Source organism: Pseudomonas sp. SBT1-2 (genome assembly GCF_028640875.1).
In the GTDB taxonomy this organism is placed as follows: domain Bacteria; phylum Pseudomonadota; class Gammaproteobacteria; order Pseudomonadales; family Pseudomonadaceae; genus Aquipseudomonas; species Aquipseudomonas chlororaphis_I.
Window position 1 is genome coordinate 1 of the sequence record NZ_JAQZAA010000074.1, and the last position, 57,671, is coordinate 57,671.

46 protein-coding genes (1 of these 46 running past the window's edge) are annotated in these 57,671 nt (G+C 63.4%); 13 read left to right on the top strand and 33 right to left on the bottom strand.

From position 1 onward, the window contains the following. Positions 1–64: 64 nt before the first annotated feature. From PVZ78_RS12350 to hutC, 19 genes are all read right to left on the bottom strand, one after another. A complete protein-coding gene (locus PVZ78_RS12350) occupies positions 65–799 on the bottom strand; it encodes an amino acid ABC transporter ATP-binding protein (protein ID WP_009046576.1) in 735 nt (244 codons plus the stop codon). After that, the gene (locus PVZ78_RS12355) at positions 792–1,751 is read right to left on the bottom strand and encodes an amino acid ABC transporter permease (protein WP_371923113.1); all 960 of its coding nucleotides are present in this window, start codon (positions 1,749–1,751) and stop codon (positions 792–794) included. Before PVZ78_RS12355 ends, PVZ78_RS12350 begins: the two co-directional genes overlap by 8 nt. 152 nt (positions 1,752–1,903) lie before the next feature. Further along, positions 1,904–2,701 carry a transporter substrate-binding domain-containing protein gene (locus PVZ78_RS12360; RefSeq protein ID WP_016704434.1) on the bottom strand — a complete coding sequence of 266 codons (798 nt, stop codon included), beginning with the start codon at positions 2,699–2,701 and terminating at the stop codon, positions 1,904–1,906. Positions 2,702–3,070: 369 nt separating this feature from the next. Next, complete coding sequence (gene mdoH, locus PVZ78_RS12365) at positions 3,071–5,641, bottom strand: glucans biosynthesis glucosyltransferase MdoH (RefSeq protein WP_016704433.1); 2,571 nt, start codon at positions 5,639–5,641, stop codon at positions 3,071–3,073. Beyond that, positions 5,634–7,427, bottom strand: coding sequence for a glucan biosynthesis protein G (locus tag PVZ78_RS12370; RefSeq protein WP_028683785.1), 1,794 nt, complete (start codon positions 7,425–7,427; stop codon positions 5,634–5,636). Before PVZ78_RS12370 ends, mdoH begins: the two co-directional genes overlap by 8 nt. Before the next feature lie 276 nt (positions 7,428–7,703). Further along, positions 7,704–8,141 carry a D-aminoacyl-tRNA deacylase gene (gene dtd, locus PVZ78_RS12375; RefSeq protein ID WP_124339501.1) on the bottom strand — a complete coding sequence of 146 codons (438 nt, stop codon included), beginning with the start codon at positions 8,139–8,141 and terminating at the stop codon, positions 7,704–7,706. Continuing rightward, a complete protein-coding gene (pip, locus tag PVZ78_RS12380) occupies positions 8,138–9,109 on the bottom strand; it encodes a prolyl aminopeptidase (protein WP_009046571.1) in 972 nt (323 codons plus the stop codon). Before pip ends, dtd begins: the two co-directional genes overlap by 4 nt. Positions 9,110–9,364: 255 nt before the next feature. Further along, on the bottom strand, positions 9,365–10,168 hold the full coding sequence (gene hutG / locus PVZ78_RS12385) for an N-formylglutamate deformylase (RefSeq protein ID WP_009046570.1): 804 nt from the start codon (positions 10,166–10,168) through the stop codon (positions 9,365–9,367). A gap of 10 nt (positions 10,169–10,178) precedes the next feature. Next, complete coding sequence (gene hutI, locus PVZ78_RS12390; protein ID WP_038630408.1) at positions 10,179–11,384, bottom strand: imidazolonepropionase; 1,206 nt, start codon at positions 11,382–11,384, stop codon at positions 10,179–10,181. 17 nt (positions 11,385–11,401) lie between these two features. Next, the gene (locus tag PVZ78_RS12395) at positions 11,402–12,811 is read right to left on the bottom strand and encodes an amino acid permease (RefSeq protein ID WP_028683788.1); all 1,410 of its coding nucleotides are present in this window, start codon (positions 12,809–12,811) and stop codon (positions 11,402–11,404) included. A gap of 154 nt (positions 12,812–12,965) precedes the next feature. Beyond that, complete coding sequence (hutH, locus tag PVZ78_RS12400; protein ID WP_009046567.1) at positions 12,966–14,498, bottom strand: histidine ammonia-lyase; 1,533 nt, start codon at positions 14,496–14,498, stop codon at positions 12,966–12,968. A 158-nt stretch (positions 14,499–14,656) separates the two neighbouring features. Continuing rightward, the gene (hutH, locus tag PVZ78_RS12405) at positions 14,657–16,180 is read right to left on the bottom strand and encodes a histidine ammonia-lyase (RefSeq protein WP_273828744.1); all 1,524 of its coding nucleotides are present in this window, start codon (positions 16,178–16,180) and stop codon (positions 14,657–14,659) included. 139 nt (positions 16,181–16,319) lie between these two features. Then, the gene (locus PVZ78_RS12410; protein WP_009046565.1) at positions 16,320–17,150 is read right to left on the bottom strand and encodes a quaternary amine ABC transporter ATP-binding protein; all 831 of its coding nucleotides are present in this window, start codon (positions 17,148–17,150) and stop codon (positions 16,320–16,322) included. After that, positions 17,147–17,998 (bottom strand): ABC transporter permease, encoded by an 852-nt coding sequence (locus PVZ78_RS12415; RefSeq protein ID WP_009046564.1) that lies wholly within the window; start codon positions 17,996–17,998, stop codon positions 17,147–17,149. The genes PVZ78_RS12410 and PVZ78_RS12415 overlap by 4 nt, the downstream gene beginning before the upstream one ends. A gap of 71 nt (positions 17,999–18,069) precedes the next feature. After that, positions 18,070–19,038, bottom strand: a complete 969-nt coding sequence (locus PVZ78_RS12420; protein ID WP_009046563.1) for an ABC transporter substrate-binding protein — start codon at positions 19,036–19,038, stop codon at positions 18,070–18,072. Between the two features lie 74 nt (positions 19,039–19,112). Next, positions 19,113–20,576 carry a purine-cytosine permease family protein gene (locus PVZ78_RS12425; RefSeq protein ID WP_009046562.1) on the bottom strand — a complete coding sequence of 488 codons (1,464 nt, stop codon included), beginning with the start codon at positions 20,574–20,576 and terminating at the stop codon, positions 19,113–19,115. Positions 20,577–20,693: 117 nt separating this feature from the next. Continuing rightward, complete coding sequence (gene hutU, locus PVZ78_RS12430; RefSeq protein ID WP_016704424.1) at positions 20,694–22,376, bottom strand: urocanate hydratase; 1,683 nt, start codon at positions 22,374–22,376, stop codon at positions 20,694–20,696. Positions 22,377–22,792: 416 nt separating this feature from the next. Beyond that, the gene (locus tag PVZ78_RS12435) at positions 22,793–23,365 is read right to left on the bottom strand and encodes a HutD/Ves family protein (protein ID WP_041985480.1); all 573 of its coding nucleotides are present in this window, start codon (positions 23,363–23,365) and stop codon (positions 22,793–22,795) included. Between the two features lie 9 nt (positions 23,366–23,374). After that, complete coding sequence (hutC, locus tag PVZ78_RS12440; RefSeq protein WP_231999351.1) at positions 23,375–24,043, bottom strand: histidine utilization repressor; 669 nt, start codon at positions 24,041–24,043, stop codon at positions 23,375–23,377. Between the two features lie 188 nt (positions 24,044–24,231). Between hutC and PVZ78_RS12445 the strand changes: the two genes are divergently transcribed. Then, positions 24,232–25,596, top strand: a complete 1,365-nt coding sequence (locus PVZ78_RS12445) for a formimidoylglutamate deiminase (RefSeq protein WP_009046558.1) — start codon at positions 24,232–24,234, stop codon at positions 25,594–25,596. A gap of 42 nt (positions 25,597–25,638) precedes the next feature. Here the strand turns inward: PVZ78_RS12445 and PVZ78_RS12450 are convergent, their stop codons facing one another. Both PVZ78_RS12450 and PVZ78_RS12455 read right to left on the bottom strand, forming a co-directional pair. Then, positions 25,639–26,208 (bottom strand): lipocalin family protein, encoded by a 570-nt coding sequence (locus PVZ78_RS12450; RefSeq protein ID WP_009046557.1) that lies wholly within the window; start codon positions 26,206–26,208, stop codon positions 25,639–25,641. Between the two features lie 36 nt (positions 26,209–26,244). After that, complete coding sequence (locus tag PVZ78_RS12455) at positions 26,245–26,499, bottom strand: hypothetical protein (RefSeq protein WP_007925924.1); 255 nt, start codon at positions 26,497–26,499, stop codon at positions 26,245–26,247. Between the two features lie 283 nt (positions 26,500–26,782). On the opposite strand from PVZ78_RS12455, the gene PVZ78_RS12460 reads away from it, so the two are divergent. The 3 genes from PVZ78_RS12460 to PVZ78_RS12470 all read left to right on the top strand — a co-directional run bounded on the left by PVZ78_RS12460 (position 26,783) and on the right by PVZ78_RS12470 (position 29,367). Further along, the gene (locus tag PVZ78_RS12460; protein ID WP_273828745.1) at positions 26,783–28,675 is read left to right on the top strand and encodes a methyl-accepting chemotaxis protein; all 1,893 of its coding nucleotides are present in this window, start codon (positions 26,783–26,785) and stop codon (positions 28,673–28,675) included. A gap of 90 nt (positions 28,676–28,765) precedes the next feature. Then, positions 28,766–29,038 (top strand): type II toxin-antitoxin system Phd/YefM family antitoxin, encoded by a 273-nt coding sequence (locus PVZ78_RS12465; protein ID WP_016704421.1) that lies wholly within the window; start codon positions 28,766–28,768, stop codon positions 29,036–29,038. Continuing rightward, positions 29,035–29,367: a type II toxin-antitoxin system RelE/ParE family toxin gene (locus PVZ78_RS12470; RefSeq protein ID WP_009046554.1), complete on the top strand. Its 333-nt coding sequence runs from the start codon at positions 29,035–29,037 to the stop codon at positions 29,365–29,367. Before PVZ78_RS12465 ends, PVZ78_RS12470 begins: the two co-directional genes overlap by 4 nt. Positions 29,368–29,506: 139 nt before the next feature. Here PVZ78_RS12470 and PVZ78_RS12475 read toward each other — a convergent pair whose 3' ends face one another. The 3 genes from PVZ78_RS12475 to PVZ78_RS12485 all read right to left on the bottom strand — a co-directional run bounded on the left by PVZ78_RS12475 (position 29,507) and on the right by PVZ78_RS12485 (position 33,772). Then, the gene (locus PVZ78_RS12475; protein WP_009046553.1) at positions 29,507–30,109 is read right to left on the bottom strand and encodes a DUF924 family protein; all 603 of its coding nucleotides are present in this window, start codon (positions 30,107–30,109) and stop codon (positions 29,507–29,509) included. A gap of 3 nt (positions 30,110–30,112) precedes the next feature. Beyond that, positions 30,113–31,123, bottom strand: coding sequence for a class 1 fructose-bisphosphatase (locus PVZ78_RS12480; protein ID WP_009046552.1), 1,011 nt, complete (start codon positions 31,121–31,123; stop codon positions 30,113–30,115). 198 nt (positions 31,124–31,321) lie between these two features. Further along, positions 31,322–33,772: a glycogen/starch/alpha-glucan phosphorylase gene (locus tag PVZ78_RS12485; protein WP_009046551.1), complete on the bottom strand. Its 2,451-nt coding sequence runs from the start codon at positions 33,770–33,772 to the stop codon at positions 31,322–31,324. A 265-nt stretch (positions 33,773–34,037) separates the two neighbouring features. Between PVZ78_RS12485 and PVZ78_RS12490 the strand changes: the two genes are divergently transcribed. Continuing rightward, complete coding sequence (locus PVZ78_RS12490) at positions 34,038–34,481, top strand: YkgJ family cysteine cluster protein (protein WP_028683793.1); 444 nt, start codon at positions 34,038–34,040, stop codon at positions 34,479–34,481. 271 nt (positions 34,482–34,752) lie between these two features. Here the strand turns inward: PVZ78_RS12490 and typA are convergent, their stop codons facing one another. Beyond that, positions 34,753–36,573 (bottom strand): translational GTPase TypA, encoded by a 1,821-nt coding sequence (gene typA, locus PVZ78_RS12495; protein WP_009046549.1) that lies wholly within the window; start codon positions 36,571–36,573, stop codon positions 34,753–34,755. Between the two features lie 139 nt (positions 36,574–36,712). Continuing rightward, positions 36,713–38,167, bottom strand: a complete 1,455-nt coding sequence (gene thiI, locus PVZ78_RS12500) for a tRNA uracil 4-sulfurtransferase ThiI (protein ID WP_016702616.1) — start codon at positions 38,165–38,167, stop codon at positions 36,713–36,715. A 330-nt stretch (positions 38,168–38,497) separates the two neighbouring features. On the opposite strand from thiI, the gene glnA reads away from it, so the two are divergent. The 4 genes from glnA to PVZ78_RS12520 all read left to right on the top strand — a co-directional run bounded on the left by glnA (position 38,498) and on the right by PVZ78_RS12520 (position 43,332). Next, positions 38,498–39,904 carry a glutamate--ammonia ligase gene (gene glnA, locus PVZ78_RS12505; protein WP_007929953.1) on the top strand — a complete coding sequence of 469 codons (1,407 nt, stop codon included), beginning with the start codon at positions 38,498–38,500 and terminating at the stop codon, positions 39,902–39,904. A gap of 161 nt (positions 39,905–40,065) precedes the next feature. Beyond that, positions 40,066–42,099, top strand: coding sequence for a hypothetical protein (locus PVZ78_RS12510; RefSeq protein WP_273828746.1), 2,034 nt, complete (start codon positions 40,066–40,068; stop codon positions 42,097–42,099). Positions 42,100–42,185: 86 nt separating this feature from the next. Continuing rightward, a complete protein-coding gene (locus tag PVZ78_RS12515; protein WP_041985467.1) occupies positions 42,186–42,728 on the top strand; it encodes a chorismate mutase in 543 nt (180 codons plus the stop codon). Between the two features lie 88 nt (positions 42,729–42,816). After that, positions 42,817–43,332, top strand: coding sequence for a DUF4124 domain-containing protein (locus PVZ78_RS12520; protein ID WP_273828747.1), 516 nt, complete (start codon positions 42,817–42,819; stop codon positions 43,330–43,332). Here the strand turns inward: PVZ78_RS12520 and PVZ78_RS12525 are convergent. From PVZ78_RS12525 to PVZ78_RS12550, 6 genes are all read right to left on the bottom strand, one after another. Beyond that, on the bottom strand, positions 43,304–44,419 hold the full coding sequence (locus PVZ78_RS12525) for a bifunctional transcriptional activator/DNA repair enzyme AdaA (RefSeq protein ID WP_273828748.1): 1,116 nt from the start codon (positions 44,417–44,419) through the stop codon (positions 43,304–43,306). The two genes, PVZ78_RS12520 and PVZ78_RS12525, sit on opposite strands and share 29 nt — an antisense overlap. 141 nt (positions 44,420–44,560) lie before the next feature. Beyond that, on the bottom strand, positions 44,561–45,763 hold the full coding sequence (locus PVZ78_RS12530) for a 3-oxoadipyl-CoA thiolase (RefSeq protein WP_273828749.1): 1,203 nt from the start codon (positions 45,761–45,763) through the stop codon (positions 44,561–44,563). A 35-nt stretch (positions 45,764–45,798) separates the two neighbouring features. Beyond that, entirely contained in the window at positions 45,799–47,325 is a 1,527-nt protein-coding gene (locus tag PVZ78_RS12535; protein ID WP_009046541.1) for a 3-hydroxyacyl-CoA dehydrogenase, read from the bottom strand. Continuing rightward, positions 47,322–48,116: an enoyl-CoA hydratase gene (locus PVZ78_RS12540; protein ID WP_273828750.1), complete on the bottom strand. Its 795-nt coding sequence runs from the start codon at positions 48,114–48,116 to the stop codon at positions 47,322–47,324. The genes PVZ78_RS12535 and PVZ78_RS12540 overlap by 4 nt, the downstream gene beginning before the upstream one ends. Positions 48,117–48,185: 69 nt before the next feature. Then, on the bottom strand, positions 48,186–49,373 hold the full coding sequence (locus PVZ78_RS12545) for a CaiB/BaiF CoA transferase family protein (protein ID WP_273828751.1): 1,188 nt from the start codon (positions 49,371–49,373) through the stop codon (positions 48,186–48,188). Positions 49,374–49,405: 32 nt separating this feature from the next. Beyond that, positions 49,406–51,127: an acyl-CoA dehydrogenase family protein gene (locus PVZ78_RS12550; protein WP_273828752.1), complete on the bottom strand. Its 1,722-nt coding sequence runs from the start codon at positions 51,125–51,127 to the stop codon at positions 49,406–49,408. Between the two features lie 112 nt (positions 51,128–51,239). On the opposite strand from PVZ78_RS12550, the gene PVZ78_RS12555 reads away from it, so the two are divergent. From PVZ78_RS12555 to ntrC, 4 genes are all read left to right on the top strand, one after another. Next, positions 51,240–52,139: a LysR substrate-binding domain-containing protein gene (locus tag PVZ78_RS12555; RefSeq protein ID WP_124312662.1), complete on the top strand. Its 900-nt coding sequence runs from the start codon at positions 51,240–51,242 to the stop codon at positions 52,137–52,139. 195 nt (positions 52,140–52,334) lie between these two features. Then, a complete protein-coding gene (locus PVZ78_RS12560; protein ID WP_273828753.1) occupies positions 52,335–53,747 on the top strand; it encodes an MFS transporter in 1,413 nt (470 codons plus the stop codon). Between the two features lie 358 nt (positions 53,748–54,105). Beyond that, on the top strand, positions 54,106–55,191 hold the full coding sequence (gene glnL, locus PVZ78_RS12565; protein WP_009046535.1) for a nitrogen regulation protein NR(II): 1,086 nt from the start codon (positions 54,106–54,108) through the stop codon (positions 55,189–55,191). Continuing rightward, positions 55,188–56,624, top strand: a complete 1,437-nt coding sequence (gene ntrC, locus PVZ78_RS12570) for a nitrogen regulation protein NR(I) (RefSeq protein WP_007929941.1) — start codon at positions 55,188–55,190, stop codon at positions 56,622–56,624. Before glnL ends, ntrC begins: the two co-directional genes overlap by 4 nt. Positions 56,625–57,529: 905 nt before the next feature. Here the strand turns inward: ntrC and PVZ78_RS12575 are convergent. Further along, a protein-coding gene (locus PVZ78_RS12575; RefSeq protein ID WP_028683798.1) for a hypothetical protein crosses the window boundary here: on the bottom strand, positions 57,530–57,671 show its final stretch. 299 nt of this gene lie beyond the right edge of the window; the window shows 142 of its 441 coding nt (coding positions 300–441); its start codon lies beyond the right edge, outside the window; its stop codon occupies positions 57,530–57,532.

Here is a 57,671-nt window from a genome sequence, read left to right on the forward strand (position 1 = left end):
CTACAGATAAAGGTCATCTGTAGGAGCGAGGCTTGCCCGCGATGGGTTTCAGCCGGTGGAAAACCTACAGGACCTGACGCAGGAACGCCTGGGCCCGCGGGTCTTGGGGCGCATCGAAGAACGCCGCTGGCGAGGCGTCTTCCAGCAGTTTGCCGTGATCGAAGAACAGCACCCGATCCGCCACTTCCCGGGCAAAGCCCATTTCGTGGGTCACGCAGACCATGGTCATGCCTTCCAGGGCCAGGGTTTTCATCACGTCCAGCACTTCGCCGACCATTTCCGGGTCCAGCGCCGAAGTCGGCTCGTCGAACAGCATGACCTTGGGCTCCATGGCCAGCGCCCTGGCGATGGCCACGCGTTGCTGCTGGCCGCCGGAGAGCCGCGACGGGAACTCGTTGGCCTTCTGCGCGATACCGACCTTCTCCAGCAACGCCAGGGCCTTGGCCTCGCGCTCCTGCTTGCCGCGCTTGCGCACCACCTTCTGCGCCAGGCAGAGGTTTTCCAGCACGGTCATGTGCGGGAACAGGTTGAAATGCTGGAACACCATGCCGACTTCGCGGCGATAGGCATTCACATCGGTCTTCGGATCGGCCAGTTGCAGGCCGTCGATGCTCACCGAGCCGGAATCGAACTGTTCCAGGCCGTTGAGACAACGCAGGAAGGTCGACTTGCCGGAGCCGGACGGGCCGATCACCACCAGCACTTCGCCCTTGGCCACGTTAGTGGTGACGTTATCTACCGCGCGGACCACCTGGCCCCGGGTGTCGAAGACTTTTACCAGATCGCGGACTTCAATCACTTTGCGCGAGCCTCCGCTCAAGCCGGCTGGCCATCTTCGACAGCGGCAGGTTGATCAACAGGTACAGGGCCGCCACGCAGAACAGGATCTCGAACGGCGAAAACGAGGTGGTGATGACTTCACGTCCGCTCTTGAGCAGCTCGGTGATGGCGATCACCGACACCAGCGAGGTGTCTTTCACCAGGCTGATGAACTGCCCGGCCAGCGGCGGCAGCACCCGCTTGAAGGCCTGCGGCAGTACCACATGGCGCATCGACTGGCTGGCGTTCAGGCCCAGGGAGCGGGCCGCTTCATTCTGGCCACGGGCGATCGACTGCACGCCGGCGCGGACGATTTCCGCCACATAGGCACCGGTGAACAGTGACAGCGCGGCGATCCCGGCGAACTCGCGGGACAGGTTCAGCACCGTGCCGATGAAGAAATAGAAAATGAAGATCTGCACCAACAGCGGCGTGCCACGCACCAGTTCGACGTAAATGGTCGACAGGTCCCGCAGGGTCGGGTTGTTCGACAGCCGGCAAAGCCCGGTCGCCAGGCCGATGAACAGCCCCAGCACCCCGGACACCAGCGACAGCCACAAGGTGGTCCACAGCCCCAGCAGCAGCGGCCCGGCCGCCCAATGGCGGGTCACGCCGATCACATCGCCTTCGGCCACATCGTCGCCACGGGCGACTTGCAGGCTGTTTTCGTCGACCGTCAGCCGTTGCTCGTCACCCGCGTCGTTGCGCAGCGTGACCTCGGCCTTGCCGCCTTTGCGCACCAGCTCGCTGACGGTGGAGATGTCCGCCGCCCGCTGCGACTCCTCAGCCTGGTAGGCGAAGTACTGCGGTACGCGGTTCCAGCGCCATTCGTAGGACATCAGCGAGGTGGCGTAATACAGCGCGCCGGCCAGGCCGATCAGCACCAGCACGGTCAGTACGTGCCAGGGCCATTGGGCTTTTTTATGTTTGATCACTTTACAGGTTCCAGCCGTTTGCAGCGGGGAAGTTCGGTATCGCCGATCAGGACGCCATCGCGAGCCGGCTCGCTCCTACAGGGATTGCGTGAATCCGTAGGAGCGAGGCTTGCCCGCGAATGGGGCGACTCGGTCTGTCTGACCGAGTGTTATTCCATGTCCTTGAGCCACTCGGTGCTCTTGAACCACTTGTCATGGATACGATCGTAGGTGCCGTCTTCGTGGATCTGGTGCAGGAAGTTGTTGATGAAGTTGAGGCTGTCGTAGTCACCCTTCTTCAGGCCGAACGCCAGGGGCTCATAGGTGAACGGCTTGTCGAGGAACGTAAGCTTGCCGTTGCCGACCTTGCTCAGTGCCACCACGTTGTACGGGGCATCGTAGATAAAGGCGTCGGCCTTGCCGTTGACCACGTCGAGCACGGCTTCCTGCTCGTTGTCGTAGCCGTGGTACTTGGCCTTGGCGATCAGCTTCTTGGCGACCATCTCGCCGGTGGTGCCCAGCTTGGAGGTGATGCGGTAGTCGGCGGTGTTCAGGTCTTTATAGGACTTGATGGTGCCTTCCAGTTCCTTGCGGATCAGCAGGGTCTGGCCGACCACGATGAAGGGTTCGCTGAAGTTCAGGCGCAGGTTGCGTTCCTGGGTCAGGGTCATGCCGCTGCCGATCATGTCGAACTTGTCGGTCAGCAGGGCCGGGATGATGCCGTCGTAGCCGGTGGAAACCAGCTCCAGCTTGACGCCCATGGCCTTGGTCATGGCCTTGAGGATATCGACCTCGAAACCGATGATCTCACCGCGCTTGTTGGTCATCTCGAACGGCATGTAGGTCGGGTCCATGCCGACTTTCAGCGTGCCGCGCTTGACCGCATCATCGATGGCGCCAGCCTGGGCTGCATTGACCGCCACCATTGCCGTGACGCCGAGCAGCAGCATCGAGAGATACTTCTTCATCTTCAAGTCCCCTGAACCCATTTTATTGTGAGGCGAACCCGCGACAGGTTTTCCCTGGAAAACCGACGGATACGGGCACCAGGAATGCCCGCTCGCAGCAATTCGGGGTGCGATGCTAACTCACCCGGCCGTTTGCACAAGGGTTTGACCAGGATTTGTTGTTACAGAGGGGGGTGACAATCTCCCTGTAGCCGCTGCCGCAGGCTGCGATGGTCCGGGCCACGCTGGTCGTAGGACCTCCTGCGATCTCAGGATCCTGCGTCCCCTTCGGTACGGATGCCGCCCAATCGATCGCAGCCTGCGGCAGCGGCTACAAGAGCGGGCCCACAAACAACAACGCCCTTGAGAGTGCTCTCAAGGGCGTTGTCATCAGGCCGGTTGGGCGATTGCCGTTTGCGGTCGCAACGGCAACAACGGTGCATGAGGGTCTTCATCCACCGATTGCCGCCAGGCGCTCAGCCAGTCGGCATGGCCTTCGCTCCAGACCTGCTCGTGCAGGCGGGCCAGGGCCACCGGGTCGCTCAGCAGCGCCAGGCGCTCGCCATTATTCAGCGCCGCCGGCCCCACTTTCAGGGCATGGCGGACACGTTCGCTACGCAGCCACTCGATCGGCTCGGCCAGGCCGTGCCGGGACGTCGCCAGGGCACAGGCCAGGGCGTTCTGCTGCGGATCGACCACCGCCCGGATGAAGCCGTCGTTCAGCGCATGCCAACGGTTTTCATGGGTGTACTGGTCGGTGGACACCAGCTCCTGTGGCGGCGCGTATTCCTCGGGGATCAGGAACAGGCTTTCGTCACGGGACTTCAGGCCCAGGCCGACGCGGCTGGAAATCACCGACACCGGGATCGACAGCATCAGCGAACCGACGATCGGCACCAGCCACCAGAGGAAGCTCGGGTTCAGCCAGATCACCAGCAGCGCCCAGAAGAAGCCCAGCAAGGTCTGTGGACCATGGCGGCGCACCGCTTCGCTCCACGGCGTGGAATCGTCGTCACGTTGTGGCGAGTTCCAGGTCGCGGCCCAGCCAAGGAACGCGGCCAGCACGAAACGGGTGTGGAAGATCATCCGTACCGGCGCCAGCAGCATGGAGAACAGCATCTCCAGCAGCATCGACAGGGTCACCTTGAACTTGCCGCCAAACTCTTTCGCGCCCTTGGCCCAGATCAGGATGATGCTCAACAGTTTCGGCAGGAACAGCAGCACGATAGTGGTCGAGAACAGCGCGATCGCCTTGTCCGGATGCCATTGTGGCCACAGCGGATACAGCTGGCGCGGCTCCAGGAAGTACTGCGGTTCCATCAGGGTATTGACCGCCAGCAGGGCCGTCGACAGCACCAGGAAGAAGAACCACAACGGCGCCGACAGGTAGGACATCACCCCGGTGAGGAACACCGCACGGTGCACCGGGTGCATGCCCTTGACCAGGAACAGGCGGAAGTTCATCAGGTTGCCGTGGCACCAGCGACGGTCGCGCTTGAGCTCGTCCAGCAGGTTCGGCGGCAGCTCTTCGTAGCTGCCCGGCAGGTCGTAGGCAATCCACACGCCCCAGCCGGCGCGACGCATCAGCGCCGCTTCGACGAAGTCGTGGGACAGGATCGCACCGGCGAAGGCGCCTTTACCGGGCAACGGCGCCAGGGCGCAGTGCTCGATGAACGGCTTCATGCGGATGATCGCGTTGTGGCCCCAGTAGTGGGACTCGCCCAGCTGCCAGAAGTGCAGGCCGGCAGTGAACAGCGGGCCGTAGACGCGGGTGGCGAACTGCTGCATGCGCGCATACAGGGTGTCCATGCCCGAGGCTTTCGGCGCGGTCTGGATAATCCCCGCGTCCGGCGTGGCTTCCATCAGGCGCACCAGGCTGGTCAGGCATTCGCCGCTCATCACGCTGTCGGCGTCGAGCACCACCATGTACTTGTAGTCGCCGCCCCAACGACGGCAGAAGTCGTCGAGGTTACCGCTCTTGCGTTTCACCCGACGGCGACGGCGGCGATAGAAGATCTTGCCGAAACCCTTGGTTTCGCGGCAGACGTCCAGCCAGGCCTGCTGCTCGGCCACGCAGATATCGGTGTCGTTACTGTCGCTGAGCACGAAGAAGTCGAAGCGGTCCAGGTCACCGGTGGCCGCGACCGACTCGAAGGTCGCCCGCAGGCCGGCGAATACCCGCGGCACGTCTTCGTTGCAGATCGGCATCACCAGCGCGGTGCGTGCGTCTTGCGGAATCGGCTCGTTGCCGGCGCTTTTACCGGAAATGCGGTATTTGTCATGCCCGGTGAGCAGCTCGAGGAAGCCCATCAGCGCGGTCCAGAAACCGGCCGAAACCCAGCAGAACAGGATGCCGAACATGATCAGGATGCTGGTCTGCAGGGCGTACGGCAGTACCTGGGTGGCGGTCTGCATCAATGGCTGATGCATGACTTCTTCTAGGTCGACGAACGACCAGCCCTGGTACGGCATGATGCCTTTCATGTACCAGCCGGCCACTATAGTCTGGCCGAGCATCAGCACCAGCAGGATGTAACGGCGGATCGAGCCCACGGTGCGCCAGCGCGCCGCCGGGAGCACCCGCTCATCCTTCGGCGGTGCCGGCGGGTTGGTGCGTCCAGTCAGGCGCCGCCAGCCACGCACCAGGATATTGGTGCGCCAGGGCTCGGGAACCACCTTGGTCCGACGGATCGGCGGCGTGGCCTTGAGGCACACACGACCGCTGGCGTCGAGCGCCAGCATCTCGGCATCGATCAGCTCCTCGGCGGAACTCAGGGTCAGCCGGCGGCCCACCGAGGCCTGGGCGGCATCGGCAGGCGCGTCGAACGTCGAGGACGACAGGCGTTCGTGCAGTTCACTGAAGGACTTGCAGCCCGCGAGTTCCGCGCGCTGCTCATCGGTCATTGGCAGGTGCGCCAGATACTCGGCAAGAGTCTCTGGCTGTACTTGAGGGTTACTCATCGGCAGGCAACTGGTAGCTCCAGGTCTCGGTCAGGACTTGCTCGGTCGGGACAGATTCCGGTGTGGCTGGGGCCGCCTCGGCAGCAGCTGGCTGCTTGGCGTCTTTGTGGTTCTTGGCGTCCTTGGCCGGCTTGGCTTCGGCTTGCTTGGCATCCGCCTCTTTCTTCTCCTGCTGCTTGGCGGCGACTTTGTCGGCCTTGGCGATGGAGGCGCTGGAGGCTGGCGACACGGCCTTGGCCGGCTCGACAGGGGTGGCGTTCTTGACCAGGGCCGCACGCATCTCGGTGGATTTGCTCGGATCCTTGATCTTCATCCGCAGGGTCAGGCGCCAGCCCTTGGTTTCAGGGTTGTAGCGCACGCTGTTTTCCACCAGCTCGGCGTTGTCGCCGACGCTGACCTGGCTGCGCACCTCGGTGTCTTCCGGCAATGCCGCCAGGGATGGACCTTCGAAGTCCACCAGGTAGGCCACGCTGCCGTCCGGCTGGCGGATCAGGTTGGATTGCTTGACGTCACCGGTGGAACGCAGGGTCTGCTCGACCCAGGCGCTGTCTGGCGAATGCAGGGAAGCCTCGTCCATGGTCCAGTGCAGGCGATAGGCGAAATCGAACGCCTGGCCTGGCTCAGGCTGCTTTTCCGGGCTCCAGAACGCCACGATGTTGTCGTTGGTTTCGTCCGCGGTCGGGATCTCTACCAGATCGACGGTGCCTTTGCCCCAGTCGCCCTTCGGCTCGATCCAGGCGCTTGGGCGCTTGTCGTAGCGGTCGTCGAGGTCTTCGTAGTGGCTGAAGTCGCGGCCACGCTGCAGCAGGCCGAAACCACGCGGGTTCTCTACCGAGAAGTTGCTCACGGCCAGGTGTTTCGGGTTGTTCAGCGGACGCCAGATCCACTCGCCGTTGCCGGCATGGATCGACAGGCCGCTGGAGTCGTGCAGCTCGCGGCGGTAGTTGAGGACTTTCGACGGCTGGTTGGCGCCGAACAGGAACATGCTGGTCAGCGGGGCGATGCCCAGCTTGCCAACCTTGTCACGCAGGAACATCTTGGCCTTGACGTCGACGATGGTGTCGCTGCCCGGACGCAGGGTCAGGCGATAGGCGCCAGTGGCCCGCGGCGAGTCCAGCAGGGCGAAGATCACCAGGTGCTTGTCGGTCGGCTTGGGTTGCTGGATCCAGAATTCGGTAAAGCGCGGGAATTCCTCACCGGACGGCAGCGCAGTGTCGATGGCCAGGCCACGGGCCGACAGACCATAGACGTGACCCTTGCCAATGACGCGGAAGTAGCTCGCGCCGAGCATGGTCATGATTTCGTCCTGCTTGTCCGCCTTGTTGATCGGGTACAGGACACGGAAGCCCGCGTAACCGAGCTGTTCGGTGGCCTTGGGATCGAACTTGAGGTCGCCAAAATCGAAGCGAGTCGAGTCGTATTTGATCTCTTCGACGGTGTTCGCCGTGATTTCGTTGATTTTCACCGGCGTATCGAAGTGCATGCCCTGGTGATAGAAGGACAGCTTGAATGGGGTTTTCTGCTTGGCCCACTCGGCCTTTTCAGGCAGGAAGCGGATTTTCTGATAGTCCGCGAACTTCATCTCACGAAATTCGTTCGGCAGGTTACTGCGCGGAGCCTCGTACTTCTGCCCGGCCAGATCCTTAGCCTTGGCCGATACATCATCCAGATTGAATGCCCAGAGTTGGCCGGCGCTAAGCAGGCAAAGCAGTGCGGAGCCCGTCACCAGTGCGTTTCGTAACCGTTTGGCAGACAATTTTGGTGCATTACAGGGACTAACAATCACGAGCAACCCTCGCCGAAAACAGATCAAAAAACCAACGGCCAGCTATCTATATGCCAGGTTGGCGAGCATTGTTCCGACTCCGATGGGGCTAAATGATTCCCCAAACGGTCCCGAACAAGTCTCTACCTAAGTCAAAACGGACCAACGAACGCTGATCCCCGTAGCGCGCGATTATCTAGTAGCCCGCGTTACAACGCATCAGGGGCAACCAAGTATTTATCGCGAAAAACGCCTATTTTCGGCCGCTTCCGGCCGAAAAAGATGTTTCAAGCACTTTCAGGTCTGTAACAGGAAGGTTACCGGGCCATCATTGACCAGATGGACCTGCATATCCGCCCCGAAGCGCCCTGATGCTACTTTGCCATGCAACTGTTGCGCCTTGCATAGCAGATAGTCAAAAAGTTCCTCGCCGAGGTCCGGCGGCGCCGCGGTGGAAAAGCTCGGGCGCAGGCCGTTCTTGGTGTCCGCGGCCAGGGTGAACTGCGAGACCAGCAGCAAACCGCCGTCCACATCGGCCAGGGACAGGTTCATCTTGCCCTCGGCATCACTGAATACCCGATAGTTAAGCAGCTTGTGCAGCAGTTTGTCGGCACTGGCCCGGGTGTCCTCGGGCTCCACCGCTACCAGCACCAGCAAGCCCTGGTCCACCGCACCGACGATTTCCCCCGCCACTTCGACCCGCGCGCCGCGCACGCGCTGCAACAACCCCTTCATGCTTCTTCGGGCGGCAGGTCGAGCAGGCGCCGGGCCATCTGATTAGCGGCGCGCACCAGGGCATCGGTGATGCCCGGCTCCGACGCGGCGTGACCAGCATCGCGGATCACCTGCAGTTCGCTGTTCGGCCAGGCCTGGTGCAATTCCCAGGCGTTGTCCAGCGGACATATCACGTCGTAGCGACCGTGCACGATCACCCCCGGCAGGTGGGCAATCTTGCCCATGTCGCGAATCAGCTGGTTCGGCTCGAGGAACGCATGGTTGGTGAAGTAATGGCATTCGATCCGGGCGATCGACAGCGCGCGCTGCGGCTCGGAGAAACGATCGACCACCAGCGGGTTTGGCCGCAGCGTCGCGGTGCGCCCTTCCCAGATCGACCAGGCCTTGGCCGCATGCATCTGGGCGATCTGGTCATTACCGACGAGACGCTTGTGGAAGGCGCTGAGCAGGTCGTCGCGCTCGTCCAGCGGGATAGGCGCCACGTAGTCCTGCCAGTAGTCGGGGAACAGACGGCTGGCGCCTTCCTGGTAGAACCATTTGATTTCCTGCGGACGGCACAGAAAGATCCCACGCAGAATCAGGCCATGGACACGCTCAGGATGGGTTTGCGCATAGGCCAGGGCCAGGGTCGAACCCCAGGAGCCGCCGAACACCACCCATTTCTCGATGCCCAGGTGCAGGCGGATCCGCTCGAGGTCGGCGACCAGGTCCCAGGTGGTGTTGTTTTCCAGGCTGGCGTGCGGGGTGGAGCGCCCGCAACCGCGCTGGTCGAAGGTGACGATGCGGTACAGGTTCGGGTCGAAGTAACGGCGACTCTGGGCATCGCACCCGGCTCCCGGGCCACCGTGGATGAACACCACCGGCAAGCCTTCCGGGGAACCGCTCTCATCGACATACAGTACATGGGGTTCGTCGACAGCCAGATCGTGCCGGGCATAGGGTTTGATCTGCGGGTACAAAGTCTGCATTGCGCGCTCCGTAAGGGGTCGAGGTCATCCCTGGGGGGACTTCAATTATTCTGCCGTCCGGCATCATAAACCCGAATTACGGAATGAGCATGTCCTTGGAAAAAATGCGGTTGTTCCCCCCGGAAAGCCAGGCGCACCTGTAGCCGCTGCCGAAGGCTGCGCTCGACTGCGCAGCAGGCGCAGGATCTTGAGATCGCTGAAGGCCTTCGGCCTTATCGCAGCCTGCGGCAGCGGCTACAGGCTTTCCCGTCGGCCTCAGCGCCCGTAGCGCTTCTGCCCCCAGGCCAGCAGCCCTTGCAGCAGCTGCTTGAGCACCACCTGGGTCGGCGCCGCCAGATCGTCGCGGTAGCGGAACGGCTCGAACTCTTCCATGTAGGTGCTCTGCGCCAGCTCCAGCTGCACGGCATGGATGTTCTCCGCCGGGTTGCCGTAATGCCGGGTGATATGGCCGCCCTTGAAACGGCCATTGAGCACATGGCTGTAGTCGGCATGACGGGCGCAGATCGCTTCCAGCTGGCTGGCCAGCTCGGCATCGCAGCTGGCGCCATTGAAGGTACCCAGGTTGAAGTCCGGCAGCTTGCCTTCGAACAGGTGCGGGATCAGCGAGCGGATCGAGTGCGCGTCGAACAGCAAGGCATAGCCGAACTCGGCCTTCAGCCGCGCCAGCTCCTGCTGCAGGGTGCTGTGATAAGGCGTCCAGACCTGCTCCAGATAAGTCGCTCGCTCCTGTTTCGACGGCTCCCGCCCCTCACGGAACAGCGGTACACCATCGAACAGCGTGGCCGGGTACAACCCGGTGGTGGCGCCGACATATAAAGGCTTGTCGTCGGACGGGCGATTGAGGTCGATGACGAAACGCGAATACTCGGCCGCCAGGGTGCTGGCGCCCAGTTCCTCGGCGAACGCGTAGAGCCGCGGGATGTGCCAATCGGTATCCGGCAGGCTTTGCGCCTCGGGGATCAGCCCGGCCTCGACCACTGGCGTCAGGCGCAGGCCGGCGTGGGGCATGCTGATCAGCAGCGGCACCCGGCCTTGTTTGAAGTTCAGAACCTTATCCACAACCCTTCTCCTATAAATCCACTTCAACGCCGTGGCGCACGACGCGTTTTTCCAGGTCGCCGCCCAGCCAGTAGGCCAGGTCGGCGGGACGATCGATCTGCCAGGCGACGAAGTCCGCCACCTTGCCGGCCTCCAGCGAACCGTGGGTCCGCTCCATGCCCAGCGCGGTGGCCGCGTGCAGGGTCACGCCGGCCAGGGCTTCTTCCGGGGTCATGCGGAAACAGGTGCAGGCCATGTTCAGCATCAAGCGCAGGGAGAGCGCTGGCGAAGTGCCGGGGTTGAGGTCGCTGGCCACGGCGATCTTCACCCCGTGTTTACGCAGTGCGTCCATCGGCGGCAGCTGGGTTTCGCGCAGGAAATAGAAGGCGCCCGGCAATAGCACGGCGACGGTGCCGGCCTTGGCCATGGCGATGGCGTCCTCTTCGGTCATGAACTCCAGGTGGTCGGCCGACAGCGCGTGATAACGCGCCGCCAGGCTGGAGCCATGCAGCGACGACAGTTGCTCGGCGTGCAGCTTCACCGGCAGGCCGAGCTTCTGCGCGGCGATGAACACCCGCTCCACCTGCTCCGGCGAGAACGCCAGGTATTCGCAGAACGCATCCACCGCGTCCACCAGGCCCTCGGCGGCCAGGGCCGGGAGCATCTTGCTGCAGATGTGCTCGATGTAGTCGTCCGAGCGCTCGGCGTATTCCGGCGGCAAGGCGTGGGCCGCCAGGCAGGTGCTGCGCACGCTGACTGGCAGCTCGGCGCCCAGGCGCCGGATCACCCGCAGGATCTTGCGTTCGCTGGCCAGGTCCAGGCCGTAGCCAGACTTGATCTCGACGCTGGTCACGCCGTCGCGCAGCAGGCTTTTCAAGCGCTTGCGGGCACTGTCGAACAGTTCATCCTCGCTCGCCGCACGGGTGGCCCGCACGGTGCTGGCGATACCGCCACCGGCGGCGGCGATTTCGGCGTAGCTCACCCCTTGCAAGCGTTGCTCGAATTCGCCGCTGCGGTTGCCGCCGAACACCGTGTGGGTGTGGCAGTCGATCAGGCCCGGGGTGACCCAGGCCCCCGCCAGGTCATGCCGCTCGGCATAGTCGCCGGCCGGAACCTGGTCGCGTGGGCCGATCCACTCTATGAGCGCTCCTGACGTCACGATGGCGGCATCCTCGATGATCGAGTAAGCGCCTTGCGCCATGCTTGCGACGTGGCAGTGTTGCCAGAGAGTCTTCATCCTGGGGCTCCATTAGGTTATCGATGAGAAAAAGAAGGATCGCGATTGACCAGCGCGGCCTGCCCGGCAGCGGGCTTGACCCAGATCAGGTACGCCAGCACCAGCAGAGCGATCCACACCACGCCAACGATCAGCGCCGCCTGGGTGTCCGGGAAGTAGCCCAGCACACCGAAGATAAACAGCATGAAGACAATCGCCGCCATCGGTGCGTAAGGCCAGAACGGAACCGGGAACTTCAGCTGTGCCACCTGCTCAGCCGTCATCGAGCGACGCATGGCCACCTGGGTGAAGAGAATCATCAGCCAGACCCAGACCGTGGCAAAGGTCGCGATCGAAGCGATCAACAGGAAAACGTTCTCCGGAATCAGGTAGTTCAGCAATACCCCCAGCAGCAAGGCAATGCTCATGACCACCACTGTCATCCACGGCACGCCGTAACGGGACAACTGGGCGAAGCCCTTCGGCGCATGCCCTTGCTGGGCCAGGCCGTACATCATGCGGCCGGCACCGAAGATATCGCTGTTGATGGCCGAGACCGCCGCCGAGATCACCACGATATTGAGGATGGTCGCCGCCGAACCGATGCCCAGGTTGGCGAAAATCTGCACGAACGGGCTGCCCTGGCTGCCGATCTGCTGCCAAGGGAAGATGGCCATCAAGACGAACAGGGTCAGTACGTAGAACAGCAGGATGCGCAACGGCACCGCGTTGATCGCCCTGGGCAGCACGCGATCCGGGTCCTTGGCTTCGCCCGCCGTGACGCCGATGATTTCGATGCCGCCGAAGGCAAACATCACCACGGCAAAGGAAGCGATCAGACCGCCGACACCGTTAGGCATGAAACCGCCGTGCTCCCAGAGGTTGCTGATGCCGGTAACCGCCGACGCCGATGAACTGCCGATACCGAACAGCATGATGCCGAAGCCGCCAAGAATCATGGCAACGATGGCGCCGACCTTGAGCAGCGACAGCCAGAATTCCATCTCGCCAAATACCTTGACGTTGCACAGGTTCAACCCGCCGATCAGCGAAACGATGCCGAGCACCCAGATCCAGCGCGGCACGTCCGGGTACCAGAAACCCATATAGATGCCGAAGGCGGTGACATCGGCCAGGCCGACGATGACCATCTCGAAGGCATAGGTCCAGCCCAGCAGGAAACCCGCCATCGGCCCCAGGTAGGTACTGGCGTAGTGACCGAACGAGCCGGACACCGGGTTGCGCACGGCCATCTCGCCCAGCGCGCGCATCACCATGAACACCGCAGCGCCACCGATCAGGTAGGCCAGGAGGACCGCGGGACCGGCCATCTGGATGGCCGAGGCAGAACCATAGAACAGCCCGGTGCCGATCGCCGACCCCAGCGCCATGAAGCGAATATGTCGGGCGGACAGCCCACGTTTCAATCCTTGAGCTTGCTGTTGCATTTCTCGTTCCTAATTATTTTTATCGGAGAAAACCGGAACCACCTGTAGCCGCTGCCGAGGTACGAGGCTGCGAAGCGGTCCGCAGGACCACCCTCAGGGGCTGCTGTGCAGCCCATCGCAGCCTCGTGCCTCGTCAGCGGCTACCGGCATGGGGTTACAGGCTCGGCAGCAACTTGGCCGGCAGCAGCTCATTCAGGCAACGGGACGCCAGCAGTTCGCTCGCGGCGTTGATGTCCGGGGCGAAGAAGCGGTCCTTCTCGTAGAACGGCACTTTGCTACGCAGGGTAGCGCGGGCCTTTTCCAGCTTGGTCGAGGTCTTCAGGCCGTCACGCAGGTCCAGGCCCTGGCAGGCTGCCAGCCATTCCACGGCGAGGATGCCACGGGTGTTTTCGGCCATTTCCCACAGGCGCTTGCCAGCGGCGGGCGCCATGGACACATGGTCTTCCTGGTTGGCGGAAGTCGGCAGGCTGTCCACCGAGTGCGGATGGGACAGCGCCTTGTTTTCGCTGGCCAGGGCCGCGGCGGTCACCTGGGCGATCATGAAGCCGGAGTTGACCCCGCCATTGGCCACCAGGAACGGCGGCAGCTGGGACATGTGCTTGTCCATCATCAGCGAGATGCGGCGCTCGCTCAGGGAACCGATTTCGGCGATGGCCAGGGCCATGTTGTCGGCGGCCATGGCCACCGGCTCGGCGTGGAAGTTGCCACCGGAGATCACGTCGCCCTCGGCGGCGAACACCAGCGGGTTATCCGACACGGCGTTGGCTTCGACCACCAGCACCTCGGCGGCCTGGCGGAACTGGGTCAGGCAGGCGCCCATGACCTGTGGCTGGCAACGCAGGGAGTACGGGTCCTGCACCTTGTCGCAGTTCTGGTGCGACTTGGAGACTTCGCTGCTGTCGCCCAGCAGGTCGCGGTAAGCCGCGGCAGCGTCGATCTGGCCTTTCTGGCCACGGGCGGCATGAATCCGCGCATCGAACGGCGAACGCGAGCCCAGCACCGCCTCGACGGTCAGGCCGCCACAGGCCAGGGCGCCGGCGAACAGGTCTTCGCCTTCGAACAGGCCACGCAGGGCGAAAGCGGTGGACACCTGGGTGCCGTTGAGCAGCGCCAGGCCTTCCTTGGCCGCCAGGGTCAGCGGCTTGAGGCCGGCCACACTCAGCGCTTCGGTAGCGTTCAGCCATTGACCTTTATAACGGGCCTTGCCTTCACCCAGCAGCACCAGGGACATGTGCGCCAGCGGCGCGAGGTCGCCGGAAGCGCCCACCGAGCCCTTGAGCGGGATATGCGGGTAAACCTCGGCGTTGACCAGGGCGATCAGCGCGTCGATCACCTGGCGGCGGATACCGGAGAAGCCACGGCTCAGGCTGTTGACCTTGAGCACCATGATCAGGCGCACCAAGGCGTCGCTGATCGGCTCGCCGACACCGGCGGCATGGGACAGCACCAGGGAGCGCTGGAGGTTTTCCAGGTCTGCGCTGGCGATACGGGTCGAGGCCAGCAGGCCGAAACCGGTGTTGATGCCGTAGGCGGTGCGGTTCTCGGCGAGGATCTGCTCGACACAGGCGACGCTGGCGTCGATCTGCTTCGATGCACTGTCATCGAGGCTGAGGGTTACCGGCTGTTGGTAGACGGCACGCAGTTGGGCCAGGGTCAGTTGGCCGGGAATCAGATTTAGCGCAGTCACATTTATGCTCCTTTTGAGAGTTTGTTATTAACTACCAGTCGCTCCGGAAGCTTCCGTTGTCCGTCGCAGCCCGCCGTTTGTGAGCGAGTGGCGCCTTGGCACGCTGGTTTTTCGTGGAAACCGTTGTCGTGGAAAATTCCGTTCTTGCAGGGCGTTGCTCAGCGCACGCCCGGTAAAACCTCCTGCAGCAAGGCCGGAGCCTTGAGCAGCGCCGCCGCGCTGGCGATGTCCGGGGCCAGCCAGCGGTCCTGGTCATAGGCCGCAACCCGCTGGCGCAACAGCTTCCAGGCCGCATCGGTGCCGGCACCGAAACGCTGTTCCTTGAGAAATTCGAAGGCCTGGGCCGCCAGCAGGTATTCGATGGCGAGGATCTGGGTGCAGTTTTCCAGCACACGGGAAAGCTTCAGCGCGGCGTTGGTGCCCAGGCTCAGGTGGTCTTCCTGCAGGCCGGAGGTGACGTAGTTGTCGAGCACCGCCGGTTGCGCCAGCTGGCGGTTTTCCGCACACAGCGAGGCAGCGACGTACTGGACGATCATCATTCCGGAGTTGACCCCGGGGTTGCTCACCAGGAATGCCGGCAAACCGCTGACGTGGGGGTTGATCAAGCGATCCAGGCGCCGTTCGGCGATCGAGCCGATCTCGGCCATGGCGATCGCCAGCAGGTCCGCCGCCAATGCCACCGACTGGCCGTGAGGGTTGGCCTGGGACATCACCCGGTAGTTGTCCGGAGTGCCCAGCACCATCGGGTTATCGGTGACGGAATTGAGCTCGGTCTCAACCTGCTGCGTCGCATGCGCCAACTGATCGCGGGCGGCGCCGTGAACCTGCGGGATGGAACGGATGCTCAGGGCATCCTGGGTGCGGATGCCTTTGCTGGTAGCAATCACTTCGCTGCCGTCGAGCAAGGCACGCAGGTTGATGCCGACCTGCTGCATGCCCGGGTGCGGCTTGAGCGCGATGATCTCGGCATCGAACGCGGCGATCTGCCCGCGCTGCGCCTCGAAGCTCATGGCGCCGATCACGTCGGCCCATTGCAGCAGGCGCGTGGCATCGGCCAGGGCCAGGCAGCTCAGGCCAGTCATGCACGGCGTACCGTTGACCAGGCACAGACCGTCCTTGGCCCCCAGTTGCACCGGCTGCAGGCCTTCCGCCGCCAGCGCCTGCTCGGCCGATACGACCTGCCCGCGATAGCTGACCTGGCCGACACCAAGCAAGGCGATGCTGATATGCGCCATGTGGGTCAGGTAACCCACCGAGCCCTGGGACGGCACCTGCGGGGTGATACCACGATTGAGCAGGGCCAGCAGCGCCTCGACCACCCGGCGATGCAGGCCGGACTTGCCGTGGCTGTAGTTGACGATGGCCGCGCAGATGATCGCCCGGGTCTGCTCGTCCGCCAGCGGCGCGCCCACGCCACAGGCATGGCTGAGCAAGGTGTTGCGCGACAGCTGGCTCAGTTGTTCGTCCTGCAGCGAAACGTTGCACAGCGCGCCCAGGCCAGTGTTGATGCCATAGGCGCGTTCGCCGCTGACGACGATGCGCTGGACGATGGCCTGGGCATTCTCGATGCGTGCCCAGGCCTGGGCCGACAGCTCGAGCTGCGCGCCATGCCGGGCTACGGCGACCACATCCTGCCAACGCAGCGGGGCGTCGGCGATAACGATTTTTTCAGCCTGCGACATGCCAGGTGCCCTCGAATACTTTATTGAGACCGCTTTGCGGTCTATCGCGAGCAAGCTCGCTCCTACAGAGGCAGTGGGAAACCTGTAGGAGCGAGCTTGCTCGCGATAAAAACCTACAGGCCACAATTCCCCAAAGCCTTTAAACCACCGCCGCGCGCCGCTGCACGAAACGGTCGACGTACTCGTCCGCCGGCGAATGCAGGATCTCTTTCGGCGTGCCGACCTGGATCAGCCGGCCATCCTTGAGGATCGCGATGCGGTTGCCGATGCGCACGGCCTCGTCGAGGTCGTGGGTAATGAAGACGATGGTCTTGTGCAGGGTCTTTTGCAGCTCCAGCAACTGGTCCTGCATTTCCGCGCGGATCAGCGGGTCGAGGGCACTGAAGGCTTCGTCCATCAGGATGATGTCGGTGTCCGCCGCCAGGGCGCGGGCCAGGCCGACGCGCTGGCGCATGCCGCCGGACAGCTGGTGCGGGTATTTGGCCTCGTAGCCCTTGAGGCCCACGGTGTTGATCCAGTGCAGCGCGCGCTCGGCGCAGACTTCCTTGCTCTCGCCACGCACCTTGAGGCCGTAGGCGACGTTTTCCTGCACGGTCTTGTGCGGCAGCAGGCCGAAGCTCTGGAACACCATGCTGATCTTGTGCCGGCGAAATTCGCGCAGGGCTTCCATGTCGTATTGCAGGATGTCCACGCCGTCCACCAGGATCGCGCCGCTGGTCGGGTCGATCAGGCGGTTGAAGTGGCGCACCAGGGTCGACTTGCCGGAGCCGGACAGGCCCATGATCACGAAGATCTCGCCGGTGCCGATGCTCAGCGACAGGTCGTTGACCCCGACCACGCAGCCGGTCTCGGCCAGTACCTGGTCCTTGGTCTTGTTCTGGCGAATCATGTTCAGCGCGTCGGCCGAACGGTTGCCGAAAATCTTGAAGACGTTCTTGACTTCGATCTTGCTCACGGTTGCGTTGTTCATTTGCTCACCTCATGGCGTGGACGACCATAGGCTTGGGTAATACGGTCGATGACCACGGCCAGAATCACGATCGCCAGGCCGGCTTCCAGGCCACGGCCGACGTTGAGGGTCTGGATCCCCACCAGCACGTCTTCGCCCAGGCCACGGGCACCGATCATCGAGGCGATCACCACCATCGACAGGGCCATCATGGTGGTCTGGTTGATCCCGGCCATGATGCTCGGCAGGGCCAGCGGCAGTTGCACGCCGAACAGTTGCTGCCAGCGGTTGGCGCCAAAGGCGTTGATCGCTTCCATGACCTCGCCGTCGACCTGGCGGATGCCCAGGTCGGTCAAGCGGATCAGCGGCGGCGCGGCGTAGATCACGGTGGCGAAGATCGCCGGCACCTTGCCCAGGCCGAACAGCATCAGCACCGGGATCAGGTACACGAAGCTCGGCATGGTCTGCATGATGTCCAAGAGCGGCATCAGCACCGAACGCAGGCGATTGCTACGCGCCGAGAGGATCCCCAGGGGAATGCCGATCAGCACCGAAATGAAGGTCGCCACCAGCATCAGCGCCAGGGTCTGCATCAGCTTGTCCCACAGGCCGACCGCACCCACCAGGAACAGCAGGCCGACGATTACCGCGGTGGTCACCAGCTTGCGGGTCGAATGCCAGGCGATGCCGCCGACGATCGCCAGCATCAGCCACCAGGGCGCCAGGCGCAGCAGGCCTTCGAGGTTGACGATGGCCCACAGCAGGGTGTCGGAGATGTGGCGGAACACATCGCCGTAGTTGGTCACCAGCGAATCGACCCAACCGTTGACCCAGTCGGCGATGGAAAAGGTGAAGCTTTCAGGAAACATAGAGAGACTCTCGATCAAGTGGGTTGTGGCGAGGCTCCCGGCTGCGCTTCAGGCAGCCGGAAAGGCTCTACCTACAAGGCCGCGTCGATTTTCTTGGCTGCGTCGTCGCTCACCCATGCGTGCCAGACTTCAGGATGTTCCTTGAGAAAGATTTTCGCCAGTTTCGGCGACTCGATACGTTCCTTCGCCATGCGGCCCAGGTTCTGGTTCAGCAGGTCGATCGGCAGGTTGACCTTTTCCAGCACGGCCACCAGCTCAGGCGCTTGTTCGTGGAAGGTCTTGGACAGGCCAACCTTGATCGTCACGCTCTTGTCCACGCCCGGCTTTTCTTCCAGCTTCACCAGGTCGACCTGGCCCATCAGCGGGGTTGGCGACCAGTAGTAGAACAGGATCGGTTCGCCACGCTTGTAGCTCGACAGCACCGCGGCATCCAGCGCCGGGCCGGTGCCTGGGCGGAAGTTGGTGTAGCTGCTTTCCAGGCCGTAGCTTTTCAGCATCTCGCTGTTGTCCAGCTCGCAGGTCCAGCCGGCCGGGCAGTTATAGAAACGGCCTTTGCTCGGCTCTTCCGGGTCCTTGAACACGGCGGAATACTTGGCCAGGTCGGCGATGTTCTTCAGGTCCGGGGCCTTGGCTTCCAGCTTGCGCTTGGCATCGCCCTCGATCACGTAGCGCGGCACGTACCAGCCTTCGATGGCGCCCACCACCGGGGCGCCGACGCCGACCACCTTGCCGGCCTTCTCGGCCTTGTTCCAGACCTCGCTGCGACCGACCCACTCCTCGGCGAAAACCTGGATGTCATTGCTGCTCAGGGCGTTCTCCATGGTGATGGAGTTGCCTGGCAGGCTGTCGGTCTTGCAGCCGTAGCCTTTTTCCAGGACCACTTGCAGCACGTCGGTCAGCAACATGCCGCTTTCCCAGTTCAGGCCGGCGAATTTCACCGGTTTGCCGGACTCGCACCAGCCGGCCGCCTGGGTAGCGCCGGCGCTGGCCAGCAGGCCCATGGAAAGCAAAGTGGTCAGCAGGGTCTTATTCATTTTCATTGTGTGACGCTCCCAATCATTGAAATGGATTACGGCAGTCAAAAGGCATCCAGCCCGTCCACGTCCAATCAGGTCTAGACCGCAGTAGCGCGGCCTGCCCCACTCAGCTTTTGTTCTGTGATCGAGTCCTGCTCTACCGGCAGGATCAGGCGATCGGGTACAGCGCCATGCCATTTCTTCGCGCAGACGTAATACAGCGCCGCGGGAACCACCAGGCCGACGATCCAGGAGATATCCACGCCACCCAGGACTTCCACCAGCGGACCGGTGTAGAACTTGGTGCCGATGAACGGCAGCTGCACCAGCACGCCGATCACGTAGACGCTGATCCCGAGGATGTTCCAGCGGCCGTAGCGACCGTTCGGATCGGCCAGCGCCGGCACGTCATAGTGCTCGCGGGTGATGCAGTAGTAGTCCACCAGGTTGACCGCGCTCCACGGGGTGAAGAAGGCCAGCAGGAAGAGGATGAAAGACTTGAACGCACCGAGGAACGAGTGCTGGCCGAGCAAGGCGATCAGGGTCGCGGTGCCGACGATGACCAGCACGAACACCAGGCGCTGCAAGCGCGTCACTTCCAGGTGGCCACGGAAGCCACTGATGATGGTGGCGATGCACATGAAGCTGCCGTAGGAGTTCAGCGTCGAGATGGTGATCTTGCCGAAGGCGATGCTGAAGTACAGCAGCGCCGCGGTGGCACCGCTGCCGCCCAGGCCGACGATGTAGGCCACTTCGTGACCGGCGAACTGCCCGTCGGCCATGGCTGCGGCGAACACGCCGAGCATCATCGCCACCTGCGCGCCGATCACTGAGCCTGCGCCAGCGGCGAGGAAGGTTTTCACCGAGGAGGTCTTGCTCGGCAGGTAGCGCGAATAGTCCGCCACGTAGGGGCCGAAGGCGATCTGCCAGGACGCGGCGAGCGACACCGCGAGCAGGAAGCTGCTCCAGCTGAAGTGGCGGATTTCCAACAGCGCGCCAACGTCGGTCTGACTCATCAGGCGGCTGAACAGGTAAACGAAGGCGATCACGCCAATGACGCTGGCGGCGCGACCGATGAAATGGATCACCCGGTAGCCAAGCACCGTGACCAGCACGATGACGCTGGCGAAGATCAGGATCCCGACGCTGTCACTGACCCCGAACAGCTGGCCCAGCGCCTGGCCGGAAAGCACGGTGCCGGTAGCCGTGAAGCCCAGGTACATCAGGCACACCAGGACAATCGGGATGGCCGCGCCATAGACGCCGAACTGGACCCGGCTGGAGATCATCTGCGGCAGGCCGAGCTTGGGCCCCTGCGCCGCGTGCAACGCCATCACACCGCCGCCCAGCAGTTGACCGATGAGCAGGCCGATCAACGACCAGAACACATCACCGCCCAGCACCACCGCCAGAGCGCCAGTGACGATGGCCGTGATCTGCAGGTTAGCCCCCAGCCACAGGGTGAACTGGCTGTAGAGCTTGCCGTGGCGTTCGGCTTCGGGGATGTAGTTGATCGAGCGCCGTTCGATCAGGGGTTTGGAGCTATCGCTGGCCGTGGACATCGTTATTGTTCTCCCGGGAGATTCTTGTCATGTCAAAGCTCTGCTACATGGACCGAGCCGCCGCACTACAGCGTGCGACGGCTCCTTCCCTGATCCTGGCGGCAATCCGCCGGGAGCTTACTTGCCAGTGATCATCGGCAGGTTCAGGCCCTGTTCCTTGGCGCAGTCGATGGCGATCTGGTAACCGGCATCGGCGTGACGCATGACACCGGTACCCGGGTCGTTATGCAGCACACGGGCGATACGCTCGGCCGCTTCGTCGGTACCGTCGCAGACGATCACCATCCCGGAGTGCTGGGAGAAGCCCATGCCGACGCCGCCGCCGTGGTGCAGGGAAACCCAGGTCGCACCGCTGGCGGTGTTCAGCAGGGCGTTGAGCAGCGGCCAGTCGGACACGGCGTCGGAACCGTCCTGCATCGATTCGGTTTCGCGGTTCGGGCTGGATACCGAGCCGGAGTCCAGGTGGTCGCGACCGATCACGATCGGCGCCGACAGCTCGCCGCTGCGCACCATTTCGTTGAACGCCAGGCCGAGCTTGGCGCGCAGGCCCAGGCCAACCCAGCAAATACGCGCCGGCAGGCCCTGGAAGCTGATGCGCTCGCGCGCCATGTCCAGCCAGTTGTGCAGGTGAGCGTCGTCCGGGATCAGTTCCTTGACCTTGGCGTCGGTCTTGTAGATGTCCTGCGGATCGCCCGACAGCGCGGCCCAGCGGAACGGACCGATGCCGCGACAGAACAGCGGACGGATATAGGCCGGTACGAAGCCAGGGAAGTCGAAGGCGTTCTCGACGCCCTCTTCCTGGGCCATCTGACGGATGTTGTTGCCGTAGTCGAAGGTCGGGATGCCCTGCTTCTGGAAGTCGAGCATGGCCTTGACGTGCACGGCCATCGATTGCTTGGCCGCCTTGACCACCGCCGCCGGCTCGGTCTTGGCGCGCTCGCGGTACTGCTCCCAGGTCCAGCCGGCCGGCAGGTAGCCGTTGAGCGGGTCGTGGGCGCTGGTCTGGTCGGTGACCATGTCCGGACGCACGCCGCGACGGACCATTTCCGGGAGGATTTCAGCCGCGTTGCCGCACAGGGCGATGGAGATCGCCTTGCCTTCGGCGGTGTACTTGGCGATACGCGCCAGGGCGTCATCCAGGTCCTTGGCCTGCTCGTCGACATAGCGGGTCTTGAGGCGGAAATCGATGCTGCTCTGCTGGCATTCGATGTTCAGCGAGCAGGCGCCGGCCAGGGTCGCGGCCAGAGGCTGGGCGCCACCCATGCCGCCGAGGCCGGCGGTCAGGACCCAGCGGCCCTTGAGGTTGTCGTTGTAGTGTTGGCGACCGGCTTCGACGAAGGTTTCGTAGGTGCCCTGGACGATGCCCTGGCTGCCGATGTAGATCCAACTGCCGGCGGTCATCTGGCCGTACATGGCCAGGCCCTTGGCATCCAGTTCGTTGAAGTGTTCCCAGGTGGCCCAGTGCGGTACCAGGTTGGAGTTGGCGATCAGCACACGCGGTGCGTTGCTGTGGGTCTTGAACACGCCGACCGGCTTGCCGGATTGCACCAGCAGGGTCTCGTCGTCATTCAGGTTGGTCAGGCTCTCGACGATCTTGTCGTAGCACTCCCAGTTGCGCGCGGCGCGGCCGATGCCACCGTAGACCACCAGTTCTTTCGGGTTCTCGGCGACTTCCGGATCGAGGTTGTTCATCAGCATGCGCAGCGGCGCTTCTGTCAGCCAGCTCTTGGCGGTCAGCTTGTTGCCGCGGGCAGCGCGAATTTCGACGTTCCGGTATTTCGTAGGTTTATTCTCAGTCACGAAAAAACTCCTCAGCGATCAATCCAAACCAACCCAGGCAGTGGGCGAGCGTGCCTGCGCGCAGGGCGCTGCGCAGCAAGCGAATCAGGGGACGCTGCGAAGAGTCTTCAGCGACTCATACGCATACGTCTTTACTTGTACATACAAGCATATGCAATCGAGCGGCCAACTCGTTGAATGCACCTTCAAGAAAATCTCTGGAAATGCTGGAGAGGCCCTTGGATCAAGGGTTTCAGCGTCGATTATTTTTTCGCGGGGAATGTGGCGAGAGATGTGAGCGCTGTTACTTCGGCTGAGCCTTGCGCCACGCTGGGGCGTTCGGTAACAAATTGGTGCGCGAGGGAAACAACATCAGGGAGGGAGAGAAACAGGAGGGTTTTGTAGCCGCTGCCGAAGGCTGCGGCAGCGGCTACAGGTCAGATAGCCGTCAGTTCGATCACGCAGCAAGCGCCGCTGACGCTGACTTCCCGCAGGCCGGGGTTATCGAGCAGTTGCAGGCAGTCATGGCGCTCCAGCAAGGCGGCGACACCACCACCCAGGTCGGCGCGCATTTCGTCGGCCACGCTGAATACCAGCACCGTGCTGGCCTGGGTGAAGAAACGCTGGCCACCCTGCAGCCATTGCAAGCGAGCGCTGTAGCGATCCGGCGCGTAAATCAGGTTGAAGTCGCGAATCGGCCCGTCGATCAGGGTGCAGGCGACCTGGCTGGCGCCACTGAAGGCAAAGGGGTCCAGCGGTAACAGTGCGCGGCTGTCCTGGCCGTCCACCGTCAGGGTCATGCCCGCGCCTTGCAGCACGGTGATGATGCGCTGGTAGCCGGTGAAGCTGGAAAAGCCGCCGGACTCGCCGATATCGGCGATCGACAGCCGCCAGCCGAAACCTTCCAGGCCGACGCCGGCGTCCCGGGTGATCTCTTCGGTGCTGCCGCCACCGTTCTTCCACGGCATGCGCGGGTAGCTGGCCGCGCGCAAAACGTTCAACTGAGTCATTGATGCCCCTTACTTATGAAACCGCCCTTCCAGGCTGTGACGAGAACCCGGGTGGATCAGGCGCGCGGCGGTCACCGGCTGGCGGCCGGACCAGGTCCGGCGGCGAATCAGCAGGCACGGCTCGCCGCGCTCGATCTGCAGCAACTTGCATTCTTCCGGCTCGGCCAGAATCGCCTCGACCACATGCTCGCCCTCGGTCAGCGGCGCGACCTGGTTCAGGTAGGCGTATGGGGTCTGCAGGGTGAAGTCCTGCTTGAGGTAGTCCGGCGCCACCAGCGCGTTGACGAAGCGGTCCTCGATCTGCACCGGGATATCGTTCTCGAAATGCACGATCAGCGAGTGGAAGACCCTCTGCCCTTCGCGCATTTCCAGGGCCACGGCGCGCTCGGAACCGGCCGTCTCTTCACCCAGGGTGATGACCTTGCAGGTGTGGCGATGGCCGCGCGAGGCGATCTCGTCGGCGATGTTGTGCACCTCGAACAAGGCCGACTGGCTCTTGGGTTCGGCGACGAAAGTCCCCACGCCCTGCATGCGCACCAGCATGCCTTCGGCGGTCATCTCGCGCAGGGCGCGGTTGATGGTCATGCGGCTGAACCCCAGCTGGCTGACCAGCTCGCTTTCCGAGGGCACACGGTAGTGCGGCGGCCAGTTTCCACTCTCGATCTGCTGAGTGATCATCTGCTTGACGCGGGCGTACAGGGGCGCCGGACTATCGCCCAGATGGGCGGCCAGCGGGGAGTTGGCGGGCGGAGTCGGCACGGGAAATCCTTGTTTGTCGAAGAAGGCCACTAGCTTGCCGGAGTTTACCGAGCAGGCAAACGTCTGTATATGTATATACAAATAACACACGACGGGGTGCTTGAACCATGTCCGCCTTCTTTGCCGAACGCGCACTGCTGCCTAACGGATGGGCCAACAACGTACGTCTCGAGGTCAGCGCCGACGGCCTGTTGACCCACATCCAGGCCGATGCCAGCGCAGAAGGCGCCGAACGGCTCCAGGGCCCGCTGCTGCCGGGCATGCCCAACCTGCACTCCCACGCCTTCCAGCGGGCGATGGCCGGGCTGGCGGAAGTGGCCGGCAACCCCAACGACAGCTTCTGGACCTGGCGCGACCTGATGTATCGCCTGGTGGGCAAGATCAGCCCGGACCAGCTGGGCATCATCGCCCGCCAGCTGTACATCGAAATGCTCAAGGCCGGTTACACCTCGGTCGCCGAATTCCATTACGTGCATCACGACACCAGCGGCCAGCCCTACGCCGACCCGGCCGAGCTGTCGCTGCGTATCAGCCAGGCCGCCAGCGCCGCCGGCATCGGCCTGACCCTGCTGCCGGTGCTGTACAGCCACTCCGGTTTCGGCGGCCAGGCGCCCAACGAAGGCCAGCGCCGCTTCATCAACAGCACGGAAAACTACCTCAAGCTGCAAAGCCGCCTGCAACCGCTGCTGGCCCGGCAGCCGGCCCAGCAGTTGGGGCTGTGCTTCCACTCGTTGCGCGCGGTCACCCCGCAGCAGATCAGCGAGGTGCTGGCCGCCAGCGACAAGCTGTGCCCGGTGCATATCCACATCGCCGAACAGCAGAAGGAAGTCGACGACTGCCTGACCTGGAGTGGACGCCGACCGCTGCAATGGCTGTATGAAAACACCGAGGTCGATCAGCGCTGGTGCCTGGTCCACGCCACCCACGCGAATGCCGAAGAAGTCAGCCTCATGGCGCAAAGCCGGGCCATCGCCGGCCTGTGCCTGACCACCGAGGCCAATCTCGGCGACGGGATTTTCCCGGCGGTGGATTTCCTTGCCCAGGGCGGGCGCATGGGCATCGGCTCCGACAGCCATGTGTCGCTGAGCGTGGTGGAGGAATTGCGTTGGGCGGAATATGGCCAGCGCCTGCGCGATCAACGCCGCAACCGCTTGTATCGAAACGACCAGCCGATGGTTGGCCGGACCCTGTACGACGCCGCGCTGGACGGTGGCGCCCAGGCCCTGGGGCAGCCGATCGGCGCCCTGGAAGTGGGCAAGCGCGCCGACTGGCTGGTGCTCGACGGCAACGATCCTTACCTGGCCACCGCCGAGGGCGACGGCATCCTCAACCGCTGGCTGTTCGCCGGCGGTGATCGCCAGGTACGCGATGTGCTGGTCAACGGTCAGTGGGTGGTGCGCGACGGACGTCACGCAGGCGAGGAAGAAAGCAATCGGGCCTTTACCCGGGTGCTGCGCGACCTGCTCGGCTGAAGCCGTCACCGCGGGAGCCAGCGTGCTGGTTCCCGCATGGATTCACTTCGAGGTCTTGGCCATCGCCGAGTCCGACACACGCCAGATCAGGCGGGTGGTGTCATACCCTTGCTGACGCGCCCTGCTCAGCAGATCCTCGCGAACCGCCTCGCTGACATTCGGCCGGCGCGACAACAGCCACAGGTATCGACGATCCGGGTTGCCGACAATGGCGGTCTTGTAGTCGTCGCTCACGTACAGCACCCAGTAGTCGCCCTTGGCCAGGCCCGGTATCAAACGGGAAAACCAGGTATCGAACTCGACCCACAGCTTGTCGGTTTTATCCGGCGCCTGCGGCGTTGCCGTGCCCCGCACCTCTTCCCATTGCCAGTTGGCGGTCAGGCAGCGGTTGAGCACCGTCATATTGCCTTCGGGCAACAGGGTGTAGCGGGCTTCGGATTGCGCGCAGTTACGTTGGAAATACATCGGCAAACGCGCCAACTCGTACCAGGTCCCTTGGTAACGCTTGAGATCGACGTGATTCGCGGTCTTGGGCGCCAGTGAATCGTCCCGGGAAGTGGCGCAGCCGGCCAACAACAGGCCGGCCAGAAGAGTGACTAGCAAACGCATCATTATTTTTCTCCCGTGGGCACGTGGCCCCGGTTTTTTTTACTTCAGGCCTTGCCCGGAAAACATCAACACTTTGTCACCGGCGTACTGCACGCTGATAAAGCTGTTCTTGTCGCCCCAGGTGCAGCTGGACATGCCCAGCGCGCCGGAACAGTCGGTCGGTTTGCCCAGCAGTTTTTCAACTTCGGCCTTGGGCATGCCGGCCGACAGCTTGGAATAGTTTTCCTGATTGATCTTGCCGCACGCAGCCAACAGCACGCAGAACGACAACAGAGCGAGAGAACGCAGGGACATGGTGAAACTCCTGGGCGGACGGGGGGATGGCATGCTGCCAACCAGAAGCTTAGAAGAGAAAAGCCCCATCTGGTTCCCCAGCCAGACGGCTATTTATTGTGACGCAGCGCCCAGCATTTCCTCCCGAATCAACCACTTTGCGACGGCCAAAGACATTTCGTCGGACAGGCTTCGACGCCCCTCATCTTTAGTGATGGCCAGTCGACATAAAAGCAGCGAAAAAGCCGCCGTTATGGCAAATTGACGCCCCCTCGCTGACCACCCTCTCGCGGTAGTTCACTTAATGACCAGAAACATGAAATTCAGCCATAAGATCCTGCTTGCCGCCGCTCTTGTGGTCGCCGTTGCGTTCGTCTGTTTTATCCTGTTCAACGACTATCGACAGCGCGAAGCCCTGCGCAGCAGCAACGAATCCTCCATGCAGGAACTCGGCAGCCTGACCAGCAGCAACATCCAGACCTGGCTGGAAAGCCGCATCCAGTTGCTGCACACCCTGGCCCAGCAGATCGCCGTGGACGGCAGCGGTGCCGACGGCCTGAAACGCAGCGTCGGCCTCCCCGCCTACGCCAGCAACTTCCAGCTCAGCTATTTCGGCGGCCAGGACGGTGCGATGTTCTCGGTCCCGGCGGGCAACCGCGCGCCCGATTACGATCCGCGCGCCCGCGGCTGGTACAAGGCGGCCAACGCGGCCCAGCAGACCATCGTCACCGAACCCTACATCGCCGCCTCTTCCGGCAAGCTGGTGATCACCGTCGCCACCCCGGTCCAGCACCAGGGCAGCTTCATCGGCGTCGCCGGGGCCGATATCGACCTGTCCAACGTCAGCGCCATCATCAACTCGCTGAACTTCGGCGGCCATGGCCAGGCGTTCATCGTCAGCGCCGGCGGCAAGATCCTGATCCACCCGGACAGCAAGCTGGTGCTCAAGAACCTCAGCGACGCCTACCCCAATGGCGCTCCGCAGGTCAGCCCGGGCCTGAAGGAAGTCGAGCTGGACGGCAAGACCCAGTTCATCTCCTTCACCCGGGTCAACGGTGTGCCGTCGGCGGACTGGTACGTGGCGCTGGTGCTGGACAAGGACACCGCGTTCTCGATGCTCAGCGAATTCCGCACCTCGGCGATCATCGCCATGCTGATCGCCGTAGTGATCATCATCAGCCTGCTGGGCATGCTGATCCGCGTGCTGATGCAACCGCTGCACCTGATGGGCCGCGCCATGCACGACATCGCCGAGGGCGAAGGCGACCTGACCAAGCGCCTGACCATCCATGGCCACGACGAGTTCGGCACCCTGGGCGCGTCGTTCAACCGCTTCGTCGAACGGGTTCACGGCTCGATCCGCGAAGTCGCCTCGGCCACCGGCCAGGTCAACGAGGTCGCCCTGCGGGTGGTCAGCGCCTCGAACTCGTCGATGTTCAACTCCGACCAGCAGGCCAGCCGCACCAGCAGCGTCGCCGCGGCGATCAACCAGCTCGGCGCCGCCGCCCAGGAAATCGCCCAGAACGCCGCCCTGGCATCGCAGCACTCCAGCGATGCGCGCAACCTGGCCAGCGAAGGCCAGGCCGTGGTGGGCCAGACCATCGCCGCCATGCAGCAGCTATCGGCGAAGATCAGCGACTCCTGCGGCAACATCGAGACGCTGAACAGCAACACGGTGAACATCGGGCAGATCCTCGAAGTCATCACCAGCATCTCCCAGCAGACCAACCTGTTGGCCCTCAACGCCGCCATCGAGGCCGCCCGCGCCGGTGAGGCCGGGCGTGGTTTCGCAGTGGTCGCCGACGAAGTGCGCAACCTCGCCCACCGCACCCAGGACTCGGCGCAGCAGGTGCAGAAGATGATCGAGGACCTGCAGGTCGGCGCCCGCCAGGCGGTGAACACCATGACCGAAAGCCAGCGCGAGAGCGAAAGCAGCGTCGGCATCGCCAACCAGGCCGGCCAGCGCCTGGGCAGCGTGACCCAGCGCATCGGTGAGATCGACGGCATGAACCAGTCCGTGGCCACCGCCACCGAGGAACAGACCGCCGTGGTGGAGTCGATCAACGTCGACATCACCGAGATCAACACCCTCCACCAGGAAGGCGTGGAAAACCTGCAGGCAACCCTGCGCGCCTGCGCCGACCTGGAGCAGCAAGCGGCGCGGTTGACGCATCTGGTGGGCAGTTTCCGCATTTAACGATCGGCAACACTCAACTCGTCTGGCGCGGCGCACACAGGACTGAATAAAGACTAAACTCAGCCCTGCTTCCCCAGACGAGATGCTCCCATGAAGCTTTCTTCTCAGATCAAACCGATCAGCTACCTGAAAAGCCACGCCGCCGAGATCGTCAAGACCATCACCGAAAGCCGTGAGCCCATGGTCATTACCCAGAATGGCGAGGCGAAACTGGTGGTCATGGATGTGAAAAGCTTCGAGCAGCAGGAAGAAACCATGGCGCTGCTGAAGATCCTCGCCCTCGGTAATCGCGAGATCGATGAAGGCCAATTCCGTGATGCGGAGGACGTGTTCGCCGACCTGGACCAGGCTGACCAGCCGTGACGTTCAAGGTAGTGCTTCTGCATTCAGCGGAAACCGACCTCATCGAGTTGCGTACCTACCTCACCCAGCGGTTCTCCACCGCCACCTGGCAAAGCAGCTACGGCAACCTGAAACAGGCCATTCGCCAACTGGCCACCCTGCCCTATGCCGGGGTGATTCCCGAAGAACTCGAACAACTGCATATCGGTCACTACCGACAGATACTCTCGGGAATGAATCGAATCATCTATGAAGTACGGGACGCCACCGTCTACATCCATGTCATCGCCGACACCCGCCGAGACCTGCAAAGCTTGCTGATGGCACGGTTGCTGCGCGCCAAGCGCTAAGTATTCATGGGGCTTGAGGCCCTATCGCGGGCAATCGAGCGTCGACCGGCCGCTCCTACAGAAGAACCTAGGCGTCTGTAGGAGCGAGCGGGCGGCGATCCGACTTGCCCGCGATAGCGTTTGATGCTGCTCAGAAGATTTAGAAGCTGGAACCCGGCTCGCGCAGGAATGCCAGTTCCTCCGGCGTCGATTCACGCCCGAGAATCCGATTGCGATGGGGGAAGCGCCCGAAGCGGGCGATGATTTTCTGATGCCGTTCGGCGTAGTCCAGCTGGTCGGCGAACACCGGTCGATCTTCCGGCGGCTGTTCGTCCTGCAACGCGGCGAACCTGGAGATCGCTTCGTTCTGCACCGCCAGGTTCTCGCAATGCTCGAACACCAGGTAGATGAAGCTGCGCTGCATCGCGGGCAGTTGCCGGTCGAAATCCGCGGCGATGCCCTGGGCCACCAGTGCCTGGGCACGCAGGTCGCCGGCAAAGCTCTTGGGGGTTTCGCGATACAGCATGCGTGGCAGTTGGTCGAGCAGCAGCACCAGGGCCAGCCAGCCTTGCGGGCGTTGCGCCCACTCGGTCAATCCACCGGCCAGCGCCTGTTCCACCAGATCCCCGAAACGCTCGCGCGCCTCGAGGTCCTGGCTGTCACGCTTGCCAAACCACAGCTTGCCCTTTTCAGCGACGATGTCCGCAGGTTTCTCGGCAGAGCCGAACCACCAGTCGAGCAGGGGCTGCCAGGGCGCGGCCATGATTTATTCCTTGTGGTAGGCGGTGACGCGGGCGACTTCTTCCTTCGAGCCGAGGAACACCGCTACGCGCTGGTGCAGGCCTTCAGGCTGGATGTCGAGAATGCGCTGGTGGCCGTCGGTGGCGGCGCCGCCGGCCTGTTCAACCAGGAACGACATCGGGTTGGCTTCGTACATCAGGCGCAGTTTGCCCGGCTTCGATGGCTCGCGGCTGTCACGTGGGTACATGAACACGCCACCACGGGTCAGGATGCGGTGTACGTCGGCGACCATCGCGGCGACCCAGCGCATGTTGAAGTTCTTCTTCAGCGGACCTTCCTCGCCAGCCATCAGCTCGCTCACGTAGCGCGCGACCGGCGCTTCCCAGTGACGCTGGTTGGACATGTTGATGGCGAATTCCTGGGTACTCTCAGGAATGGTCAGGTCTTCGTGGGTCAGCACGAAGCTGCCCATTTCACGGTCCAGGGTAAAGCCCTTGACGCCATCGCCCAGGGTCAGCACCAGCATGGTCTGCGGACCGTAGATGGCATAACCGGCGGCTACCTGCTGGGTGCCTGGTTGCAGGAAGGCCTTTTCGTTCAGGGCTTCGTTCTGGCTCAGGTGCTCGTTCGGGCAACGCAGCACGGAGAAGATGGTGCCGACCGGCGCGTTGATGTCGATGTTCGACGAACCGTCCAGCGGGTCGAACACCAGCAGGTAGGCGCCTTTCGGGTATTTGCCCGGGATCTGGTAGGCGTTGTCCATTTCCTCGGACGCCATGCCGGCCAGGTGGCCGCCCCATTCGTTGGCTTCGAGCAGGATCTCGTTGGAGAGCACGTCGAGCTTCTTCTGCACTTCGCCTTGGACGTTCTCAGTGCCCATGCTGCCCAGGACACCGCCCAGGGCGCCTTTGGACACGGCGTGGCTGATCTCCTTGCAGGCACGCGCCACCACTTCGATCAGGAAGCGCAGATCGGCAGGAGTGTTGTTGCTGCGGGTCTGCTCAATCAAATAGCGACTCAGGGTAACGCGGGACATGGAAGGCTCCGGAGGAATGGGGGGGCTAAAAAACCCGCGCAGTTTAGCGCGAGTCGGGGTGCATTTCCTCCTATGAGACGAGATCCGTCATAGAGAGTTCATGCGTGGGGTTGAGCGTAGCCCGAAATCCGACCCGTAGCCGCTGGCGCAGGCTGCGCTAGCCTGCGCCCTTTCGACACTAGGGGGCCGACGAGCAGCCTATTCCAGAGCCTTCCAGATCTCCGTGGCGTACTCGCGAATGGTCCGGTCCGAAGAGAACCAGCCCATGCGCGCACTGTTGAGCACCGCCGAACGCCACCAATGATTGCTGTCGCGCCAGCGCTCCTCGACATGCAATTGGGCATTCCAGTAGGAATCGAAATCGGCGCACACGTGGAAGCGGTCATAGTCGATCAGCGAATCGATAAGGCCGGTGTAGCGGGCCGGATCGTCCGGCGAGAACACCCCGCCACGAATTGCCTGCAGCACATCGTTGAGGCGATGGGAGGCGGCGATGTCCGGCACCGCGCTGAACTCGCCGTTGCGTTTGCGCGCCTCCACCTGCTGGGCGCTGAGGCCGAAGATGAACATGTGCTCGGCGCCGACCCGCTCGCACATCTCGACGTTGGCGCCATCCAGGGTGCCGATGGTCAGGGCGCCGTTGAGGCCGAACTTCATGTTGCTGGTGCCCGAGGCCTCGAAGCCGGCAGTGGAGATCTGCTCCGACAGGTCCGCCGCCGGGATGATGCTTTCGGCCAGGCTGACGTTGTAGTTGGGCAGGAACACCACCTTGAGCAGGCCACGCACGGTCGGATCGTTATTCACCGTGCGGGCGATGTCGTTGCTCAGCTTGATGATCAGCTTGGCCTGGTGATAACTGGCCGCGGCCTTGCCGGCGAAGATCTTCACCCGCGGCACCCAGTCGATTTCCGGCTCGGCACGGATCGCCTGGTACAGCGCCACGGTGTGCAACAGGTTGAGCAACTGGCGCTTGTACTCGTGGATCCGTTTGACCTGCACGTCGAACAGCGCCGCCGGATTGACCGCGATCCCCAGGCGCTCATGGATGATCGCCGCCAGTGCGCGCTTGCTGTGCAGGCGCTGCTCGGCGAACTGCTTGCGAAAGGACGACTTCTCGGCGAAGGGCTCGAGCTTGAGCAACAGCTCCTCGGGGTTGTCCAGCAGCTCCGGGCCGACGGCCTCGACCAGCATCGCCGTCAGCTTGGGGTTGGCCTGGTACAGCCAGCGGCGGAAGGTGATGCCGTTGGTCTTGTTGTTGATGCGCTCCGGATACAGCTTGTGCAGCTCGGAGAACACCGTGCTGCGCATCAGCTGGGTGTGCAGGCCGGACACACCGTTGACGCTGTGGGAACCGAGAAACGCCAGGTTGCCCATGCGCACGCGGCGCCCGTTGTCTTCTTCGATCAGCGACACCGCGCGCAGCACGTCGAAGTCGTGGATGCCCTTGGCCCGCAGCGAATCGATGTGCTGGGCGTTGATCAGGTAAATGATCTGCATGTGCCGCGGCAGCATGCGTTCCATCAGGCCCACCGGCCAGGTTTCCAGGGCCTCGGGCAGCAGCGTGTGGTTGGTGTAGGCCAGGGTTTCGACAGTGATCTGCCAGGCCGCCTCCCAGGCGATGCCGTGCAGGTCCACCAACTGGCGCATCAGTTCGGCCACGGCAATCGACGGGTGCGTGTCGTTGAGCTGGATCGCCGCATGCTCGCCGAGGCTGAGCACCGAGTCGTGCATGTTCTTGTGCCGGCGCAGCAGGTCCTGCAGGGACGCGGAAACGAAGAAGTATTCCTGGCGCAGGCGCAGTTCCTGGCCGGCTTCGGTGCTGTCCGCCGGGTAGAGCACCCGCGAGATGCTCTCGGCGCGGGCCACCTCGGCCACCGCGCCGAGGTGGTCGCCGGCGTTGAAGCGCTCCAGGTGCAGGTCTTCCATGGCTCGCGCCCGCCACAGGCGCAGGGTGTTGACGCTGGCGCCGCGCCAGCCGACCACCGGCGTGTCGTAGGCCACCGCGCGCACGGTTTCCGCCGGCCACCAGACTTGCCGCGCATGGCCAGCCTCGTCGGTGACGGTCTCGACGCTGCCACCGAAGCCGATCGAATAGATCACTTCCGGACGCTCGAACTCCCAGGGGTTGCCGAAATCCAGCCAGTGCTCGGTCTGCTCCTGCTGCCAGCCATCGACTATGGCCTGGCGGAACAAGCCGTGCTCATAACGGATGCCGTAGCCGTGGCCGGCAATGCCCAGGGTCGACATGCTTTCCATGAAGCACGCCGCCAGCCGGCCGAGGCCACCATTGCCCAGCGCCGCGTCCGGCTCCAGCAGGCGGATGCGCTCCAGGTCGACGCCCAGATCGCTCAGGGCATCGCGCGCCACGTCCAGCAGCCCGAGGTTGCTCAGGCTGTCGTAGAGCAGGCGGCCGATGAGGAATTCCAGGGACAGGTAATAAACGCGCTTCTGGCCTTTGCGGTAGATCTGCCGCGTGTGGTCCATCCAGTGCTCGACCATGTGATCGCGCGCCGCCAGGGCGATGGCTTCGAACCAGTCATGGTCGAAAGCGTGGTCCGGGTCTTTGCCCACCGCGTAGGTGAGTTTGGTCAGGACGGCATCGCGAAAAGCGGCCACCTCAGCGTCACGAACTTGCAGTTCCTGAGTCATGAATACGACCTCGAGCGAGATAGACAGTGAGCATAGAATTGTCTGAGCCTAGTCGGTCTGACAGGAGCCAAAGTCTCTGGTTCGGTGCGTCGTGCAATTGCCCGAACAGAGGCAGCGTCTCCCGCGGCAGCGGGTAAAAATGATGCAGATGCCGTGCCGACCCTCGCAATCTCCCCGGGCACGGTTAAATTCCGTTAAATGGTTGTTCAAAAATCCACCAGTACCGGTATGATCGCGCGCCCTGATACACACGCTGGAAGCAAGCCTGATGAAGTCCAACCTGATCGCCGCCGCGGAAATCGACCGACTCGATACCTGGGCCAAGTATTCCGCGCCCATGTGCGGCTCCTGCATGTCCAGCTGCTGCACCCTGCCGGTGGAGGTCAAGATCAAGGACCTGATCCGCATCGGCATCGTCGACGAATTCGAGCGCGGCGAGCCGGCGAAGAACATCGCCAAGCGCCTGCAGAAGGAAGGCATCGTCGAGCGCTACAACCAGAAGTCCGAGATCTTCACCCTGCAGCGCATGAGCAACAACGACTGCCTGTATCTGGATCGTAAGAGCCGCCTGTGCACCATTTATGACAAGCGCCCGGACACCTGCCGCAACCACCCGAAGATCGGCCCGCGCCCAGGCTATTGCGCGTACAAGCCCAAGCCGGTCGAGCGCCCGACCAACACCGGCAGCCGAACCCTGGAACGCTTCTGAGCCCCAACCTGCGCCTGCAACCCCGTTCCCCGCGCAACCCTGCCACCCTGTAGCCGCTGCCGAGCCTTGGCGAAGCTGCGAACGGCTGCAAAGCAGCCGCAGTACGGGCCACCGCAGAGTTTCAGATACACCGCTTGACGACCGCTACGCGGCCGATCGCAGCCTCGCTGGCGCTCGGCAGCGGCTACAGGAATCAGCTCATTTTCGCAGATCAAAAAAACGCCCCCGGCCTTTCGACCGGGGGCGTTTTTATTCAGCCGGAACTAAAGGATCAGTTCTTGGCTTTCTTGGCAGCGCGGGTACGCTCGCCTTCGTCCAGGATCTTCTTGCGAAGACGGATGGACTTAGGAGTCACTTCGCACAGCTCGTCGTCCTGGATGAATTCCAGAGCCTGTTCCAGGGTGAAACGAACCGGCGGAACCAGGGCGATGGTTTCGTCCTTGCCCGAAGCACGCATGTTGTCGAGCTTCTTGCCTTTGGTTGGGTTCACGCCCAGGTCGTTGTCACGGCTGTTCAGACCAACGATCTGACCGTTGTAGATTTCCTGGCCGTGCTCGACGAACAGCTTGCCGCGCGCCTGCAGGGTTTCCAGGGAGTAGGTCAGTGCCTTGCCGGTCTCGACCGAAACCAGTACGCCGTTCTGACGGCCGGACATGTGGCCGGACTTCATCGGAGCGTAGCGATCGAAGATCGAGGTCAGGATGCCTGCACCGTTGGTCAGGGTCAGGAACTGGTTACGGAAACCGATCAGACCACGGGCTGGAATGTTGTATTCCAGGCGTACACGGCCCTTGCCATCCGGAACCATGTTGCTCAGGTCGCCTTTACGCAGACCCATTTCTTCCATGACCTTGCCCTGGGATTCTTCAGGGATGTCGATGGTGACGTTTTCGAACGGTTCCTGCTTCACGCCGTCGACTTCACGGATGATCACTTCAGGACGGCCAACGCCCATTTCGAAGCCTTCGCGACGCATGGTTTCGATCAGTACCGACAGGTGCAGCTCACCACGGCCGGAAACCTTGAACTTGTCGGCCGAGTCGCCTTCTTCAACGCGCAGTGCAACGTTGTACAGCAGCTCTTTGTCCAGACGTTCCTTGATGTTACGGCTGGTCACGAACTTGCCTTCTTTACCGCAGAATGGCGAGTCGTTGACCTGGAAGGTCATGGAAACGGTCGGCTCGTCGACGGTCAGCGGCTTCATCGCTTCGACAGCGGTCGGATCGCACAGGGTGTCGGAGATGAACAGCTCGTCGAAACCGCTGATGCAGACGATGTCGCCGGCAGCGGCTTCTTCAACGTCCACACGGTGCAGACCGTGGTGACCCATCAGCTTCAGGATACGGCCGTTGCGCTTCTTGCCTTCGGTGTCGATAGCGACGACCGGAGTGTTCGGCTTGACGCGACCGCGAGCGATACGGCCAACGCCGATCACACCCAGGAAGCTGTTGTAGTCCAGAGCGGAGATCTGCATCTGGAACGGACCGTCACGGTCAACGGCTGGAGCCGGAACGTTGTCGACGATCGACTGGTACAGCGGGGTCATGTCTTCGGCCATGTCGGTGTGGTCCAGACCGGCAATGCCGTTCAGGGCCGAGGCGTAGACGACTTTGAAGTCCAGCTGTTCTTCGGTGGCACCCAGGTTGTCGAACAGGTCGAAGATCTGGTCCAGAACCCAGTCAGGACGCGCGCCTGGACGGTCGACCTTGTTAATTACCACGATTGGACGCAGGCCGGCTTCGAAAGCCTTCTTGGTCACGAAACGGGTTTGCGGCATAGGGCCGTCTTGGGCGTCGACCAGCAGCAGAACGGAGTCGACCATCGACATTACGCGCTCAACTTCGCCGCCGAAGTCGGCGTGGCCCGGGGTATCCACGATGTTGATGTGGTAGCCGTTCCAGTTGATGGCGGTGTTTTTGGCCAGGATGGTAATACCGCGCTCTTTTTCCTGGTCGTTGGAGTCCATCACGCGCTCGTCGTTGAGCTCGTTGCGCTCCAGGGTGCCGGATTGACGCAGGAGTTTGTCTACCAGGGTGGTTTTACCGTGGTCAACGTGAGCAATGATGGCGATGTTGCGTAGATTTTCGATCACTTGTGTATCTCGATCAGAGGATTCGGTGTGCTGACAACTGCTGGCAGCGATTAACAATAGAGTCCGGCAAGGCCGTTACAGCTTGACGGTGGCGTCGGGGGGCCGGTGACGCAAGCCACAGGCAAACAGCCCCGGGCACTTAGCTCGGTCTATAAACGCGCACATTGGCATGTCCCTCACTGAGCAGATGGTGAGCATGCAGGCGACTCATGACGCCTTTGTCGCAATACAGCAGGTACTGGCGAGTAGGGTCCAGTTCCTTGAAGCGTGCATTCAATGCATAGAACGGCAGCGCTTTTATCTCGATGCCAGCCAACTCCAGCGGGTCGTCTTCCTGAGCATCCGGATGACGGATGTCGATCACGATCTGCCCCGCCAGCGCCTCGCTGACTTCTTCGATCTGCAAATCCTGGCCCAGTTCGTCGATTACCCGATCGATCGGCACCAGTTTGGCCCGCTCGATCGCACGCTCGAGCACCGCCATGTCGAATTCTTTCTCTTCGTGCTCCACGCGATGGCGCTTGGCGTGGGTCTTGGGGTTCACCGAGATGACCCCGCAGTACTCCGGCATGTGCTTGGCGAAGTCGGCGGTGCCGATTTCGTTGGCCAGGTCGATGATGTCCTGCTTGTGGCTGGCGATCAGCGGGCGCAGCACCAGCTTGTCGGTTACGCAGTCGATGACCGAGAGGTTCGGCAGGGTCTGGCTCGACACCTGGGAAATCGCCTCGCCGGTGACCAGCGCGTCGATGTGCAGGCGGTCGGCGATGCTCGACGCGGCACGCAACATCATACGCTTCAAAATGACGCCCATATGACTGTTGTCGACTTTGCCGAGGATTTCGCCGAGCACTTCCTCGAACGGCACGCTGACGAACAGCACGCGCTGGGAGCTGCCGTACTTCTTCCAGATATAGTGCGCGACTTCCATCACGCCCAATTCGTGGGCACGCCCGCCCAGGTTGAAGAAGCAGAAGTGGCTCATCAGGCCGCGACGCATGATCTGGTAGGCCGCCACCGTAGAATCGAAACCGCCGGACATCAAAACCAGGGTCTGTTCCAGGGCGCCCAGCGGATAACCGCCGATGCTGTTGTGCTGGCTGTGGATCACGAACAACCGTTGGTCGCGAATTTCCATCCGCACTTCGATTGCAGGCTCTTTCAGGGAAATTCCGGCGGCGCCGCACTGCCGACGCAGTTGGCTGCCGACGTATTTCTCCACGTCCATGGAGCTGAATTCATGCTTGCCGGCGCGCTTGCAGCGCACGGCGAAAACTTTCCCCGCCAGGGCCTCGCCAAAGTGCTGCTTGCACTTGGCGACTATGTCGTCGAAGTCGCCCAGCGGGTATTCATCGACCTGCAGGAAATGCGCGATGCCCGGCATGCAGCTCAGGCGCTCGGTCATCTCCTTCAAGGCTTTCGGCTCGCTGACGGCGGTTTCCAGCTCGAGGTTGTCCCACACACCATTGACCACCACGGCCGGGTCCAGATCGCGGAGCACGGCACGGATGTTCTTGGCCAACTGACGGATGAAACGCGTCCGTACCGGGCGGCTCTTGATGGTGATTTCCGGGAAAACTTTAACGATTAGTTTCATGAAAACAGCGCGCGCTGGGCCAGCCGAAAAAGGGGGGCGCGGATTATAGCGGAAATTGCTCAAGGTTTAACCAATTAATGTGCACTCGGTTTTTCGTGCACCAAAACGGGTCGTCGCCAGATAAAAACGCAACATTGCGGTGCGTAAGTTTGCCAATCGGGCCCAAATAGCGCCCGGAATGCGTGAGTTTGGGGCATAAAACCCAACTCAGGGCACTGGCATGCAATTTGCTCCCTTGTGAGGCAGGTTGCCATGGCAGAGTATCTGCGCCGGCATCACCCACATTCTAAGGGCACACCAACACTCGCCCGAAGCCACCCGGAGGACACTATGTCGAAGTCGGTTCAACTCATCAAAGATCATGACGTCAAATGGATTGATCTGCGCTTCACTGACACCAAAGGCACTCAGCACCACGTGACCATGCCGGCCCGTGATGCGCTGGATGACGATTTCTTCGAAATCGGCAAAATGTTCGACGGTTCCTCCATCGCTGGCTGGAAAGGCATCGAAGCCTCCGACATGATCCTGATGCCGGTTGACGAAACCGCCGTCCTGGACCCGTTCACCGAAGAGCCGACCCTGATCCTGGTCTGCGACATCATCGAACCTTCGACCATGCAGGGCTATGATCGCGACCCACGCGCCATCGCCAAGCGTGCCGAGGAATACCTGAAGTCCACCGGTATCGGCGACACCGTATTCGTAGGTCCAGAGCCTGAGTTCTTCATCTTCGACGAAGTGAAGTTCAAGTCCGACATCTCCGGCTCCATGTTCAAGATCTTCTCCGAGCAAGGCTCGTGGATGTCCGACCAGGACGTGGAAGGCGGCAACAAAGGCCACCGTCCAGGCGTCAAAGGCGGCTACTTCCCGGTTCCTCCGTTCGACCACGACCACGAGATCCGTACCTCCATGTGTAATGCCATGGAGGAAATGGGCCTGGTCATCGAAGTTCACCACCACGAAGTGGCGACTGCCGGCCAGAACGAAATCGGCGTGAAGTTCAACACCCTGGTCAACAAGGGCGACGAAGTTCAGACCCTGAAGTACTGCGTACACAACGTGGCCGACGCCTACGGCCGCACCGCTACCTTCATGCCTAAGCCTCTGTACGGCGACAACGGCTCGGGTATGCACGTGCACATGTCCATCTCCAAAGATGGCAAGAACACCTTCGCTGGCGAAGGTTATGCCGGCCTGTCCGACACCGCCCTGTACTTCATCGGCGGCATCATCAAGCACGGTAAGGCCCTGAACGGTTTCACCAACCCTTCGACCAACTCCTACAAGCGTCTGGTACCAGGCTTCGAAGCTCCGGTAATGCTGGCCTACTCGGCTCGCAACCGTTCCGCATCGATCCGTATCCCTTACGTGTCGAGCCCTAAAGCCCGCCGTATCGAAGCGCGCTTCCCGGATCCGGCTGCCAACCCATACCTGGCCTTCGCTGCCCTGTTGATGGCCGGCCTGGACGGTATCCAGAACAAGATCCACCCTGGCGACGCCGCTGACAAAAACCTGTACGACCTGCCGCCTGAAGAGGCGAAAGAGATCCCACAAGTTTGCGGCAGCCTGAAAGAAGCCCTGGAAGAGCTGGACAAAGGTCGTGCGTTCCTGACCAAAGGCGGCGTTTTCAGCGACGACTTCATCGACGCTTACATCGCCCTGAAAAGCGAAGAAGAAATCAAGGTTCGTACCTTCGTACACCCACTGGAATACGAGCTGTACTACAGCTGCTGATCCGGTAGCGCCGCTCCACGCGGCGTGACAAGAAAAGGCCTCCCTCGGGAGGCCTTTTTTATTGCCCGCCCATCGCCCCGGAGCATTCCCCCAGGCCAGCCATCCATGGATAATCCGCGCCTCTCGCGCCCGCTGTCCGGCGCCTCGACGAAGGGATTCGTATGCAGTGGACTCGTTCTCTCGGCCTGATCGCCTGCCTGGCGTTCGGCAACACCCAGGCCGCTCCTTTCTATGCTGACAAATCCCTGGCCCACCCGCTGATCACCGGCCTGGCGGAAAGCTCGGCGACCCTGGCCTTTATCAAGCAGGCCGGCAGCGTCAAAGGTTATTACTCGGTCGACCCGGACGAGAGCCAACCGCAGCTGCTGGACGACTTCGGCGATGCCACCATCGAGTCGGTGTTCAACATCGCCCTGGATGATGAGTCCCTGACCCGCCTGGTGCTGTTCAAACAGCGTGGCCAATACCGCCTGCATGCCTATCGCTATGACGAAAACGACCGCCTCTACCGGCGCCTGGAGAAACTGCAGCCCGCCCTGGAGCGCATCGCCAAAGACCGCAAGAAGCTCGATGCCCCGACGGTGAAACAGGCCCTGCGCCAGCTGACGCCACTGAACTACAGCTACTTCTACGAAGACTCGGGTATCGACGAATTCGACCAGCTCGACCATTCGGCCGGCACCCTGGTGGGTTATTTCGACGCTAACGGGCAGCCCATCACCGCCAATCCGCCCGGAGCCGACCAGTACCGCTACAAAAAGACCTTCGTCGAAAAAGACGGACGCTTTCTCACCGCCACCTACTGGCGCGGCGAAGCGCCTGCGCTGGAGGGCGAGCCCCTGCTGTACAACTACCGGGCCAGCCACATCGCCTGGGAGACCGAGCCGCAGCGCTTCACTGGCAGTGAGGACGGGGCCTACGTGGAGTACTCCAGTTTCGGCGGTGCCGTCATCGCCCAGGGTGCCTATGCCCGCGGCCAACGCACCGGCGAATGGAGTTTTTCCAACCCAGACGATGGCTGGACCCACGGCCGTTTTGTCGATGGCAAACGCCAAGGCCAGTGGACTGAGTCCTACGGCTGGCAAACCGCTACCGGCGAGTATCGGGACGATCTGCGTGAGGGACGCTGGGTGCTGTCCTACGACGAAGGAGGCGAATCCGCTGTCACCGGCTTCCAGACCTATGTCCAGGGTGTGCTCGACGGTCCGAGCGAAGAGCGGGTGGACGGCTCCACGGAGAGCGGCAGCTACCGCAACGACAAACGCGAAGGGCCATGGGTGACCCAAGCAGGTCGCGGCAACTTCGAGAACGGCCTGAAAAGCGGCCCGTGGATACTCAAGACAGACAAGGGCCATAACCAGAGCGTGAACTTCGTCGCCGATAAAAAAGACGGTGAGTTGCGCGAAACCGACGCCAACGGCGTGCTGGTCCTGATCGAGCATTACAAGGCAGATGTGCTGTCCGGTACCCGCGAAGGCTATAGCCCCAGCGGCAACCTGCAGTACTCGCAGCAATATGAGAATGGCAAACGGGAAGGCCGCTCACTGGGTTACAGCGAAGACGGCAAGCTGATCAGCGATATTTCCTGGCACAACGATCGCTACGAAGGCCCTCACCTGACCTTCCTGAGCGACGGTACGCCGGCCACGGTCGGACGCTTCGAGGGAGGGCGCTTTGTCGGCCTGATGAAACAATACGATCAGGACGAAGTGCTTTATGAAGAAGCCAACTGGTGCCGCTTCGACAAGCGCGGTTCAACCGTCGAACGCTGTGGAAAACAACGGCGGTTCACCCACGGAAAGCTGTCCTGGGAAACGGACTTTCTCTTTGGCAGCCCCCAAGGCTCCATCGAGTACAACTATGAAACAGGCCAAAAGATCCGCGAGAAGATCATCGGCGACAATGACCAGATCACTCAGCGCACCTACTACGACAATGGGCAGGTCGAGTGCCAGAAAAACTCGGTGGGTTTCACCTGGATGACCATCAACCAGCAACAGGTGAAAAGTCATGAGTCCGACGGCCAACTGACCGGCGAACAGCTGTGCTATCACCGCAACGGCGTGGTCAAGAGCCGCGAGCTGATCGACAACGGCTTGAGCGCCTGCCGGATCATCTATGACGAAAGCGGCAAGCGACTGTCTTCCAGCCCGACCGATTGCGGGGCGCCCGCGACCGCCGCGGCCGGCCAATGATCCATCTTGTGCCCGACGCTTGCCAGGCACTGCGGTTTTGCGTGCATCATGGCCGCCGACTTGTCCCCAAGAAGCCGAGACTATCCATGACTTCGCGATTCTGCCTTGCCCTGTTGACCCTGTTGCTGGCCGGCAATGCCTGCGCCGCCCCTGCCACCCTCAGCCCTCTGTTGGCCAGCATCGAAGAACGCCTGGCCATCGCCGACCAGGTGGCCCTGAGCAAATGGGACAGCCACAAGCCGGTGGAAGACCGCCCGCGCGAGCGTGAGGTGATTGCCGGCGCGGTGGCCCAGGCGCCGGCCTACAAACTCGACGGCGCGGCGGTGGAACAGTTCTTCGCCGCGCAGATCGAGGCCAACAAGCTGGTGCAGTACGCCCATCTGTCCGAATGGACCTTGCAAGGCCAGGCACCGGACGCGCCGCGCCCGGACCTGGTGGGACAGATCCGCCCGCAACTTGATCGGTTACAAAAACGCCTGCTGCAGCAACTGGCCGATTTCAGCCCCCACCGTAACGACCCGCAGTGCCCACAATGGCTGGCCCAGGCCACCCACGAAGGTGATCGGGCACCACTGCGCCAACTAGCGCTGATCCGTGCCACCGCCGAGCTTTGTGTGTTCAAAGGTTGAAGCGGCGAACCCGGGCACGGTCTGCGGCTCTATGCTGGAGGCACTTCCATCCTTGAAACCGCCGCCCCCAGCGCCCAGGAAAGCCGCCATGCGTGTGCACTGTCTCTACCTGCTGTTGCTGGCCGCCCTGCCGGCCGCCGCGCAGATCTACCGCTACACCGACGCCCACGGCAACACCGCCTACAGCGACCAGCCGCCGGCCGGCGTGCCCGGCCAGGCCGTCGAGCTGGCGCCGCTGAATCGCATCGAGGCGCCCAGGCCGCTCACACCGCCCGGCGTCGAACCAACACAGGCGCCACCCACCCGCGCACCGGCCTACACCACCCTGGAGCTGAGCGGCGTAGCGGATGGCGGCGTGGTGCGTGCCAATAACGGCACCTTCGAAGTCGAGGTGCGCCTGCAACCGCCCCTGCTCAACGAGCATCGCCTGCGCCTGCTGCTGGACGACCAGCCTTACGGTCAGCCCGGCAACCTGCCTAGCCTGCAATTGGTGAACATCGATCGCGGCGAGCACCGCCTGGCGGTGCAAGTGCTCGATGGCGAGCGGGTGATCCAGCAAAGCCCGCCGTTGACCTTCACCCTGCAACGGGTTCATCGGCCCTGAGGTGTTGTCGCGCCTGAATCTGCGAGTACAGGCGCCGCTCATGCTCGAGCAACCAGCGTTTGCGCCACAGCCCGCCGCCATAACCGGTGAGCGAACCGTCGGAACCTATCACCCGGTGACAGGCAATCACGATGGCGATCTGATTGGCGCCATTGGCCCGGGCCACGGCCCGCACGGCGGAGGCCGAACCGATGCTGCTCGCCACCTCGGCGTAACTGCGGGTAACGCCTGGAGGAATGGCCCTGAGTGCCTGCCACACCGTGCGAGTGAAGGCCGAAGCATTCAGCGCCAGTGGCGTGGCAAAGCTCGCCGACTTCCCAGCGAAAAACCGTCGCAATTCGCTCTCGATCTGGTCGATGGGGGCAAAACGCCCGAAGCCGATGGTCGAGCCGGTGTGCTCTTGCAGGCGCTTCAGCTCAGTGGCCAATGCCGGGCGGTCGAAGAACTCCAGCAGATGCAGGGCCTGCGCATCGGCCACCGCCAGCATCACGCCGATCGGGGTTTGCAGCCAGTCGGCCTTGAGCAGTTCACGGCCGCGCAGGTTCGACGGTGGCTGGCCGAGCAGCCGGGTGAAGGCACTGCGAAAGCCGCTGTCGGAATCGAAACTGGCGCTGATCTGCGCATCGATCACGCTGGCGCCGCCCGCCAGTTGCTGCATGCCCTCGCCAATCCGCCGCAGCCGGGCCATTTCCAGGAAGGTCACGCCAAAGTGTCGCTTGAAGGCCCGGCGCACCGTGGAAGGGTCGAAGCCGAGCTCGATCAGGTCGCCTTCATACCAGCGCTTGTCGGCATTGTTTTCCAGCAAGGCCAGCAGCTGTTTGACCAGGGGCTCCTGGGCACCTGTCTGCTCCAGCGGACGGCAGCGCAGGCAGGCGCGAAAACCGGCCTCGACACAGGCCTTGATCGAGCTGAAGAACACCGTGTTTTCGCGCTTGGGCTTGCGCGCCGCGCAGGTCAGCCGACAGAACACGCCCGTGCTCTTGACCCCGACGAAAGCGAACCCGTCATAGGCCGGGTCGCGTTCGAGCAAGGCGCGGTACAGGGTGTCGTCATCGGGCAGTTGGAACAGCAAGGGGGCGTTGTCCATGGCCGTCTCCAGCACCAGAGGGAATGTCTGTGCACTGTAGAGCAGCGCCGCAACGGATGCCGCCGCAAATCAGGCGTTGATTCGCCAACGGTGCCCCCACTTTGCGCCCGGCGTGAAACAACGCCGAGCGGTAGCTCCGCCTCAGGCGCGCTCGATCACCATGGCCACGCCCTGGCCAACGCCCACGCACAGGCTGACCACGGCGTAACGCTGGTGGTTGCGTTGCAGGGCGCGGCAGGCGCTCAACACCAGCCGCGCCCCGGACGCGCCCAGCGGGTGGCCGATGGCGATGGCGCCGCCATTGGGGTTGACCCGCGGATCGTCGAAATCCAGGTTCAGGGCCTTGAGGCAGGCCAGCACCTGCGGCGCGAATGCCTCGTTGATTTCGATCAGGTCGAGCTGCTCCAGGCCGATGCGGGCGCGCTGCAGCGCCAGCAGAATCGCCCTGTGCGGGCCGATGCCCATGAACTGCGGCTCCACGCCGACCGAGGCCGACGAGAGGATCCGTGCCATGGGCGCGACCCCATGCTCCATGCCGATCTCGCGGCTGCCGAGCAGCAGCACCGCCGCGCCATCGTTGATCCCCGAAGCATTGCCGGCGGTCACCACGCCCTCGGCGAACAGCGTCGGCAATCGCGACAGGGCCGCCAGGTCGGAGCGGGGTCGCGGATGTTCGTCATCGCAGACGATCAAGGACTGGCCTTTGCGCCCGATCGGCACCTCGACGGCCATGATTTCGTCGTCCAGCACCCCGGCCAGCAAGGCTTCCTGATAACGCGCCTGAGACGCGGCGGCAAAGCGGTCGGCATCCTCGCGGCTGATGGCAAACCGGCGGGCCAGGTTGTCGCCGGTCTCGGGCATGCTGTGGTTGCCGTAGCGCTCGACCAGCTTCGGGTTGGCGAAGCGCGCGCCAATGGTGCTGTCGGCCACGTCCAGGGTCCGGCTGTAGGCACTCTCGGCCTTGGCCATGATGAAGGGCGCGCGGGACATGCTTTCGACGCCGCCGGCCAGGTACAGCCGGCCTTCGCCGCAGGTGATCGCCCGGGCCGCATCGATCACCGCCGACAGGCCACTGGCACACAGGCGGTTGACCGTCTGCCCCGGCACGCGCCAAGGCAGCCCGGCGCTGAGCAAGGCATTGCGCGCCAGGTTGCGGCTGTCCTCGCCGGCCTGGTTGGTACAACCGAGGATCACCTCTTCCAGCGCCTCGGCCGGTAGCCCCGAGGTTTCCAGCAAACGCACCAGCAAAGGCCCCACCAGATCATCCGGGCGCACGCTGGCGAGGCTGCCGCCATGGCGGCCGAAAGGGGTTCGCAAGCCGCTGTAGATATAGGCATCAAGCATGAAAGGACTCTCGCAGAGGTAGGGATCGGCAGGCCTCAGGCCGGCAGTGGGTTTTCCGGCTGGCGCAGGGACAAGCCCAGCAGGGCCCGACGGCGCAACCAGCCGCTGGGGCGATAACGCGGGTCGCCCGTGAGCGCATGCAGGCGCTCGAGGATCTGCAACAGGCGCTCGGGACCCAATTGGTCGCCCCACTCCAGCGGCCCCAGCGGGTAGCCAAGACCCAGGCGTACCGCCGCGTCGATATCGGCCACCGAGGCGATGCCCTGCTGGGCGATATCGCAGGCCAGGTTGACGATGGAGGCCAGGGTGCGCTGGACGATGAAGCCGCAACTGTCGCGGATTAGCGTCACCGTGCCGCCGTCGGCGCTGAACAGCGCATGGGCGGCGTGCTGCATGTCTTCGCGGGTCGCCGGGTTGAGCATCAGGCAGCGCTGGCTGTCGAGCGTGGTCAGGGTATCGATCGCCACCGTGCGCGACGGGTCTGTGGCATGACGCAAGGCCGCTTCGGTGGCGTCATCGCCCAGCGGCGCCACCAGGCACAAGGCCGAGGTGGAAGGTCGCAGGCCGTTCTCGACCTTGGCCCCCAGGCGTTCGAGCAGGTCCAGCAGGCGCAGCCGGCCGACCTCGTCGTCGGCGACGATCCATACCGGCGGCAGCACCGCGCAATGGGGCACCGCCTGTGGCGGGCGCCGCGTGTCGCCTGGCTCGTCGTAGAGATAGAAGCCCTGCCCGCTCTTGCGCCCCAGGTGCCCACCCGCCTGCATCAACCGCAGCACCGGGTGAGGCCGATAGCGCGGCTCCTCATAGAACTGCCGGTAGATCGACTCCATCACCGGCACGCTGATATCCAGGCCGATCAGGTCGAGCAGCTCGAACGGCCCCATGGCGAAACCGGCACTGTCGCGCAGCAGCGCATCGATCCGCCACGCCGGTGCCACGCCCTCGCTGAGGATGCGCAGCGCCTCGGTGCCAAAGGCCCGCCCGGCATGGTTGACGATAAAGCCAGGAGAATCCTTGGCCCGCGCCGGGTAGTAGCCGATGGCGCGCACCAGTTCCTGCAAGCGGGCGCCGACGCTGGTGGCGAGGCCGTCGACCACCTCGACAATGCGCATCCGCGGCACTGGATTGAAAAAATGCAGGCCGGCGACGCGCTCCGGATGGCGGCACACCGAGGCAATCGCGGTGATCGACAGCGACGAGGTATTGCTGGCCAGGATCGCGCTCGGCGCCAGCACCTCTTCCAGTTGCCGAAACAGCTGCTGCTTGGCCTCGAGGTTCTCGACTATCGCCTCGATCACCAGCTGGCAGTCGCGCAGCGCTTCCAAACTGTCGACCACTTCCAGGTTGAGCATGGCCGCCGCGGCGTCCTGCGGGGTGATGCGGGCCTTCTCGATCTGCTGGGCGAAGATCGTCGCCAGCTGTTCCCGCGCCGTGCCCGCGGCACCCGGGCGCGCATCGAACAAAAACACCTTGAGCCCGGCCATGGCCATGACCTGGGCGATGCCCCGGCCCATGGCTCCAGTGCCGACCAGACCGATGCGTTGCAATGGTTGTGCGGTCATTTCCCCTGGTACTCCGGTTTGCGTTTCTCCAGAAAGGCCTGCATGCCTTCGCGCTGGTCATGGGAGCCGAACAGCAGCTGGAACGCCTTGCGCTCCAGCACCAGCGCCTGCTCCAGTGGCAGGTCCATGCCGGCCAGCACCACCTCCTTGATCTGCGCCACGGCCAGCGGCGGCATGCCAGCGATGCTGGTAGCCAGGGCCAGGGCCCGCGGCAGGGTCTCGTTGTCCGCCACCACCTCGCTGACCAGGCCCAGGCGCAGCGCCTCGTCGGCCGGCACCTGGCAACCGGTGAGCAACAGGCGCAGCGCCTGGAACTTGCCGACCGCACGCAGCAGGCGCTGGGTGCCGCCCGCCCCCGGCATCACCCCGACCTTGATTTCCGGCTGGGCAAACCGCGCCGAGTGGCCGGCGACGATCAGGTCGCAATGCATCGCCAGCTCGCAGCCACCGCCCAGGGCATAGCCGTTGACCGCGGCGATGACCGGCTTGCGGCACGCCGAGATGGCTTGCCAGTGGCGCTCGGCATGCCGGGCATAGAGTTGCAGCGCGCTGGCGTTCACCAGCTCGCCGAGGTCGGCGCCGGCGGCAAACACCGTATCGCCGCCAGTGAGCACCACCACCCGCGTCTGGGGGCAGGCATCCAGGCGGCGAAAGTGCTCGGCCAGCTCCTCGCGCAGCGCCATGTTCAGCGCGTTAAGGGCCTGCGGGCGGTTCAGCCGCAGCAGCGCCACGCCCGGCGCGGGGTGCTCCAGCAGGACCAGGGGTTGAGGGCTAACGGACTCGGGACTCATGGAATCTCCTGATGCAGATAGGGACCTGAGAGCTGCGCCAGAGGCCCCGCAGGGATCTGGCGCAGCCCTTCATTCGCGGACGATGCCGTGCTCGAACAGGCTTTCGATCGTCTGGTCGTCGAGGCCCAGGCCCTCGAGCACCTCACGGGTATTGGCCCCCAGCGCCGGCGGGGCACTGCGATAGCTGGCCGGGGTCCGCGACAGCTTCACCGGCGAGCCGACGCCGCGGTAGTCGCCGATCTCCACCAGCAGGCCGCGATGCCGGGTGTGCGGGTGCTCGACCACCTTGTCGATCGAGGCAATCGAGCCACAGGGCACGCCCAGACGGATCAGGCGCTGCGCCAGGAGCGTACAGTCGTGCTCCGCCAGCCGTGCCTCCAGCGCCTGTTTCAGCGCCTCGCGGTTGACCGAGCGGCAGCCGTTGTCGGCAAAGCGCGGGTCGTCCAGCAAGGCGCCGGCATCCAGCTGCTCGCACAACTTGGCGAACTGCCGGTCATTGCCCACCGCCAGGAAGATCGGCTCGGTGCCGGTGCGGTAACTGTCGTAGGGGGCGATATTCGGATGGGCGTTGCCGGTGCGCAGCGGGGTCTTGCCGGCGGCGAAATAATTGGCCAGATGCGGGTGCAGCAGGGACACGCCGCAGTCGTACAGGGTGATGTCGAGGGACTGCCCCAGGCCGCTGCGATGGCGTTCGTTGAGCGCCAGGAGAATCCCCGCCAGGGCATTGAGCCCGGTGACCATATCGACGATCGGCAGGCCGATGCGCAGCGGGCCGCTCTCGGCTTCGCCGTTCACGCTCATCAGCCCGGCCATCGCCTGGATCACCGCGTCGTAGCCAGGCAAGCCGCCCAGCGGGCCGTCGCCGCCAAAACCGGAAACCGCGCAGTGGATCAGTGTCGGGAAACGCTGGCTCAGCACCTCGGCATAACCGATGCCCCAACGCTCCAGGGTGCCAGGCTTGAAGTTCTCGATCAGCACGTCGGCATCTTCCAGCAGGCGCATCAGCAACGTGATGCCCGCGGGCCGGGACAGGTCCACGGCGATCCCCTGCTTGTTGCGGTTCACGCCCCTGAAGTACGAAGCGTCGGCACCCTCGAAGGGTGGGCCCCAGCCGCGTGTCTCGTCGCCGCTCAAGGGTTCCAGCTTGATCACCTCGGCGCCGTGGTCGGCCAGGGCCTGGGAACAGTAGGGTCCGCCCAGCACACGGCTGAGGTCGATCACTTTCAGGCCGGCCAGGGCCCCTTTTGCATGGTTCATGGCAGTTCTCTGAGAAAAATGGGCAGGGCCGTTCAGGCTGGCAACAGCTGCATCGCGTCGGCTTTCGACAACGGGCCTTCATTGGCCAGGAGCGCCAGCAGCTCAGGTTCGAGCGCTGGCTCCGGGCGCAGCGGGTCGCGGGGCAGCAGCTTGTGCTGGAGCAGCAGATGGGCCAGGGCCAGGCGCCGGTAATCGGGGGCCTGGCGGCTCGCTTCCCAGGCCATGAAGATCGCCGTGGCGGTGTGATAAAGGGCACTGCCGGCCAGGCGTACCTGGTCGTCGCGGCGCTCTTGCGCGACCTTTTCGATGGCCGCGACCGCGCGTTGCAGGACTGTCTCGAACAGGCGCTGGCTGGCCGCCGGCAGGTCGGCCTCGGCGAGCAGGCCGGCGAGGTAATGCCGCAGCGGTTCCAGGGCCTGTTCGCGGGTCACGGCGCGGGCGATATCCAGCGCGACGATGTTGCTGGTGCCCTCCCAGATCGAGCCCAGGTGGGCATCGCGCACCAGCCGCGCATCGCTCCACTCCTCGATGTAGCCGACCCCGCCGCGCACCTCCATGGCGTCCCCGGTGACCCGCCGCGCATCGCGGCAGGCGCGGAACTTGATCAGCGGCGTGAGGATGCGCACGCACTTGCGCGCCGCCTCGTCGCCGGCATCGGCCTTGGGCAGCAGCGTGGCGATCTGCATGAACATCGAACGGGCCTGCTCGGCGGGCAGCATCATTTTCAGCAGTTGGCGCTGCATCAGCGGCATCTCGATCAGATGGCGGCCGAAGGCCCGGCGGTGGCGGGCGACATAGAGCGCCTCGTTGACCCCGCGGCGCATCAGCCCCGCGGCCCGCACCCCGTTGGACAGGCGCGACATGTTGATCATGTCGGCCATCTGCTGGAAGCCGCGGCCGACCTCGCCGATCAGGTAGGCGGTGGCACCGTCCAGGCTGATTTCGCCGCTGGCCATGGAGCGGCTGCCCAGCTTGTCCTTCAGGCGCAGGATCCGATAGGCGTTGCGCGAACCGTCGGGGCGGAGCTTGGGCAACAGGAACAGGCTGACCCCCTTCATGCCCTCCGGAGCATCTTCCGGACGGGCCAGGACCATGGCCAGGTCGGCGTCCGGGTTGGAGCAGAACCACTTGTCGCCAAACAGCCGCCACTCGCCGTTCTCCAGGCGCGCGCGGGTTTCGGTGCGCGACACGTCGGAGCCCGCCGCCTGTTCGGTCATGAACATCGCGCCCTGGAACAACCGGTCGAAATCCCGCGACGCCAGGGACGGCAGGTAGCGCGCCACCAACTCCGGCGAGCCGTACTTGCGCAGGGTCCGGGTCAGCGAGTCGGTCATGCTCACCGGGCAGCACAGGCCGAACTCGGCCTGCACGAAGAGGAAGGTCAGGGCGTACTTGACCAGCGGTAGCACGGGCTCGGGGCAATGGCTCATGGAGGCCAGGCCCAGCTCGGCATAAGCGGCGCGCTCCAGGGCGATGAAATCCGGGTGCTTGTAAATGCTTTGCAGGTCTTCGCCACGACGGGTGCGCGGCCGCAGTTGCGGCGGGTTCTTGTCCGCCGAGAGCGCCAGCACATCCAGCTCGCCACCGGCCCGCCCACCGAGCTGGCGCAAGGTCGGCAACCACTGGGCGAACAGCTGCGGCGGCAGGTAGACCTTGAGCAAGGCCGCCAGTCCGGCATCGCAGTCGAACAGGTTCAGGCCCCGGCTATCGGGGATATTCAGGGTGTCTTGGGCGGGTTCAGGCAAGGCAGTCATGACGTCTCTCCAGGCTCTTTTGCCCCGAGACTAGAGTCGCCATCGATAAGTATCTAATACAAAATCAATCCACTACGATAAGAAAACCAGATCGTAAAACGAGGACGTCAGCATGGATCTCAAACAGCTTCGTTACTTCGTCGCGGTCGCCGAAGAGCTGCATTTCGGCCGGGCCGCCGCTCGCCTGTTCATCTCCCAGCCAGCCCTGAGCTTCGATATCAAGAAGCTCGAAAGCCAGCTGGACGTGCAGTTGCTGACCCGCAACAACAAGTCGGTGAGCCTGACCAACGCCGGCCAGGTGCTACTCGACGAAGCCCGCTACCTGCTGCTGCGGGCCGAGCAGGCCCGACGCCTGACCCTGCGCTCGGCCCAGGGTTTCGTCGGTCGGCTGAGCATCGGTTTCGTCAACTCGATCCTGCATCGCGGCCTGCCGCAAGCGGTGCGAACCTTCGAGCAGGATCACCCGGATACCGAGATCGTGCTGATGGAGATGAACAGCGCCGAGCAGGCCCAGGCGCTGCAACGCGGGCAGATCGATATCGGCTTCGTGCACTGGAGCCATTTTCCCGAGAGCATCCGCGGCGAGCCGGTCCTCGCCGAGCCTTTCCTCTGCTGCCTGCCCCAGGGCCACCGGTTGGCGGGCGAGGCGCGCATCGACCTGGCACAACTGGCCAACGACGACTTCATCCTGTTTCCACGCAACGTCTCGCCGCACTATCACGACCTGATCATCGCCCGCTGCGTGGCGGCCGGCTTCAGCCCGCGCATCCGCCACGAAACCCGGCTGTGGCAAACGGTGGTGGCGATGGTCGCCTATGAGATGGGCGTGGCCCTGGTGCCGCAGACCCTGGCCGGCACCTGGAAGGAGGGTGTGCATTACTGCGAAATCAGCGGCGACGGTGCGTTATCCGAGATTCACGCCATCCGCCATGCGGACAAACCGTCGGCCGCCGCGGAGAGTTTCCTGACTGTCCTCAAGGCCCTGCAAAAGCCCGTGGCGCCGGGGCTTTGAGGACTGTCGACCATACGAAATCCCGTATCACACAATAAGATTTAATCATTATTTTTTTCATTCCTGCCTGTATAGGCTCCGTGCCGTCGGACCTTGCAAATGCGTGATGCGCCTGTTCGTGCAACGAGTATCCGGAGCGGTCGCCAGACGACCTCCCGCGGCGCAGATAACAATAACAACATGCAGGAATTGAATATGAATGCCGCCCAGCACGCTGCCGCGCACAAGAAAGCCCGCAAGGCGGGAATCGCCTCGTTCATCGGCACCACCATCGAATGGTATGACTTCTACGCCTACGGGATCGCCGCCGCGCTGGTCTTCGGCAAGGTGTTCTTCCCTGCCGACCTGCCTGCGGGCACCGCCACCCTGCTGTCGTTCCTGACCCTCTGGGCCGGCTTCATCGCTCGCCCCGTCGGCGGCATCATCTTCGGCCACCTGGGCGACAAGATCGGCCGCAAGACCACCCTGGTGATCACCCTGATCATGATGGGCGTGGCCACCACCTGCATCGGCCTGCTGCCCAGCTACCTGCAGATCGGTATCTGGGCGCCGATTGCCCTGGTGGTGCTGCGCATCATCCAGGGCATCGCGGTGGGCGGCGAATGGGGCGGCGCCATTCTCATCGCCAGCGAAAGCGCGCCCAAGGGCAAAGGCATCCTCTACGCGGCGTTCGCCCAACAGGGCTCGCCGGCCGGCAACCTGCTGGCGACCCTGGTGTTCTTCGGCCTCAGCGCCCTGCCCGCGCCGGACTTCCTGCTGTGGGGCTGGCGCATTCCGTTCCTGCTCTCGGCGGCACTGGTCCTGGTGGGCATGGTGATTCGCCTCAAGCTCGAAGAATCCGACGATATGAAGCGCCTGATCCAGCAGAAAAAGACCGTCAAGCTGCCAATCCTGGAGGTCCTGCGCAACCACTGGCAGATCGTGCTGCTGGGCGCCGGCGTGCTGCCGATCATCCATGTCACCTACTTCAAGAGCACCTTTGCCCTGTCCTGGGCCACCAAGGAGCTGGGCTACAGCCAGAGCACCTTTCTCAGCGTGATCGTCATATCCCTGGTGGTGCAGTTCATCACCCAGCCGCTGGGCGCGGTGCTGGTCTCGAGGATGGACATGCGCAAGGCGGTAATGCTGATGCTGCTGCCGGAGTTCTTCCTGATGCCGGCGATGTTCTTCGCCGTGGAAACCGGCACCTACTGGATCGCCGTGCTCGGCATGTGCCTGGCCACCGTGCCGCACTCGATGCTCTATGGCGCCGTCGGCGGCATCCTGGCCCGCGCCTTCCCGACCAAGGTGCGCTACAGCGGCCTGTCGATTTCCTACCAGCTCTGCTCCCTGCTGGTGGGCGGCGCCACGCCGGTCCTGGCCCAGGGCATTCTCAACAACACCGGAAGCATTGTCGGCGTGGCCATTGCCTCTGCCTGCTACGCCCTGGTGTCCCTGGTGTGCATGCTCCTGCTGCTCAAGCGCATCGGCCACAACGCCGCCGACCTGTCCACCGCCGAGCAGGCGGACGCCGACGAACTGGCCCGGGAACCCCGTGCCACGCCGCTGATCGAGGATCCCGCGACGCTGCCACCGAATATCGACAAGGACGCCCAGCCCGCCCACTGAGACGCCATCCGCCGCATTCTTCCAGGCCCGCAGCAAGCGGGCCTTTTTACGTGCGCCGAAAATTTTCGGCCCGGCGTGCCGCTGGCCATTCTTTAGCGCAGCCTCGGATAAATCGCACTATATTGGTGCATCAAACTGCACCTTCATCCATCCGCAGCCCATTTTGGTTCGAAAGTACCCAGCGCAGCCGGCAAAACGCTGCGAAAGAGAACTTTAAACGTCTGTTTCAGGGCTCGAGCGCTTCTTTTCGGAGCCTTGGTTTGGTTTTTGCATTTTCTCGATACCAGCGCCTTATTCGCGCGCGCAATCCTGGGCCGGCCCGGGATTGCCTTGTTTCAAAAGAGGTCAACATTTACCCATGACCATCAGCGATCAACTGCACCGCTTGCTACTCGACAACCTGACCACCGCGACCATCCTGCTCAACGCCGACCTGCGCCTTGAGTACATGAACCCGGCGGCGGAGATGTTGTTGGCCATCAGTGGCCAGCGCAGCCATGGGCAATTCATCAGCGAACTGTTCACCGAATCGGCCGAAGCCCTGAGCTCCCTGCGCCAGGCGGTGGAACAGGCGCATCCGTTCACCAAGCGCGAAGCCATGCTCACCGCGCTGACCGGCCAGACCCTGACCGTGGACTACGCCGTGACGCCGATCCTGAGCAATGGCGACACCCTGCTGTTGCTCGAAGTCCACCCCCGTGACCGCCTGCTGCGGATCACCAAGGAAGAGGCCCAGCTGTCCAAGCAGGAAACCAGCAAGATGCTGGTGCGCGGCCTGGCCCACGAGATCAAGAACCCCCTCGGCGGGATTCGCGGCGCCGCCCAGTTGCTGGCCCGCGAACTGCCGGACGAGAACCTCAAGGACTACACCAACGTCATCATCGAAGAGGCCGACCGCCTGCGCAACCTGGTGGACCGCATGCTCGGTTCCAACAAGCTGCCGTCGCTGGCCATGTGCAACGTGCACGAAGTGCTGGAGCGCGTGAGCAGCCTGGTGGAAGCCGAAAGCCAGGGCTGCATCACCCTGGTGCGCGACTACGACCCGAGCATTCCCGATGTATTGATCGACCGCGAACAGATGATCCAGGCGGTGCTCAACATCGTGCGCAACGCGATGCAGGCCATCAGCAGCCAGAACGAGCTGCGCCTGGGCCGCATCTGCCTGCGTACCCGCACCATGCGCCAGTTCACCATCGGCCACGTGCGCCATCGCCTGGTGACCAAGATCGAGATCATCGACAACGGCCCGGGGATCCCCGCGGAACTCCAGGAAACCATCTTCTTCCCCATGGTCAGCGGCCGTCCGGACGGTACCGGGCTGGGCCTGGCCATTACCCAGAACATCATCAGCCAGCACCAGGGCCTGATCGAGTGTGACAGCCATCCCGGCCACACCACGTTCTCGATCTTTCTGCCACTGGAACAAGGAGCCCCATCGACATGAGCCGTAGTGAAACCGTGTGGATCGTCGATGACGACCGTTCTATCCGTTGGGTTCTGGAGAAAGCCTTGCAACAGGAAGGCATGACCACCCAGAGCTTCGATAGCGCCGATGGTGTGATGAGTCGCCTGGCCCGCCAGCAGCCGGACGTGATCATCTCCGACATCCGCATGCCCGGCGCCAGTGGCCTGGACCTGCTGGCGCGGATCCGCGAGCAACATCCGCGCCTGCCGGTGATCATCATGACCGCGCACTCCGACCTGGACAGCGCTGTCGCTTCCTATCAGGGCGGCGCCTTCGAGTACCTGCCCAAGCCGTTCGATGTCGACGAAGCGGTGTCCCTGGTCAAGCGCGCCAACCAGCACGCCCAGGAGCAGCAAGGCCTGGAGGTGATCCCCGCGCTGGCCCGCACTCCGGAGATCATCGGCGAAGCGCCAGCGATGCAGGAGGTGTTCCGCGCCATCGGTCGCCTCAGCCACTCCAACATCACCGTGCTGATCAACGGTGAGTCCGGTACCGGTAAAGAGCTGGTGGCCCACGCCCTGCACCGCCACAGCCCGCGGGCGGCTTCGCCGTTCATCGCGCTGAACATGGCGGCGATCCCCAAGGACCTGATGGAGTCCGAGCTGTTCGGCCATGAAAAAGGCGCGTTTACCGGTGCGGCCAACCTGCGGCGCGGGCGCTTCGAGCAGGCCGACGGCGGCACGCTGTTCCTCGACGAGATCGGCGACATGCCGGCCGACACCCAGACCCGCCTGCTGCGGGTGCTGGCCGACGGCGAGTTCTACCGGGTCGGCGGGCATACGCCGGTCAAGGTCGACGTGCGCATCATCGCCGCGACCCACCAGAACCTGGAAACCCTGGTGCACGCCGGCAAGTTCCGCGAGGACCTGTTCCACCGCCTGAACGTGATCCGCATCCATATCCCGCGCCTGTCGGACCGTCGCGAAGACATCCCGACCCTGGCCAAGCACTTCCTCAGCCGCGCCGCCCAGGAGCTGGCCGTCGAGCCCAAGCTGCTGAAAAGCGAGACCGAGGAATACCTGAAGAACCTGCCGTGGCCCGGCAACGTGCGCCAGTTGGAGAACACCTGCCGCTGGATCACCGTGATGGCTTCGGGTCGCGAGGTGCATATCAGCGACCTGCCGCCGGAGCTGCTGAGCCTGCCGCAGGATTCGGCGCCGGTGACCAACTGGGAGCAGGCCCTGCGCCAGTGGGCCGACCAGGCCCTGGCTCGCGGCCAGTCGAGCCTGCTGGACAGCGCGGTGCCGAGCTTCGAGCGGATCATGATCGAGACCGCCCTCAAGCACACCGCCGGCCGCCGTCGCGACGCCGCCGTGCTGCTGGGCTGGGGCCGCAACACCCTGACGCGCAAGATCAAGGAGTTGGGGATGAAGGTCGACGGCGGGGATGACGACGACAGCGACGAGGGCTGAGCCGCTGTGAGCCTGTAGCCGCTGCCGCTGCCGCTGCCGCAGGCTGCGATAAGGCCGAAGGCCTTCAGCGATCTTGAGGTCCTGCGCGTCCTTCGGTCGCGATCGCAGCCTTCGGCAGCGGCTACAGTGCAAGGCATTCGTGCTGTGTCGAATGGCAGGGCCAATCGCGGGCAAGCCTCGCTCCTACAGATGAAGGTGTTCTGTAGGAGCGAGGCTTGCCCGCGATGCTTTTCGTGCACCGCAATGGTGAGCCTGCACTGCCGAAATGCGCGAACAGACCTGGGGTTTCACCACGGGCGACCTCGATATTTCTCGCCAGAACAAATCCACAGAACGACGAAAGCCCCGTAAACCGGGGCTTTCAGCATTTCTTGAAAATTCGCTTAACCGTTTAAGCCAGAATTGGCACGCCCCCTGCAAAGACAAGATCACGAGTGCAGTCACTCACCCGTTTTGGGGACCTTGGTACAGGCAGGCCGAGAATCCCCTTCTTTACACCCGGAACCCCTACCGCTCGCAGCGACGGGTTCCAGCCGGTTTGGGGAACCCTGGTACAGGCAGGCCAGGGATTCCCTCTTTAACACCCGGGCTCATCACGCTCCCAGCGACGAGCCCCACCCGTTTCGGGAACCTTGGTACAGGCAGGCCGGGGATTCCCTCTTTAACACCCGGGCTCATCACGCTCACAGCGACGAGCCCTACCCGTTTCGGGAACCTTGGTACAGGCAGGCCGGGGATTCCCTCTTTACACCGGGCCCAGCGCGATCAGCGCGGCCCTCACGCTTTTGGGAACCTTGGTACAGGCAGGCCGGGGCTTCCCCTCTTTACACCGGGCCCGGCGCAATCAGCGCCCCGCCCTCACGCTTTTGGGGACCTTGGTACAGGCAGGCCGGGAATCCCCTCTTTTATTCCTCGCGCAGCTGGAGCTCCAGGCGCCAGCGCCCGTCGACCTCGCTGCCCGACCACTCGCCGTGCAGCGCCCGCGCGGCGACCACGTTCAGCAGCAAGCCTTCCTCAGCCGCCCTCACCCGCCAGTTGGCATCCTTG

What these genes read in the sequence shown, in the direction of transcription:
- PVZ78_RS12360 (WP_016704434.1), bottom strand. Translation starts at nt 2,701, where the DNA reads ATGAAGAAGTATCTCTCGATGCTGCTGCTCGGCGTCACGGCAATGGTG.
- mdoH (WP_016704433.1), bottom strand. Translation starts at nt 5,641, where the DNA reads ATGAGTAACCCTCAAGTACAGCCAGAGACTCTTGCCGAGTATCTGGCG.
- dtd (WP_124339501.1), bottom strand. Translation starts at nt 8,141, where the DNA reads ATGAAGGGGTTGTTGCAGCGCGTGCGCGGCGCGCGGGTCGAAGTGGCG.
- pip (WP_009046571.1), bottom strand. Translation starts at nt 9,109, where the DNA reads ATGCAGACTTTGTACCCGCAGATCAAACCCTATGCCCGGCACGATCTG.
- hutI (WP_038630408.1), bottom strand. Translation starts at nt 11,384, where the DNA reads ATGAAGACTCTCTGGCAACACTGCCACGTCGCAAGCATGGCGCAAGGC.
- PVZ78_RS12395 (WP_028683788.1), bottom strand. Translation starts at nt 12,811, where the DNA reads ATGCAACAGCAAGCTCAAGGATTGAAACGTGGGCTGTCCGCCCGACAT.
- hutH (WP_273828744.1), bottom strand. Translation starts at nt 16,180, where the DNA reads ATGTCGCAGGCTGAAAAAATCGTTATCGCCGACGCCCCGCTGCGTTGG.
- PVZ78_RS12410 (WP_009046565.1), bottom strand. Translation starts at nt 17,150, where the DNA reads ATGAACAACGCAACCGTGAGCAAGATCGAAGTCAAGAACGTCTTCAAG.
- PVZ78_RS12415 (WP_009046564.1), bottom strand. Translation starts at nt 17,998, where the DNA reads ATGTTTCCTGAAAGCTTCACCTTTTCCATCGCCGACTGGGTCAACGGT.
- PVZ78_RS12420 (WP_009046563.1), bottom strand. Translation starts at nt 19,038, where the DNA reads ATGAAAATGAATAAGACCCTGCTGACCACTTTGCTTTCCATGGGCCTG.
- PVZ78_RS12425 (WP_009046562.1), bottom strand. Translation starts at nt 20,576, where the DNA reads ATGTCCACGGCCAGCGATAGCTCCAAACCCCTGATCGAACGGCGCTCG.
- PVZ78_RS12435 (WP_041985480.1), bottom strand. Translation starts at nt 23,365, where the DNA reads ATGACTCAGTTGAACGTTTTGCGCGCGGCCAGCTACCCGCGCATGCCG.
- hutC (WP_231999351.1), bottom strand. Translation starts at nt 24,043, where the DNA reads ATGATCACTCAGCAGATCGAGAGTGGAAACTGGCCGCCGCACTACCGT.
- PVZ78_RS12445 (WP_009046558.1), top strand. Translation starts at nt 24,232, where the DNA reads ATGTCCGCCTTCTTTGCCGAACGCGCACTGCTGCCTAACGGATGGGCC.
- PVZ78_RS12450 (WP_009046557.1), bottom strand. Translation starts at nt 26,208, where the DNA reads ATGATGCGTTTGCTAGTCACTCTTCTGGCCGGCCTGTTGTTGGCCGGC.
- PVZ78_RS12455 (WP_007925924.1), bottom strand. Translation starts at nt 26,499, where the DNA reads ATGTCCCTGCGTTCTCTCGCTCTGTTGTCGTTCTGCGTGCTGTTGGCT.
- PVZ78_RS12460 (WP_273828745.1), top strand. Translation starts at nt 26,783, where the DNA reads ATGACCAGAAACATGAAATTCAGCCATAAGATCCTGCTTGCCGCCGCT.
- PVZ78_RS12465 (WP_016704421.1), top strand. Translation starts at nt 28,766, where the DNA reads ATGAAGCTTTCTTCTCAGATCAAACCGATCAGCTACCTGAAAAGCCAC.
- PVZ78_RS12475 (WP_009046553.1), bottom strand. Translation starts at nt 30,109, where the DNA reads ATGGCCGCGCCCTGGCAGCCCCTGCTCGACTGGTGGTTCGGCTCTGCC.
- PVZ78_RS12480 (WP_009046552.1), bottom strand. Translation starts at nt 31,123, where the DNA reads ATGTCCCGCGTTACCCTGAGTCGCTATTTGATTGAGCAGACCCGCAGC.
- PVZ78_RS12485 (WP_009046551.1), bottom strand. Translation starts at nt 33,772, where the DNA reads ATGACTCAGGAACTGCAAGTTCGTGACGCTGAGGTGGCCGCTTTTCGC.
- thiI (WP_016702616.1), bottom strand. Translation starts at nt 38,167, where the DNA reads ATGAAACTAATCGTTAAAGTTTTCCCGGAAATCACCATCAAGAGCCGC.
- glnA (WP_007929953.1), top strand. Translation starts at nt 38,498, where the DNA reads ATGTCGAAGTCGGTTCAACTCATCAAAGATCATGACGTCAAATGGATT.
- PVZ78_RS12510 (WP_273828746.1), top strand. Translation starts at nt 40,066, where the DNA reads ATGCAGTGGACTCGTTCTCTCGGCCTGATCGCCTGCCTGGCGTTCGGC.
- PVZ78_RS12515 (WP_041985467.1), top strand. Translation starts at nt 42,186, where the DNA reads ATGACTTCGCGATTCTGCCTTGCCCTGTTGACCCTGTTGCTGGCCGGC.
- PVZ78_RS12520 (WP_273828747.1), top strand. Translation starts at nt 42,817, where the DNA reads ATGCGTGTGCACTGTCTCTACCTGCTGTTGCTGGCCGCCCTGCCGGCC.
- PVZ78_RS12525 (WP_273828748.1), bottom strand. Translation starts at nt 44,419, where the DNA reads ATGGACAACGCCCCCTTGCTGTTCCAACTGCCCGATGACGACACCCTG.
- PVZ78_RS12530 (WP_273828749.1), bottom strand. Translation starts at nt 45,763, where the DNA reads ATGCTTGATGCCTATATCTACAGCGGCTTGCGAACCCCTTTCGGCCGC.
- PVZ78_RS12535 (WP_009046541.1), bottom strand. Translation starts at nt 47,325, where the DNA reads ATGACCGCACAACCATTGCAACGCATCGGTCTGGTCGGCACTGGAGCC.
- PVZ78_RS12540 (WP_273828750.1), bottom strand. Translation starts at nt 48,116, where the DNA reads ATGAGTCCCGAGTCCGTTAGCCCTCAACCCCTGGTCCTGCTGGAGCAC.
- PVZ78_RS12545 (WP_273828751.1), bottom strand. Translation starts at nt 49,373, where the DNA reads ATGAACCATGCAAAAGGGGCCCTGGCCGGCCTGAAAGTGATCGACCTC.
- PVZ78_RS12550 (WP_273828752.1), bottom strand. Translation starts at nt 51,127, where the DNA reads ATGACTGCCTTGCCTGAACCCGCCCAAGACACCCTGAATATCCCCGAT.
- PVZ78_RS12555 (WP_124312662.1), top strand. Translation starts at nt 51,240, where the DNA reads ATGGATCTCAAACAGCTTCGTTACTTCGTCGCGGTCGCCGAAGAGCTG.
- PVZ78_RS12560 (WP_273828753.1), top strand. Translation starts at nt 52,335, where the DNA reads ATGAATGCCGCCCAGCACGCTGCCGCGCACAAGAAAGCCCGCAAGGCG.
- glnL (WP_009046535.1), top strand. Translation starts at nt 54,106, where the DNA reads ATGACCATCAGCGATCAACTGCACCGCTTGCTACTCGACAACCTGACC.
- ntrC (WP_007929941.1), top strand. Translation starts at nt 55,188, where the DNA reads ATGAGCCGTAGTGAAACCGTGTGGATCGTCGATGACGACCGTTCTATC.